Below are 57,671 nucleotides of genomic sequence, written 5' to 3'. Positions count from 1 at the left end.
GGGCCTGCGCAGCCTGGACATCTGCACCGGTTGCGGCCCCGGCGTGATGAAAGGCCCGATGAAAGGCGCGACCATCGCCCACGCCAAGCAACGCATCCACGGCGGCCGCTACCTGGGCCTGACCGAACCCGGCATCATCGCCGCCGAAGCGCCGAACCCGATCGTCAACGAACTGGTGATCCTGCCGGACATCGAAAAACGCCTGGAAGCCTTCGTCCGCGTCGGCCACGGCATCATCATTTTCCCGGGCGGCGCCGGTACGGCCGAAGAGTTCCTGTATCTGCTGGGCATCCTGATGCACCCGGACAACGCAGGCCTGCCCTTCCCGGTCATCCTCACCGGGCCGAAACACGCCGCACCGTACCTCGAGCAACTGGACGCGTTCGTCGGCGCCACCCTGGGCGACGCCGCCAAGCAGCACTACCAGATCATCATCGATGACCCGGCCGAAGTGGCGCGCCAGATGACCCAGGGCCTCAAGGCGGTCAAGCAGTTCCGCCGCGAGCGCAACGATGCGTTCCACTTCAACTGGCTGCTGAAAATCGACGAAGGCTTCCAGCGCCCGTTCGACCCGACCCACGAAAACATGGCCAACCTGAAACTGAGCCTCGACCTGCCCTCCCACGAACTGGCGGCCAACCTGCGCCGCGCGTTCTCCGGCATCGTCGCCGGCAACGTCAAGGACAAGGGCATCCGCCTGATCGAAGAGCACGGGCCTTACCAGATCCATGGTGACGCTGCGATCATGCAACCGCTGGACCTGCTGCTCAAAGCCTTCGTCGCCCAGCACCGCATGAAACTGCCAGGCGGCGCGGCGTATGTGCCGTGTTACCGGGTGGTGGCTTGACCCTTTCGGTGTAACAACGCCGACATGAGCTTTACCGTCGCGGGCCGCAGTGAAAGCTGCGGTTCGCGGCACTCTATGGAAAGAAAAAATGCGCCAACGCAATTCCGCCAGACTGCTGGTGATCAATCCCTCGCAACAGGTTCTGCTGTTTCACTTCCGGCACAAAGGCGATGCCCTCGACGGCCAAAGCCACTGGGCGACACCCGGTGGGGGGCTTGAGCCGGGTGAGTCCTTTGAGGCGGCGGCGGTTCGTGAGCTGTTTGAAGAAACCGGGCTGAAGGTCGCAGCCGTGGGAGCCAGCGTTGCAGAGCGCAGTTTTCCGATGATGCTGCCCAGTGGTGAAACGGTGCTGTCGGTTGAACGGTATTTTGTGGTTCATACCGACAGTGAACGCCTGTCCCGTGAGGGGTGGACGGCTCACGAAGTCCGGGTGATGGCGGACCATAAATGGTGGTCCGTGGCGGAGCTGCGAGAGACCCGAGAAACAGTGTGGCCTGAGCAGTTGATCAAGATGCTGGAAAGCGCCTGAAGCGTTCCGGCGTACACATACCCTGTGGCGAGGGGGCTTGTCGGACCGCCGCACCGCCCCGTTCGGCTGCGAAGCAGTCGTAAAACCATTCAGCGCGGTCGGCCTGAAAAACCGCATTGCCTGTTTTGGGGCCGCTGCGCAGCCCAACGGGGGCAAGCCCCCTCGCCACAAAAGCTCGGCGTTTAGTCCAATGGGGCGACGTTATCCAGTGCGCGGTTGACCGCCAGGTCCGCCAGCATGATCACCTGCTGGATCCCCAGCAACATGCTGCGTTGCGGGCCATCCAGGAATGTTGCGAAATCACTGGCCATGACGCTCGCCGACGCCAGCGATTCACAGGCATGGGCCAACAGGCTTTCGGTGTCGATGTTCGGCGCGATGGTGAACATCGTGCTGGGGTTGTGGGGGGCGTTGTTTTTGAGGATGGCGGGTTTGAGGTCGAGGCCGGATGTGCGTTGGGTGGTATCGGCTTCTGATTCGGGGGGATTGGGTGTGGGTTTGACCATGGTGAAGCTCCTGTAGAAATTGGAGCCACCAAGACCTGTCGCTAAACAAGTAAGGGTGGCGACTGTACGAAGGTTAGCGAACCGGTTACAGGCAAACCCGGTAGACCCGAAGGTCTCCGACGCACAGCCGCCATAATCAAATTGCAGGCATAGAAACGCATGCAATCAAGACTGGAGTGCTGGTGTCCCTGTAACTGTTCGGATCGCTAAATCCGGGCGCTGAATTTGCAGCGACACGGAAACGATAAAGACCAGGCACAAGGCGCACAAGCCGGCGGATTCTGGCGTAGTTGTAGGCAACGACGCAAGGCGGTGTAGCCTCACTCCTGGTCCTACAGCCTTCTCTGACACTCACAATTTTTGGCCATTTTGATGGTGTGAGGCAGTGGATTGTCGTTGGCTGTAAGGCCGTCTTCGCGAGCAAGCCCGCTCCCACAGGTGCCGAGTACAGCCCCAAGAAATTGGGCGGCTGTCAGGCCGCCTTCGCGAGCAGGCTCGCTTGTATGGTAGGACTTGAAGGGAGAGGGTTTCCCTGTAGGAGCTGCCGAAGGCTGCGATCTTTTGATTTTTGACAATGTCGAAGGGGGCGGAAGATCAAGATCAAAAGATCGCAGCCTTCGGCAGCTCCTACAGTTGGCCCGCGTACAACCCCACCACTCAACAGGCCGAGCGTTAGCTCGCCTGCCGCTCTTGATCTTGATCCACCCGCCCCCTCGGCAGGCTGAGCGGAGGTGTTCATCCGGGGATGGGCGCGCAGCGCCGTTCGACGCAGTCGAACTCATTGCATGTAGGTCGAAGCGAAGCCGACCGGAGGGCAATGCCCCCGGATGAATACCGCAGCGAAGGAACCCCGAGCCTCAGCGAGGGGCCGTACGTAAGGGGCGAGACTTTTTGGTTACTTTTGGGGCGTTTGCCAAAAGTGACCCGCTGTAAGAGCGGAACCGTAAGTGGCCGTTACCGAAGAAACGGATATGTACTCACTCACCCAAGAACCTGGTCGGCTCGAAGGCCGCCAAGGTCAAAAGATCGCAACCTTAGGCAGCGCCTAATCATCCACCTTGTTCTGCGTCAGATACCGCTCCAGCGTCTCATTCTGCGCAGGCTGGGAATTGTCCCCCGCCACCTGCCACAACCGCCGCTCGATCCCCTGGGCCAGCAAATGCCCCACCGCCGCCTCGATCGCCGACAGCACACACAACTGCGCCGGCTCGTTGGTGGTATAGCCGACCTCGGCCTCAAGCAGTTTCTTGAACTCGATGAACTTGAACACCCCGGCACTGCGACCGACCGAATAGATGGTCTTGCTGGTCATCACGTTGGCCAGCACCTGCCCGCTGCGCACGTCCACCGCCCGCAGGTTCACCGTGACCTGATCCACGCGGTACTCACGGGAAATGTCGATGCCCAGGTAGCGTGCCCCTTCCCCGCCACTGCGCACGTTGGTGTCGTAGGCGATGATCCCGCCTTCGAGCATCATGTTTGCCGCCTGCAGCGGCGGCAGCTCACCCAGGATGTTCACCGGGGTATTGGGTTTCTTTTGCGAGGCGCGGATGATCTTGCGCTCGGTCAACAGGTTTTGCAGCCCTTCACGCTCCAGTACCACGAACCAGCCACTGGCCTGCAAGGCGTCCATCAGCATGCTCGCCGCGCCCTGGGTCACGCTGGTGGAAAACGAGCTGGCCGGGGTTGGCTTGTATTGCCCGGTCTGGTCGCGGAAACCGTACACCACCGCCATCAACTTGCCCTTGGGTCGTGGCATGTTCAACAGGTCGTAATAGGTCGACGCCCTGGGGGTCAGGGTCGGCGTTTCAGTGTCCTGTTCAGCGGACATCGGTTCACGCAGACCACAGCCGCAAAGCACCGCCAACAGCATCCCTAGCAGCATTATTCTTTTCATATCCATAACTCCCCATCGGCCCATATCCCCATCAAGGGGTGGTGGTGATGCCGTTTACCTGGATTTCCGACACTTCACCGGTTGCCCGGTCGGTCACGTTGATCGTCAAAGCGCCCGAGTCGTCGATGACGTTGACGATAAAGGCGTCAGTCGACAGGCTCCCGGTGTTGCCCGTGGAGATGTTGTCCAGCAGTTGCCCCAGCAACCGCGATTGCAACTGACTGGTAAACCGTTCCAGCGCCGAAGTGCCGACTACAGGGGTACGGTTGTTCAGATCGGGATCGTCGTAGTCGTTCTGCGCCTGGGCGTTGTTGAGCAGCCAGGTGCCGTTCAACGGGTTGCCGCCGAACGCCGGGTTGATGGGTGTGTAGACCAGCTCTGTGGCATGGACCAGGCCACCACTTCCCGCCCCGGCAAACCAGAGGCCGAGCAACCACAGTCCCGTACGCTTGCCGACAGTTGTTTCCTTCATAGTTCGTCCCTCTCAAGGTCGGTGGTGTCCTGCAACAAGGCTTCCAGCTTGCGCCGCACGATCTCCATGCGGACCTGGTCGGCAGCCTCATAGGCCTCGTCTTTCAACTCCACTGTGTTCGGCGGCAGGAAGCGCCGATAAACCAGCCGTTGCTGAAACTCCACGGTCACCAGGCTGCCCCAGCGCGCCGAAGGTCTTTCGCGTACCACCAGGTTGAAATCCATCGGGCTGGTGGCACGCAGGCGTTCACTGAACGAGTAATAAAAGTCATGGCCGATGTGCGAAATCGTGTCGTCGATGATGAACCCCAGCATCTCGTCGTCTTGCGCCGAGGCGAAGCTCGTCACCAGCGTCAGGACCAGTGCCGCGAGCCAGTGCCGGATCAAGGTTGCAATGCCTGAGGTGCGCTGGACTGTGCTTTCGGCTGCCCGCTGGTGTCATCGAGGAAGGCTTTTTCGGCCACGAACTGCCAGTCCTTGTAGCTGGCCATGCCATTGAAGTCCGACCACTGGCTGGGAAAGTTCACCTGCTTGAGCGGCTTCTCCGTGGAGGAGCAGTACACACCGCTGATCCGTCCGTCGACACCGCGTATCACCTCCCATTCGCCCCCCGTCATCGGCTCCGGGTACAACTTGCGGATATGGTGCCTGGCCGACGGGAAGCGCTCATCCTGCAACAGGTCCGCGAGTTCTTTCGGGTACATGGCGACGCCGGGCGAGCTGCGGTAATAGCTGCGCAGCGCCTGGGCATACTGCGTTCCGACCCAGAGCAACTGGTTTTCGCGATCCCGGCGTGAAGCGGTGGCCCACAACTCGCCGGCACTGGCCAGGCCCATGCCCATCACGACAATCAGAAACAGCACACCCAGGTAGGTGAAGCCGTCCTGGCCCGAAGGCTTACCACTCGGAGTAAAGGCTGCCATCACGAGCCCTCCCGGAGGCGCCACTCTTGATATCGGCCACCCCGCCCGCCACGCCTTCCGGTGGCGCGACCATGACCCAGGTGTCCTTGCGCTCGGCAATCGGGTCCAGCGGCTGGTTGCGCAGGTAGCGCAGTTCGACCAGTTGTTCGATGGAGTCGGGATACCGCCCGGTGTCCCCGTAGTAATGATCCAGCGCCTCGCGCATGGCCGACAGGCTCTGGCGCAGGGTGGTCTCTTTAGAGGCTTCCAGGCTGGTGAAGTAGCGTGGCATGGCGATCGTCATCAGGGTCGCGATGATTGCCATGACCACCATCAGTTCCAACAGGGTAAAACCCTTTTGCCGACGCATATGCTCACCACTCCCGATAGGCGATGCCATTGAGCCCCTTGCCGCGAGCCTTGGAGTAAACGTCAAAGACGTCCTGGCCCTCGCGCGGGTTCTCAGCCGAACTGTCATAGGCACGCAGGCCCCAGCCGCCCTCGTCGTCACGCTTGACGGTGGCCAGCGGATCACGGGGGATGCGCCGCAGGAAATAGAACTTGGCCCCCTTGGCGCTGCGCACGTCACGTACACCATCGACCAGCACTTTCAGGTTCGGCGGGTAGCCGTTGCTGTCGAGCGTCTTCTCGATGTAACCGGCGTCGAAGGCGCGTTTATAGGCGTCGATGCCATCGCGGATCTGGTACAGCGCGTTCCGCAGTTCCTGCTCTTTGCCCCGACGCACCACCGTCTCGGTCAGCGGTGCGGCCATGCCGGCCAACAGGCCGATCAGGGCAAGCGTCACCACGACTTCGATCAGGGTAAAACCGCGTTGCGAGGCGTTCATGATCATGGCTTCCCGACGGTAACGGTGGTGGCGATCGGTGCGCTCATGGGGCCGGTCTGGACCGTCGTGTTCATCGAACGGTCAGGGGCCTGGATGTGCATGCTGGTTTCGGTGCCGGTCGGGAATTCCATATCCGACGGGCTCTGGTACGGCAGGTTGCGCACAATCCGCGGAGTGATCGACAGCACCAGTTCGGACTTGCTGACATCGTCCTTGTTGCTGCCGAACAGGCGGCCCAGGCCAGGAATGTCGCCAAGGCCAGGGATCTTGTTACCGCTGCTGCCATGGTCGTTGCGCACCAGACCGGCGAGGATCTGGGTTTCGCCATCATGCAGACGCAAGGTGGTCTGGGCGTTGCGGGTATCGACCTGGACCGGAATGGTGCCCTGAGCGGTCGGCGTCAGCGGCGTGGCGTTACTGACTTCCAGCGCGATCTTGATCGCCACTTCGTTGTTCAAGTGCACGATGGGCTGCACTTCAAGCTTCAGACCGACGTCGAGGTAAGTCACGCTTTCGGTGATCACCGGGCCCTGGGTCGAAGGCACCGAGGTGGCGCTGATGATCGGCACGCGCTGACCGATGTGGATTCGCGCCTGTTCGCGGTTGCTCACCCGGATCACCGGACTGGCCAGGGTGTTGATGTCCTTGTCCTGGGCGTTGATCTTGGCCTGGGGCGCCGGGCTGATCGAAATCCGGCTCGAGTCGATGCCTTTGAGCTGGTCAAGGATGGACACTGGCGAGCCGTCGCTGTTGATCACACCGAAGGTGTTGGGCCATTGCAGGCCGAGGTCGAGAATGCGTTGGCGGGCGACTTCCATCACTTCCACTTCCAGCACCACTTCGGGGTTGGACTGGTCCTGCGATTGCAGGAGTTTTTCCGCCATGCGGATGGCGTCGCCGGTGTCGCGCATGGTCAGGGTATTGAGGCGTTCATCGACGAACACGTCGCGGGTCTTGAGCATGGTCTTGATCATGTTCAACGCGGTGTTGGCATCGATGCTGGTCAGGTAGAAGGTGCGCATCACCAGCTCCTGGTAATCCTTGAGCTTCTGCGGCGAGTCCGGGTAGATCAGCAAGGTGTTTTCATTCACCACTTTCTGGTGCAACTGGTTCTGTTGCAGCAGCAATTCCACGGCGTCTTCGATACGCACGTCACGTACGAAGATCGTGGCTTTCATGTCCGGGCGCAGGTCCTTGTCGAAGATGAAGTTCAGGCCGGCGACCTGGGACAGCACTTCGAAAATGGTCTTCAGGTTGGCGTCGCGAAACTCCAGGGTCACCGGCCGGTCCAGGCGTGTGCGCAGTTGCGGGTACTGCACCACGTTGCGGCTCTGCACCAGGCGGATGTTGTCTTGCAGCTCCCGGGCACCCTCGTTGTTCGGGTCCAGTTCGAGGATCTGCTTGACCTGGCGATCGGCACCGTAGATGTCACCGCGACGCAGGTCGCCACGGGCCAGTTCGAGTTTCTCGTCCATGCTGCGCAAGTAGTCGAGCTGGCGCAGGGAGTCCTGGGCACGACGGTTGTTCGGCTCGATGCCCAGGACCCGGCTGTACCCCATGCGGGCCCCGGCGAAATTACGCTGGGCGCGGTCCATGTCGGCCTGGGTCAGCAGTGCCGTCACGGCGCGGGCCCGACCGCTATTGAGCGCGATGTGCAGATCGGTATCGCGAGGGTTCTCGCGCAACCCCTGTTCGATGCGAGCCAGGCCGGCTTCGTACTGGCCAGATTCCATCAGGGCGGAAGCTTCTTCCTTGGCGACCTGCGCCGAACTGCATGCAGCCAGCCCTGCGCAGAGACAAAGGCTCATCAGCAAACGGGATTTGTTCATTCCGTACTCCCCACAGACAAAGTCTGAGCTAAATGCAGAGGCAGGTAGACCAGGCTCAGCTCCTCTTTGGAAATGCGCTCGATCCGCCAGGTTTCGTCGATGACATCCCCTTTGCGCACGACGTAAATTTTTTCGCCGCTCTGCAAGAACACCTGCAGATCGGAACGGTCATCCAGCCTGCCGACAAACTGGAAGGGCATCGGCGGTGCAGTGGGGACCTGCACCTCTGGCGTCACGACCACCGGCTGCTCAATGACGGTGCCGAGGACCGCCTCCGCTTTCCAGCTGCGGGCGGCGAACAGGTCGCCTGCCGGGCTCAGGTCCTTGATCGGTACGACCGCCGCGGCGCTCGATGCTGCCGCTGCTGCGCCGGGGGCCTTGCCTTTGGCTGGCGTGGCCACGGCGGCCAGCGCAGGGTCGCTGTCGTCAGCCGGCTTGAAGTATTCGGGGAACCAGGCCAGCGCTGCCGCTACACCGAAGAACGCCACCCACCCCACCACTCGCTTGGTATTCATCATGACCTCGACAGGTAAAGGGTCATGCGGATCCGCCCGGTCAGGTCGGTATCGGCGATTTTCTTGCGCTGAAACTCCACATCCTCCAGCACCACCGCCGGCAACTGGCCGAGCAAGGCGTGCAGGAAACGCCGCAATTGCGGATAGCTGCCACGCACCGGCAGCAGAATCTGATAACGGGCCAGGTGTGTCTTGGGGTCCACGCCCAGGGAATATTCGCCCCGGGACAAGGTGATGCGCTCCTGGGCAGCCAGGGCGTAGATCTTGTCGATGGCCACGGTGGCCTGTGGCTGGGACGGCAACTTGCTGCGGAAATCGTCGAGCTGGCGCTGCGGCACCACCGGTGCAGCCACAGTGCCGTCTTCAACCTTGGCCAGGTACTCGGTGGCTTCGCGGGTCTGCTGGTTGAGGCTTTGCAGCGACTGCCAGTCCGGCAGCAATCCGGCCAGGCCATAGCTCAGCGCCAGCACCAGCATGGCCATCCCTGCCAGCCCCGGAACCCCCAGGCCTTGCAGGTATTCGTGGACGATCAATTTATGGATTTGCATCGCCGATCTCCCAGGTAGCCGACAGGTTGAACTGCACCGGGTGTTCCGGCACGTTGGCGACAATTTCGTGACTCAGCAGCGACACGTCGGACAGCTCGTCGCTGGCTTCGAGGCGACGGTGGAAATCGAGCATGGCGTCCAGGTCCAATGCCTCGGCGCTGATCCGTACCTGGCCTTTGCGGGCGTCCGGGGTCAGGGTCAGCAGGGCAATGTTGTCCCGCGGCATGGCTTCCAGCGTGGCGAACAAACGCTCCCAAGGGCGGCGCAACTGCTGGGAGACCTTGCGCATTTCGGCCAGGTTCTGCGCCTGCTCGCGAGTTTCCGCCGGGGTCAGGCCGGGCTTGCTGCCGGTGTCGCCAGTGAGCACCCGCTGGGTGGTTTGCAGGTGGCCCTGCTGTTGTTCGGCCTCGTTGTTCAGGTGCTGCTGCACCACAAGGCAAGTCAGTGTCAGCACCACGCCACCGGCCAGCAGGCTCCAGCCCAGGGGACCTGCACGGCGGCGCGGCTGAAAGTCGAGCATCAGGGGGCGCATGTCAGGCCACCGCCCGAGACATGACGTACAGGCAATCGCGTACGGCTGTCCGGTCTTCTTCGAGGGTGCGCAGATGCACACCGGGCACATCAGGGTGCGAGTCGATGCGCGCCGGCGCATGCAGGTAGACCGTCAACGGCCGTTCGCTGGTGGATGCCTGCAACTGGTTCTCACGGCCGATCAGCGCCGTCAGGGCCGCATCACTGTCGCTGCTGCCCACCGAGCGCACCGACGTCCAGCGCCCTTCCCGGGCCAGCAGCAACACGCTGCGTACCGGTTCGGCGACCACGAACAGGAAGTCCCCGGCATCAAGGCTTTTATCGAAATGGTTGAACGCCGCCATCAGGTACGGCTGCACCGAGCGCAGGCGCAGGCCACGCGCGCTGACCAGGGTGCGCAGGCGGTCGAGCAAGTCCTGGGGCAGCGCGGTGGCGATGCGGTCATAACCGGCAGGCTCGGCCGACAGCACCAGGCTCCAGGGTTGCGTCGGTGTACCGTAGAGGTCTTCGAAACACAGTTGGGCGAAGCCGAGCAATTCGGCCGGGCTGCTGATCTGATCGCTCCAGGGCACCAGGCAATAGCGGCTGAAGTGTCCCGAGATCACCACCGTCAGTTCGGCCCTGGCAACGGCGTGTTCGGCCAGCAAACGGTCGAGAGTGTCGAGGGCCACCGCCCAGGCCTGGAAACCTTCGTCGATGTAGCCGACGCTGCCCAGCCAGTGGGTTGCACTGCCCTGGCGATGCCCCAGGCCTACACCGCTGGCGCCGAGCACGGCGACAAATTGCTCACGAGATAAAAGTGACACGATTGATCTCCTCGAGAGTGGTCCGGCCTTGTTCCACCAGTTCCAGCGCCGACTCGCGCAACAGGCGCAAGCCACGTTTGCAGGCATGGGCCTTGATTTTCGAGATGGGTTGACGCTCGACGATCATTTGCCGCAATTCGTCATCCAGATGCAGCAGTTCGGCAATCGCACTGCGCCCGCGATACCCGGTGCCCCGGCAATGCCCGCAACCCTTGCCGTGGACGAACCGGTAGTGAGCGACCTTTTGCGGATCGAGCCCCGAGACCTCCAGCTCTTCTTCTGTCGGGCTGTAAGGGGCGCTGCAACTGGTGCAGACCAGACGGATCAAACGCTGGGCCAGGACGGCATTGAGTGCCGAGACCAGGCTGTAGGGATCGATTTCCATCTGGGTGAATCGGCCGATCACGTCGAACACGTTGTTGGCGTGGATGGTGGTGAACACCAGGTGACCGGTGAGCGCCGATTGCACGGCGATCTGTGCGGTGTCCGGGTCGCGGATTTCACCGACCATGATCTTGTCCGGGTCATGACGCAGGATCGAGCGCAGGCCCCGGGCGAAGGTCAGGCCCTTTTTCTCGTTGACGGGGATTTGCAGCACGCCCGGCAATTGATATTCCACCGGGTCTTCAATGGTGATGATCTTGTCCACGCCGTGGTTGATCTCGGTGATCATCGCGTACAGGGTGGTGGTCTTGCCGCTACCGGTAGGCCCGGTCACCAGCACCATGCCGTAGGGTTCGGCGGCCAGCCGGCGCAACTGGCGCAAGGTATCTTCTTCAAAGCCCAGGGCTTGCAGTTGCACGCCACAGACTTTGTCGGCGAGGTCCTGTTTGTCGAGCACCCGCAGCACCGCGTCTTCGCCGAAGATGCTCGGCATGATCGACACCCGGAAGTCGATCTGCCGGCCGCTGATGCCGATCTTGAAACGACCGTCCTGGGGCACGCGCTTTTCGCCGATGTCCAGTTCAGCCATGACCTTGACCCGGGAAATCACTTGCTCGGCGAACTCGCTGCCCTGGATCTTGCTGATGTTGTTGAGCACACCGTCGATCCGGTACTTGATCACCAGGCCGCTGCCGGTGGTGCCCAGGTGAATGTCGCTGGCGTGCATTTTCAGCGCGTCGTACAGCGTCGAGTTGACCAGTTTGACCACCACGCTGGCGTCTTCGCTGATGCTGGTCAGGGACAGGCTTTGCAGGGTATCGATTTCGGCTCCGCCCTCGGCCTGGGCGTTGAGCGATTCCACCGCGTGGAAACTTTCTTCGTGACGCGCCAGGTAGGCCTTCAGGTCGTCGGCATGCACCAGGTACAGCGGCGCGCCGTGCAGGCATTCATCGATCCAGGCCAGGCGTGCGCTGTCGAAGGGGTCGGCGAACACGCCGATGACCGCTTCGTCGTGACGCAGCAGGATGAATTCACGCTTGAGGCATTGGGCCAGGGTCACCCGGTCGAACACCGGGGTGGCACTGAACAGGCTGTCGGTGTCGAGCACCGGGTAGTGCAGGGTCACACCCAGGCACTGGATGAAAGGCATGGGAGCCAGTTCACTCAACTCCCCGAGGGTGTCCAGCATCCGCTCGCCGGAACTGGTGGCCAGGGCGCGCGCCTGGGCCAGTTGTTCACTGCTGAAGCGAGTCGGTACACATTCCACTTGCGCCGGTTCTACGGCAAGGGATAGACGGTCCATGGCTTGCTCTCCAACGCCCGGGGCTTTGAGCCCTGTCAGCGCGGCGAGTCATTTCGGCACAGGCCGGAACGTCTTGTCGCGCCACTACTCCCCGGTGAGCAATTGTTCGTCGTCTGGCGCCATGGAAGCCGAAGTATTTTTTCGGCGATCTGCAAGCACCCAACTACCGTCGTACAACTGCAGCGGGAAACTCTCGGTCCTGCTCTGGCGTCGTTCGACGAATCCTTCGGAAGTGCTCACACCCGGCCTGGGCTCGCGCCGCCTGCCCAGAAGATCAAGCACTGCACGGGCCAATTCCGCCAACGGAAAGGGTTTGAACAGGATATGGCTGACTCCCAGTAGCCGGGCCCGCTCGCAAACTTCCGCGGTTGGATGCCCTGTGATCAGCACAAAATGGCACTTCCTGTTCTGGCGGACGGCATCGAGCACCTGAAAGCCTTCCATATCCGGCAAGCGGTAATCGAACACCATCACATCGGGTGCGAAATCGTCTGCTTCGGCGATTCCATGTGCACCGTCGTGAGCAATCCGGACTTCCAGCGCTTGCGCCTGCAGGTAACCCTGGAGGTTTTCCGCCAGCAGCTGTTCGTCATCAACAACCAGTACTTTGTTTAACAAGGTCGACTCCTTGAAACCGCAGGTCCGGGTTTTGAACCTGGCGGAGCGCGTGCCCTGAGAGGACTAACGCACACTTCATGCCAGACTGAGCGCCGGTAATTTTAGGTCTTCATGTCCTTGAATTTAAAAACAATGCCTTTTCGTACAGCAATCCCATCCCCCAAAAACGGGGAAAGCGATCGAATGGGCATTGACGTTTTTCCCCCACTGTTGGGGAACACCCCTAGTCATCATCAATCCGCTCGATCCGATTGCGCGAACGCAATTGCGCCAATGCCTGCGAGCGAGCCTGTACCTGGTGCTGCCGGGCAAGATAAGCCCGAACCGTCTCAAGTCCTTGCTCCTCCGGGACATGGGTCGCCTCCCTGTGGTTCTCCAAATAGATCAGATGCCAGCCGACCGACGTGCGCACCGGTTCGCTGATGGCCCCCGGTGCCAGGGCAAACGCGGCCGCCTCGAACTCCGGCAACATCCGTCCACGGGGAAAGTAGCCCAGGTCGCCCCCTTCGCTGGCCGACGTGTCTTCAGACCCGCTACGGGCAGCGCTGGCGAAATCGGCCCCGGCAACAATGGACGCCCTTATTTCAATTAAGCGTAGCCGCGCAGCCTCGACTGTGGAAGCGTCGGCACCGGCCGCTACCTTGACCAGGATATGCCGGGCCCGCACTTCTTCGGGCCGGTTCAGCTCGTCTCGGTGTTCTTCGTAGAACGCCCGGACCTGTTTTTCGTCCGGCCCGGCGGTCTGGATGAGGTCATTGAACACTTGCCGGGCCGCCAGTTCACGACGAATGTATTCGGTGTAACCGGCCTCATCGAAACCGGCATCTTCAAGACGCCTGGCAAACACCTCGGATCCGCCCATGGCCTGACGGGTCTGATCGATCTGCTCCTTGACCACGGCATCACTGATCACCACGCCGCGCTTGACGGCTTCCTGCCACAGCAATTCGCGATCGATCAAGGCATCCAGTGCGGCCTTGCGCAGTTGCCTGTAGGCTTTCGGATTGCGGATGTTGCCTACCGCCCGGCCCTGGTCTTCCAGGTATTCGGCGAAGTAGCGCTCCAGGCGCAGTTGGGAAATTTCCTCGCCATTGACCCGCGCCGCGGCCGGACCATTGCTGCACCACGCCACGGGTGCCCATAGCGTCAGCAGGACCAGCACAGTGTTGAGTTTCATGATCGGCCTCCGGTCATGGCGTGGCAACCACAGGTTTATAGGGGGCGACCAGATAGAATCGCTGGTCCGGCAGATCCACCGTGACGATATGGGCACCGCTCAAACCCAGGCGTCGGCCAGGACCAAAGCTCATCAGGGGCGTCAGCCCGGTATCGAAGTCATGCAGGCCTTCCAGGGCACTGACCAGCTTTTCGCGGCTGGCATCCCGCCCGGCCTGTTTCATGCCTTCGCTGAGCAGCATCATCGAACTGAACGCGCCCACTTGCAGTATCGCGTGCTGGCCACCGAGGCCCTGGTGTTCGCGCAACTGGGTCAGGGCCAGGCGCCCGGCCTGGGTCCAGTCGCTGGGCACGAACGGATAGGCCAGGAACACCCGCCGGGAAAATCCGCTGGGCACCTGCGTCAGATTGCCCGCCACCTGGTTCGAGGTGGCGAACAGGTAAGGCACCTGCCCCGCCGTTTGCAGGCGCTCGGCCAGTCGGCTGAAGCCGCTGCTGGTGCCCAGGTAAAACACCGAGCGCGAGCCCAGGGGCAAATCTTCCCCGCTCGGGTCGTAGGCTTGCAGGCGCACCTTTTGCCAGGCGTGCCCCTGCAAGTACTGGCCGAGTTCCTGCGCCGCCTGCCGTTGGCCGGATTCGTCCGGATAGGCGATCAGCGTCGGCCCCTGAAGCACCCGCAGGCTGGCACTGGCGTAATCGGCCAGGGCGATCAATTGTTCACGAAGCCCCGGCAGTGGTTCGAATATCTGCGGACTGGCGTGGGGCGTGCCCTGCAAGGACAGCGGCCCGATCAGCGGAATGCCGGCCCGTTCCAGGCGCACGGCGAGGTCCATGTCCAGTGCCGGCGCCAGCGGGGCGATCAGGGCGAACACCTGCTCCTCATCGATCAATCGATCCAGCGCCTTTTCGGCACTGGCGCGATCGGTACCGGGGTCGAGGATGGTCAGGCGCAACTGTCGCCCGTGAATGCCCCCCGCCTCGTTGATACGCGTCACGCAGCCCTTGAGCACCGCCGCCACCGTGCCGCTCTCCTCGCTCAATGGCCCGGTGCCTGGCAGCAAAGTACCCAGGTGCAGACTGTCGGGGGTCAGGCCCGGATCGCGGTCTTCGGCCAGGCGCTTGAGGTACGCCGTGAGGTTGCGCTGATCGTTCATCGACAACACGAACCGTGGCATCGACGGATCGAGCCGGTTATTGCCGGGGTCGCGCCCCTCCTGCACCGCCCGCGCCAGGGTGCTGTCGCTGTAGGCCGGGTAACTGCGGCCGTTGATGTGCTGCTGGCCATGGATACTGGCCAACCGCGACCAACTCAGGTCCGGTGGGCGAACCCCGCCTTCCGGTCGCCCGAGGCCGTCTTCGCCATGACAGTTGGCGCACGGCAGGCTGGTGGCCGGCAGCACCATGTTCGATGCACCGACCCGGGCCATGATCGGCTCGCCGCTGGCCGATACACCTTCGCGGTACAGGCGCTTGCCGGCACTTTCACTGAGGCTCAGCGGCAGCGCCTGGACGCTGAGCGTAAAGCCGCCAAAGAGCAGCAGGCCAAGGACGAGGGCAGTATTGATGGCCATGGCTAGCGTCCGGCCACGGGCATTGCCAGCAGCTGCAGGCGCTGGGCAATGGCGGCCGCCGGGGCATCGGGACGGATTTTACTCCAGCGCTTGTTCGCCACGTCACCGACGATCAACTGAGTGGAGTGCTGCTCGGGGGTCGGCACGATCTGACCGATGCGACCCAATACAAGGTCCATTTGCGCCTTGTCGCCGGTAAGAAAAAACCAGTGGGGCCCATCGACGCCCTGTTTCAAGGTGTAAGCCTTGAGTACCGCCGGGGTGTCCCGCAGCGGATCACTGGTAAGGGAGATAAAGGTGATGCCGTCGGCCTTGTCGCCGAGCACTTCACGCACTTCCTTGAGCTTGCGGGTAATCAGCGGGCACGCATCGTTGCAACTGGTGAAAATCACATTGAGCAGTACTACACGGTCCTTCAATGTGTCGCTGTAGAAGCGCAGCGTGTTGCCGTTCTGGTCCTGCAACGGCGTGTCGGTGAACCAGGTCTTCGCGTCATGGGTGCCGCTGGACGGCTGCGCGGCGGCCACCGCAGGCGCGGTGGTCTGCTCATGCCCTTCGTGGGCAAACGCCACTGAACTGAAAATGCAGTAGCAGATACCCAGGGCAAACCAGTCGATGGCTCTCATGGCTGTTGCTCCATGGCAATGGCAGTGTGCTTGGCGTGGACGTTGCGCTCACCACTGAGTTTCTCGACGGCCCGGGCCAGTTCCGTCGGGTCGGTGAAACCGTAATAGCGGGTCCAGAAACGGTTGTTGCCGTCGCCCACCAGAATCAGCGGCGAGTGGTTCTTGAAGTCACCGCTGTAGGCGCCCAGGCCCTTGAGGGTGGCATTGACCGACTGCGGCGAACCGGTCAGCCAGCTCCAGCCCGGCCCCTGCTGGAAGGTGCGGGCGTAGTCGTTCAGGCGTTGGGGATCGTCACGCTGCGGGTCGATGCTGATCGACACCAGTTGCACCTCGGTGCCGACCCGCGCACCCAGCTGTTTCTGCACCTTGCCCATGATCGAGGACACCACCGGGCAGACCGTGGTGCAGCTGGTGTAGATGAACCCCATGACCACGATCTTGTTGCTCACCAGGTCTTTTTCCAGGCTGACGACCTTGCCGTTCTGGTCCAGCAAGGCCACGTCGGCAATCTTGATCCGGGCGGTCTCCTGGCCGGCCTTCCTGGCGGCCATGTCGTGCCCGGCGTGCTCGTCAGTCGAATGAGCCAGCGCCTGGCCGATACCGATGGCCAACAGGCAGGACGTCAGCAAGCCGCGATGTGCGAATCGGTTCATGTCAGTTTCCTCTTAGTGGGTATCGCCGGGTACGACCCGGACGCTGGCAAAGGTCTTGTCATCGAAACTCGAGCCCAGGGACGCCGCACGCACGTGCAGGTACCAGGCACCGTCCTGGTCGAGGGTTACCGGGGCTTCATACACACCGTCGGCGACTTCCTGCGCGGCAACCTCCTGTGGTCGCGAGGTCGGGGCGCGGAAGTAGCGCACCTGAGCATCCTTGACCCCGCTGCGCTGCGCCTTCTGCTTGCCCTCGACGATGCGAAAGCGCACCAGGTACGGACTGCCCAGGTCAGCGGTGGACTTGTCGAGCATGAACTCCACCCTGGGCATCCCACGGTGCTGGTCGAGCCGCTTGTCCTCCTCCACCAGGGTGCTGAAGCAGTGGATGATGTTCGGCTGGTTGAGCAGGAACGCCACGTCGAAACGCCCCGCCGCCGGTAGCTTGACCCGCGAGCTGTAAAGCCCCGGCTCGATTTCCCGCAGGCTGCGGTCAATAACCAGTGCTGCCCGCGCCACTTGCCCGCGATTGGGGTAGCCGGACATCGGCGCATTCATGCCTTCGGCGTAGAAGTAGGTGGTGTTGTCCACCGGGTTGACCACGAACACCGCGTTGTCGTCCCGCGAGACCGCCAGGCTCGACGCCAGTGGCAGGTCACCGACCATCCGCGGTGCCTGGGGTCCGGCCTCGAACCCCTGGATGATCGGCGTGCGGCCCTCGCCGAGGGAGGCCAGGTTGATCATCGTGACTTTCGGCGAAGCCAGCCCGCGCACGTAGGCATAGGCCTTGGTGAACACCACTTGCCAGGGCTCGGCGGAGACGTTCAGTTCATGGATCAACGCGTCGTTGGCGGTGTCGATCACCGCGGCCTGGTTCTCCAGGGTGTTGAGCACGATGCCAAAACGACCGTCGGCGCTGAAGCCCATCGGGCCCAGGCCCTGCTTGAGCCGGATCACCCGACGCACCGACTGGCTGTTGCCATCGACGACGGTCACCGTGCCATCCTTGCCATCGGCCACATAGGCGGCGCCGGACAACGGCGAATACTTCACCGACAATGGGTGCGAACCGGTCTTGAGTTGTTTGCTGATGCTCAGGCTGGCGATGTCGACGATGCTCACCGTGCCATCGTCGCGGTTGGTGACAAAGGCAAAACGGCTGTCCTTGCTGAAAGCGATTTCGTGGTGCCCGGCCCCGGTGGCCAGGTGCTTGAGGGGTTTGAGGCTGGCGGCGTCAATCACCGTGACCCCGGATTGCCCGTCGGCCTTGGCGTTGTTGCCGACCCACAGCAGGCGTTCGTCCGGTTGCAGCGCCACGCGCACCGGATGGCTGCCGGCAACCACCGAGTCGATCAGCTTGAACGCTTGACTGTCGATCACCGCCACCTCGCCGGCGGCGGGCATCGAGACAAACACCCGTTTGTTGTCTTTTGGCGTCACCCAGTCCATCGGCGGCTGTTTCAGCTCAATGCGCGCCAGGGTGCTGGTGATGCCGCCGACAGACACCGACGGATCGATCACCGAGACGCTGGCGTCACGGTTCATCACCAGCAGGAAGTAGCTGTTGAGATCGAGCAAGGGGCGCGCGCCGATGTTCGATTTGAGGAAGGTGCCGACCCGCGACTTGCAGCTCTTGTCACGGCCCTGGGCCTGGTCGGCGGCGACCGCTTGCGGGTCGAGCCAGGCGCCCGGCGCAACGCCGGACAAGGGTTGGCCCGAGGCTTTGTCCGTCACGCGAAATTGCACATCGGCGAAGCCGCCCTCACGCAATACGCCGTCCTCGGCCAATGGCTTGACATCAAGGACCACCGAGATCCCGTCACGCTCCAGCGTCCGGTCGCCCCAGGTGTCGGGCAAGGCGACCTCGCTGAGCATGTTCGCAGGCGCGGTTCGCCACACGCCGATCCCGATCAGCGCCATGCCGACGATCAGCGCGCTGCCAACGAATTTGATGGTCCTGTCCATGTCGCATCTCCTCTTCAGAACCTACCTGTCCCTTTTGGTCACTCATGTGGTGAGGGGGCTTGTGTGGCGAGGGGGCTTGCCCCCGTTGGGCTGCGCAGCGGCCCCCCCTAAATCCACAATTGCATCCGCCTGACACACCGCATGTAGCGTTTTTTACGACTGCTTCGCAGCCGAACGGGGGCAAGCCCCCTCGCCACACAAGCCCGCTCCCACAGGTGTTGCGTTACTGTCCTTTCCTACGGTGTCGGTGCCGTTGTCGGTTCATTCGTGACCCGCAGCAAGCCCCACAGACCGGCGGTGTTGCCGAAGGACGCGTTGTCACGGAACAGGTAATCCCCGGCAATCGCATTGCTGCCACCGGCGCTGGGGTGCATGGCGCTGAAGTGGGCGGCCGGCAGCACGCTTTCGCGTGCGCCGATGTACATCGACATCGGGTTCAGGCCGAACCGCACCGAACCGACGCCGGGGGTCCACATCGGATAGCCGTCGACATCGCTCTTCTCCGCCAGGTACGGATTGACCGACCAGAGGTGACCGTCGAGCTGGAAGGTCGAGCCGCGACTGCCGCCGGTCGGCATCAGCACATGGGTGCGGAATGGTTGCCCGGGTTTCACGTAGAACACCGGCGTTTGTGGATCGCCGCCCACCAATGCGTTGCTGTAGGCCATGTGGGCGTTGGGCACGTCACCATAACCAGAGCCGTCCGCGCGGCCGAACGGTGCATCCGGAGCGAGACCGAAGCGATACCACAGGGGCTCGGTCTTGTAGTTGATGGCCATGCCGGCGTTGTCCTTCGGATCGTTCGGCACGCCCATGCCTTCCGAGGCGATGCCTTCCACCGGCCGTCCATTCGCCCAGCGCAGGTTCAAGGCACGCTGCCAGACCATCGCGAAGTCACGGTAGACCGCCTGCCCCGTCGCCGTGACCGTGGCCGAGGCACGCTTGGCGTCTTCGACCCAGGTGGCGCCGACCGGCAGCACACTCATTGCACCGCCAAGGCCTTTTTGCGGCTGCTTGATCACATCCGCCGGGGTGAAATTCAGGCCGCCGAACTCCACCGCCGTGGCGTTGATGTTGTCGACGTTGCGGCCCAGTTGGGTCACCGGTTTGCCTTCACGCTCCAGGTGCCCGGCGTAGTACTGGTAGGTACGGGTCGGGTAGGCACCACTGTTGCCGACCCGCGGTGGCACGGTCTGGATCGGGTTGACGCCGACGTTGGCGCCGTCGGATTTGGTGACGTCGTACGCCAGCAATTGCGCATGCAGGCCGACATGGCTGGAGGGCCGCAGCAGGTTGTTGTTGAAGGTGGTCGAGCCGTTGCCGTCATTGCGATTGCGCTTGACCAGCCCCTGCAGGATGGCGGTCTGGGCCAGGTCAGGCATCACGCTCGGCAGACGGTTCTCCAGGGTGATGTTGATGCAGTCCCCGGCCGCTGCGCGCAGCACCAGCGGTTCGACAGGCACCCCCGGCTTGAGCTTGCCCGTGCTCGGGTCGAGGTCGGCCTTGCGCACGTACAGGATCGCGGTCGGGTCATGGATCGGCCCGCTCTGGCCACCGATGGTGATGGTTTCGCCGTCCTCGGGATCGGTCACCGTCACCCGGGGAATGCTCACGGTCCGCGAGTTGAACACCAGGGTACCGCCCGCCGGATTCAACGGCCCGCCGACATGCTGGCCGAGCCCCTCGGGGTCACCGATCGACAACCCCAGCGGATTGCTCAGGATGTCGTTGGCCAGCGCCGCCACGACCTCGTAGTTGCGCTGCACGGTGGGCCTGGTACCAATGCCGTTCGGGTTGGCGCCGACCCGCGGACAAGTGCCGTCAAACGCCACGGTGTTGCGCGTGCCCGCCGGTTTCGGGTTGTTCGGCAGCGCGAACAGATCGCTGCGTTGCGCGGTGTAGTTGCGCATCACGCCCCAGATGCCGTTCCAGTAGCCTTCGATCGAGGCATCCATCGAGTACAGATAGTCACCCGTGGTCGCTGCGGAACTGGAGAGCATCGACACCGGTGCAATGAAGCCCATCTGCTCGGAAATCCCGACCATTTGCGATGCTCGCCAGCCCGAGTTGGAGCTGTTGCCATAGCCGGTGCCGCTTTGCAGCCACTTCACACCGTGCAGGGTGACGTTGTGCTCCTCTTCATGGCCGCCGGCATGCACCCGCAACCGCACGTTGTCGCCGGTGTAGGTGCGCAGCATCGGTGTGAACGGGTCGCCCGGTTCCGCACCGCCACGGTTGATGTGTGGCGGGAACCGCGTAGTGCCGCCGGTCGGGCCGGTGGCCGAAGTCACCAGGTTCGGCGCCAGGTTCATCGCAGGGATCGCACGGTCGGTACGGCTTTGCATGGCAAACGACAGGTCGCCGCCGAGGCCGTCGGCCTGCATGCCGCGCTTGCCGTCCGGGCCGACCTTGTTCGGGTCGAACACCCGCAGGCCCAGGGGTTCGTTGCGGTAATTGACCACGAACATGCCGGGGTCATCCACCGAGATCGCTTGCGGACATGGCCGGCTCGGGCAGCCAGGCTTGATGCCGCCACGGGCCTCGACCACCGACTCGAGCAGGTTGCCGGCGTTGTTGCGCACGGGCGGATTGATCGCATAGCGGAAGCTGTCGGATGTCGCCGGGAACGCCTGCGGATTGGGCACGCCATTGGGGCCGGCGCCGACGTACACACCGGCTTCGTAGGCGTGCTGGAAGTCGCTGTACTCCAGGAAGAACTCACGGAAGCTGTCGTTCTTGCCGTCGTTGTCCAGGTCACCGGTCGATATCACCGCCTGCCAAGAAGTCGGCCCGCCGTCCGAGCGCGCGCCGCTGTACAACGGCTCGCCCGTTTCGGCGTGGAACCAGGTGGAACCGGCGGGTTCGGCCAGCACGGTGGCGTACAGGCCGATCTGCTGGTGAGTCGACGGGCCGAGGTGATCGTGGGTGAAAATGGTCCCCAGGCCACGGTCGACACCCTTGGTGTTGATCACCGGATCGATGAACCAGCGCTGCATCGCCGTGCGCGCGCCCATCCAGTCCGCCCGGCCATATTGACCAAAGAACGGATGCGCCTTGGCCACCGGGCAGGCGGGCGTGCCGTCACGCGGGTCGGTGCCCTGGCACTGGTTGAACGCGCGGATGGCATGGATGCGTTCCACCACGGCACCCGGGGAAAGCACGCCGTCCTCGTAGTTCCAGCCGTTGGACGAACCATCGGCGGACGTCAGGTCCCACTTCGGCAAGTGAATGTGCTGGCCGATCACATCGGTCGGGGTGCGCACCTGATAGTCGTCCATCTCATAGGTGGCCGGCACCAGGTTGGTTTGCTGGTACTGCACGCAGTCGAAGGTGTTCATGCGCATCACCAGCGGTTCCGGCGGACGCTGCTTGGTGATTACCGGCCAGGCGTCTTCCCACAACGCGAGGATGCGTGCCTGCGGGAAGTGGTAGCCGACCTTGTTGTACACCGCGTCGAACTGGATATTGGCCGCCTTGTAGATGCGCGGGCGGTCGGCGGTGAAAGTCGAGGAGCCAGTAAAGGACATGCCGTCGATGCGCTCGCCGCTATGGTATTCACCGCTGCCGGCACTGCTGGTCAGGCGTTTGGCCCGATCATCCATGCAGGGCTCGTAGAACGGCGCACCGGCAATCGGCAAGGCGCCATTGGTGCGGAAGTTGCGCGCAACCACCTGTTTGCCCGGCAGCACGGCAAAGCTGGGGTGGTCCTTTTTGGCGTGGAAGGCCATGGCTGCCTGTTCGACTTCGGTCCCCTCTTCCGGTAGGTAAATCGGTTTGGCCCGCTTCACTTCCTTGGAGAAGTCCAGCGAGGTGGTCACCGTGTGCGCCTCGCCACCGGCCGACACGCCGTCCAGCGCATGGCGCCCCAGGCCACCGTCCCAGCCACCGGACTGGTTCGGGTCGAGGTTGGCCCACAGGCCGTTGCCGCTGGTTTTCAGCGCCTGGGCCTTGGCAGCGTCGAGCATGTCCAGCGGTGGGGTTGGCGGGCGTTGGCCGACCGAACTTTCCATGCCGCCGATCCAGAAGGGGAAACCGGGGTTTTTCAGGCTGCCGTCGGCGTTGCGGTTGGCTTCGCTGCGATCGACCAGCGCCAGCGAGCCGATGGCCTGGGTACCGCCGGCACCGCCATTGCCGCCGTCATCATCTTCGCCAGCGGCTATCAGGGTCTGGCCGATTTTCGGCACCACGACGACCTTGCTCGGCATGGGAGCCATGGCTTTGCCGGGCAACGGCACGACCGCCGGGATCGGCGTACCGGCGATGATTTCGCCATCGGGCAAGGCCCGCGCACCGGCCGCCGGTTTGCCGTTGCGCAGCGCATAGGGTTGTTTGTGGAAGCCGTCTGCACCCTGCTGGGACACTTCGAGCCGGGTGCCTTCTTCGAACACATCGTGCACCCGCCACATGGCCCACATGCCCTGGGCAAAGTGCGGGTAGAAGTGGCAGTGGTAGATCGCATCGCCCGCTACGCGGTTACGGTTACCCGAACCACCGTTGGCGATTTCATAGGTGTAGCCGGAGCCCGGGCCGATGCCCTGGGCGTCCAGGTAATCGGTGTTGTCATCGTTCGGGTTGTACAGCCATTGATGCCCGTGCAGGTGGAAGATGTGGTGTTCGTAGCCGTTGTGGGTGTTGCGGAACTTGACGAAGTCACCGATGTAGCTGTGATTGACGTTGGACGGTTCCGACGGATAGAGCGCCATGGTCGCCTTGACCCCGACCTGATCGGCACGCGGCACCTCGCCTGGACGAATGTTTTCCAGGCCGGCGTTGGCCGGTACGTCCACCAGCATCGCCACGTCGCCCACGGTGTGCGAGCTGAGGAAAAACTCTTCATAAGCGCAGGACAGGCAATCGTGCATCGGCCCCACGCCCAGGCGGTTGGCGACCACTTCGGCGCCCATGCCGCCGGAGCCGTAGTTGATCATGAACGAGTCGCGGGTCGGCTCCAGCACATGGCCCATCACCGGGTCTGCAAAGTACGCCGGGAAGGCTTGGGTGACGGCGGTTTCATCCTGGAACTGCGAAGCGAAATCGCGGAACGGCTCCAGCCGGTTCGGCAGCGCCGGATTGCGCTTGCCCATGGCTTCCAGCGGATAGGTCGAGGGCGGGAAGCTGCCGTCGGCGTTGCTGCCCATCACGATCGCGTCGCTTTCGCCGGAAATGATCTCACTGCCGTCCACCATATTGATGATCGGCGTACCGGCCTTGCCTTCGCGAATCCACGGCTCGCGCTGCGGGTAGCGCGCCTGGTAATCGACGATTGGCTGGCCGGCCGGCGTACGTCCGGTGCTGGCCAGGCGCATTTCTTCTTCGGTCAGGGTGTTGCGGTAAGTGCGCCCGCCCTTGGGCACGACCACGACCTGGGCGAACAGCCCGTTGGCGTTGTTGCCCGCCGCGCCCTCGCCACCGAAGGTCGCGCCACGGCTGCTGACGTCGAACGCGCCTTCGCGTTCGGCGTACAACGTGTAGGAACGGCTGCTGCCGGGGGCGACGAGGCTGTTGGCGTTGCGCCCGGTATAGGAGGCGATGTCATCGATGCTGTTGACGGCCTGCAGGCCGTTGACCTGGAAACCGACATGACGGTCAGCCACCTGCTCATCGGCCTTGAAGGCTTCGGCATTGCCGCCCTGGCCACCCTCTTGCTCGCCCTCTTGCTCAAACGCTTCATGACTGCCCGGGTTGGCCTGATAGGCCAGCAGGTTCTGCAGATTGACGGTCAGGCAATCGCCGGCAGCCACGCGCAACACCAGCGGACGCGGGCGCTTGTCGGGCCGCAGGGAAACCTTGCCCGGCACTGCTGCGCCCCCTTGGGCGAGGGAAATGTCATGGTCATCGACCACATCGCGACGCAGCGCGAACATCATGCCGTTGACGTTTTGCGCCCCCAGGCGGTTGAACATCAGCGGCTGATCGAACGCCACGACGTTGGCCACCAGGTTGCGCTCGCAACGTGCAGCTGCGCTGGCAATCTCGATACCGAGCATCGAAGTCACCAACAGCAGCAAATTAATCAGGGACGGGGCGTGGGATATACCGACCATGGTCTCGGGCCTCGCTACGGGTTTGCAGGGAAAACTTCACGACAAATCGTCGAGAGCAATCCGCATGCCACAAAAAATAACGTTATTATTCAGTAAGTTATAACTAATACTTAATAATCCGGGGGGGATATTCCCCACCCAATCCCCCACTTTTTCGCCGGGGCCACAATTCCCCACTATTGGGGAAAATCGCCACCGCGGTTTCGATCACAGCGGCGCATCCGCGGACAACCCCTGCAAACGCCGATACTGGTTCAGCACGTTGGGCACATAACGCTGGGTTTCGGCGAACGGCGGGACCACGTTGCCACGGCTGAGCACCGCTTGCGGCCCGGCGTTGTAGGCCGCTACGGCGAGGCGGATATCGTTGTCGAACATCGTCATCAGGCGCTTGAGATAGCGGGCGCCGCCCTGGATGTTGGCCTTGGGGTCGTAGACGTTGGTCACACCCATTTCGCGGGCGGTGTCGGGCATCAACTGCATCAGTCCGCGAGCGCCCTTGGGTGAGGTAGCGCGGGCGTTGTAGCTCGACTCGGTCTTGATCACTGCGTGCAGCAGTGCCGCCGGCAGTTCGTTGGCCGTGGCCGCCGCCGCCACCAGTTCGGCGTAGGGTTGCGCGGCGATCATCTGCGGTTGCTGGTCGAGGCTGACGACCGGCGCATCGGGTTCACGGATCACCCGTTCATAGTGGCGTCCGGGGCGGTGGACATTGGACAGGACGTAGCTGCCATTGGCGTCCACGGAAACAAACACATCGGCCTGTGCGGCGCCGGTCAAGACCAGCAGACCCAGCAACCCGGTGGTGAGTGATTTCATTGTTAGACCTCCCCTTCCCGGCCCCGAAAAATGGGGGTAATGCCCCAATGGCCAGTCGTGCAACAGCCATACGCAAGCACTGTGCCGTAAGTGAGAAGGCCCGTAGCACGGGGGGTGCAGAAGGATCACCAAGCATGAGCATGGCAATTGCATGCTGTTGAATGACAACTACTACATGGCAACTGGCAACACTGCTGCCTACCGTGCGAGGTCATCATGAATCAGCATCTGCGTTATGCCCGGCGATCCCAAAACGGATTCACCCTGCTCGAACTGTTGGTGGTGCTGGTGGTGCTGGGGCTGTTGGCTGGCATCGTCGCGCCGAAGTATTTCGCCCAACTGGGCCGTTCCGAAGTGAAAGTGGCCAAGGCACAAATAGAAGGCTTGAGCAAAGCCCTGGACATTTACCGCCTGGAGGTCGGCCATTACCCGTCGACCGAACAGGGTTTGCAGGCGCTGGTCACGGCCCCCGCCGACGAACCGCGCTGGACCGGCCCGTACCTGCAGAAAAAACTTCCCCAAGACCCTTGGGGCCACAACTACAGCTATCGCTATCCCGGTGAAAACAGCGAGTACGACCTGTTGTCCATGGGCAAGGACGGGCAACCCGGCGGCGAAGGCGAGAACGCCGAAGTCACCAACTGGAACTGACGGATATGGCGACCATGCGCTTTCATCTCAAAGCCGTCGGCAAGGCCGGTGTCGTCTCAATGACCGTCGATGCGCCGGGGCAAAGCGAAGCCAGGCGCATCGCCGAGGACCAAGGCCTGCGGGTGGTCAGCCTGCACGCCGAGCGACATTGGCGCGCGTTGCGCCTGCAAAGGCGCGAGACGTTCAACCTGGTATTGTTCAGCCAGGAGCTGACCACCTTGCTCAACGCCGGCCTGCCGTTGATCGATGCGCTGGAAAGCCTGGCGGAAAAGGAAAACGCGCCGCAAGCCCGCAAAACCCTGAGCGAGCTGGTGCGCCTGCTTTACGAGGGCAAATCGTTTTCCCAGGCCCTGGGCCAGTTGTCGGCCATTTTCCCGCCTTTGTACGTGGCGCTGGTGCAGTCCAGCGAGAAGACCGGCGCCGTCGGCGATGCCCTGGGCCGATATGTCAGCTATCGACAGCGCATGGACGAGGTTCGCCAGAAGATCATCAGCGCGTCGATCTACCCCATGCTGTTGCTGGTAGTGGGCGGCGGCGTGGTGTTGTTCCTGATGGGCTACGTAGTGCCGCGCTTCAGCCTGGTGTTCGAAGGGCTTGGGTCGAACCTGCCTTGGTTGTCGCAGATCCTGATGAGCAGCGGCATGTTCCTTCACGCCCACCAGGGCGAATTCTTCGGTGGCTTGCTGGCCATCATCGTCGCCCTCGTCCTGCTCAAGCGCCAACCGGCCTTTCGGCGGGGGCTGGACCGGGTGATCGAAAAACTCCCCGCGGTGCACCAGCGCATCTTCATGTATGAGCTGGCACGCTTCTACCGTTCCCTGGGCATTCTGCTGCAAGGCGGCATTCCCCTCGTCACCGCCATGGGCATGGTCCGCAACCTGCTCACCGTCGCCTCCCGCGGCCGGCTGGACCAGGCCTGCGAACGGGTGCGCGAAGGGCAATCGTTGTCCACCGCGCTGGAGCTCAATCAACTGGTGACCCCCGTGTCCCTGCGCCTGCTGCGCGCCGGTGAACAGTCCGGCAACCTCGGGCAGATGATGGAGCGCAGCGCCGACTTCTACGACGAAGAAATCAGCCGCTGGATCGAATGGTTCGTGCGGCTGTTCGAACCCTTGCTCATGACCTTCATCGGCCTGTTGATCGGGGTGATCGTGATCCTGATGTATATCCCGATTTTCGAACTGGCCTCGAGTATTCACTGACTTTTGGAACAGGGCCGCGCTGTCCGTTGCATTTCTTCAACCATCAAACTGAATAAATCAACCTGCCGAGGTGTTTAACAGGTTCCCATGGGAAAAAGCAGCACGTTGCAAGCTTCATCAACGTTCCAGGCTCAAACAAGAAGACGGAGAACGACATGCACATCAATAAGCTTTTACTGGCAGTAGCTATTGGCGCGGTTCTGTCGGCGTCTACCGTACTGATTCCGGACAACCTGTCCGGGGTATCCAGTGCTCAGGCCAAGGAGGGGGGTAGTGGCGGTGGCGGTGGGGGTGGCGGCAGTGGAGGCGGTGGTGGTGGCAATGGAGGCGGTGGCGGCGGCAATGGAGGCGGTGGTGGTGGTGGCGGTGGCGGTAATGGAGGTGGCGGCGGTGGCAATGGAGGCGGCGGTGGCGGTAATGGTGGCGGCGGCGGCGGTAGTCACGGCGGAAGCGGCAGTGGCGGCAACAGCGGCAGCGGCCATAGCGGCGACCATGGCAGCAACAGCGGCCATGGCAGTGCCAACAGCGGTTCGAGCCACTCCGGAACGGCCTCGTCCTCAGGACGCAACGGCACCCATGATGAAGCGGGGGATGACCATGGCGTCCACGCCAATGGCGAGCCCGGCGATGACCGTGGCGTTCATGCCAATGGCGAGCCCGGCGATGACCGTGGTGTCCATGCCAATGGCGAGCCCGGCGATGACCGTGGTGTCCATGCCAATGGCGAGCCCGGCGATGACCGTGGCGTTCATGCCAATGGCGAGCCCGGCGACAACCGTGGTGTCCATGCCCAACCCGGCGATGACAAAAGGAGCTGATTCCTACTGATCCCCAAACAACACAAAACCCCTGTGGGAGCGGGCTTGCTCGCGAAGGCGGTGTGTCAGTCGACATCAATGTCCCATGACCCACCGCCTTCGCGAGCAAGCCCGCTCCCACAGTAGATTGTGTGAACCCTATCCTTGCAACCCACCCTCAGACTGATCCAGCGCCTCGCGCAAGAACTCAACCAGCACCTGCACCGGCCGCGAACTCTGACGATGCTGCGGATACACCGCCGATAACGTCAGCGGCTCGGGGCGCAAATCCTCCAGTACCTCCACCAGCCGTCCATCCTTCAACGCCGAGCCGACGATGAACGCCGGCAAATACGTGATCCCCAGGCCGGCGATAGCCGCATCCCTGAGCACCTCGCCGTTGTTGACCCGCATCCGCCCCGTGACATTGATCGTCAGCGGCTTGCCCTGCCCCGCAAAACGCCATTGCACCTGTCGGCCATGGCCGTACGGCAGACAGTCATGACCGTGCAAATCCTCAGGTTTGAGCGGTGTGCCGCGCTCGGCCAGGTACCCGGGGCTGGCGCAGTACACCCGCTGGATCGACGCGATCCGTCGGGCAATCAAGGTCGAGTCCTCGAGCGTGCCGATGCGCAACGCCAGGTCGTATCCCTCACCCAGCAAATCCACAGGCCGATCGCTCAAATCCATCTCCACCGTCACGTCGCGATAGCGCTGCAAAAACACCGGCAACAGGCAGCCCAGATGCGCCAGTGCGAACGACAGCGGAGCGCTCACACGAATGGTCCCGCGTGGCTCGGTGGTCTGGCCGGCGATGCCCTGCTCCACTTGTTCGACTTCACTGAGTAGGCGCAAGGCTGACTCGTAATAGCTTTGCCCCAGCGGCGTGACATCCAGTCGCCGGGTCGAGCGATTGAGCAGGCGCACGCCCAGGCGCTCTTCGAGTTGCATCAAGCGACGGCTGACAAACTGCTTGGACAGCCCCAGTTGATCGGCGGCAGCCGTGAAGCTTCCAGAGTCCATCACCTGGCAAAAAATACGCATATCTTCGAAGGGATTCATTGTCACTTCCTGGTTGACAGCCAAACACCTTATAGCCGCTTTTCCCTTCTATGTTCACAGTGTTGAATTCACCCCTCGCCTGTAGGAGCTGCCGAAGGCTGCGATCTTTTGATCCAGCGCTTCGAAAAGGCCAGAAAGATCGCAGCCTTCGGCAGCTCCTACAAGGCTGCTGGCCAGAGCCAGCAGCCACAACCATTACTTGGCCGTGAATTTCATGTAGCTGTTGATCAGGTTGCGATAGTTCGGCAGGCGCTCGGACAGCAGGTTGGCCAGGCCTTCCATGTCGTTGCGCCAGTCGCCTTGCAGCTCGCAGGCCACGGAGAACCAGTTCAGCAGGTGTGCACCGGCGGCCGACATGCGCGCCCAGGCCGCTTGTTGCACGGTGGTGTTGAAGGTGCCGGAAGCGTCGGTCACTACAAACACCTCAAAGCCTTCGGCAATGGCCGACAGGGTCGGGAATGCCACGCACACGTCGGTTACCACACCGGCGATGATCAGTTGCTTGCGACCGGTGGCCTTGATCGCCTTGACGAAATCTTCGTTGTCCCAGGCGTTGATCTGGCCCGGGCGGGCAATGAACGGCGCGTCCGGGAACTGCGCCTTGAGCTCCGGCACGATCGGGCCGTTCGGACCGCTGTCGAAACTGGTGGTGAGGATGGTCGGCAGTTTGAAGAACTTGGCGATGTCGCCCAGCGCCAGCACGTTGTTCTTGAACTCGTTGGGCGAGAAATCCTGCACCAGCGAGATCAGACCGGTCTGGTGGTCGACCAGCAAGACCACGGCATCGTCTTTGTTCAGGCGTTTGTACGGAACGTTGCTCATTGGAATCTCCTTGATGGATGGTTGTTGCATACCGCGCCGCCCTGTTGGGTCGGCGCTTTTTTGAATGCGTCAGAAGGCAAAACACGAGCAGCCAAAGGCGCCCCAGAAACCGGCGAAATCACTGACCGGCGCGTTCGACAGGCGCGCCCGCTCATGGCTGTGGGAATGCACCGCACAGGGCCCGCTGCAGTGGTGAACCTGGGCCTGCATCGGCGAGGTCGGGCGCCAGTGGCCCGGCACTTTCACCACCGGCGACCAGTCCGGCAGCACCGGCACGCTGGCCGGCCCGAGCTTCTCGAAGTCACCGGCGCCGTACACCACCTTGCCGCCGACCACCGTCAACACCGATTCGATCCACTTGATCGCCTCTTCATCGACACTGAAAAAATCCGCACTGAGGGCCGCGACGTCGGCCAACTGCCCGACCTTGATCTGGCCTTTCTTGCCTTGCTCGGACGAGAACCAGGCACTGCCGTGGGTGAACAGTTCCAGCGCCGTGAGGCGCGACAGGCCTTCGGCGTGCAGTTCCAGGCCGCCGACGGTGCGGCCACTGACCATCCAGTACAGCGAAGTCCACGGGTTGTAACTCGATACCCGCGTGGCGTCGGTACCGGCACCGACCGGTACACCCTCGGCCAGCATGCGCTTGATCGGTGGCGTGGCTTCGGCCGCTTTCGCGCCGTACCGCTCGACGAAATACTCGCCCTGGAATGCCATGCGATCCTGAATCGCGATGCCGCCACCCAGCGCCCTCACCCGCTCGATGTTCTGCGGGGTGATGGTTTCGGCGTGGTCGAAAAACCACGGCAAGCCGTTGAACGGAATGTCGCGGTTGACCTTCTCGAACACGTCGAGCATGCGACTGATGGATTCGTTGTAGGTGGCGTGCAAACGGAACGGCCAGCGTTGCTCGACGAGGTGACGCACCACCGGTTCCAGTTCGGCTTCCATGGTTGGCGGCAAATCCGGGCGCGGCTCGAGGAAGTCTTCGAAGTCCGCCGCCGAGAACACCAGCATTTCCCCGGCGCCGTTGTGCCGCAGGTAATCGTCACCCTGGTGCAGCTTCACACTGCCAGTCCAGTTCTTGAAGTCGGTCAACTCTTCCTTGGGTTTCTGGGTGAACAGGTTGTAGGCGATGCGCACGGTCAGTTGCTCATCCTTCGCCAACTGCTCGATCACCTGGTAATCGTCCGGATAATTCTGGAAACCACCGCCGGCATCGATGGCGCTGGTCAGGCCCAAGCGGTTGAGTTCACGCATGAACTGGCGGGTCGAGTTGACCTGATACTCCAACGGCAGCTTCGGCCCCTTGGCCAGGGTCGAGTACAGAATCATCGCGTTGGGCCGCGCCACCAGCATGCCGGTCGGCTCGCCGTTGGCGTCGCGCACGATCTCGCCACCCGGCGGGTTCGGCGTGTCACGGGTGTAACCGGCGACACGCAAGGCAGCGCGGTTGAGCAAGGCGCGGTCGTACAGGTGCAGCACGAACACCGGGGTGTCCGGTGCCGCCTGGTTGAGCTCGGCCAGGGTCGGCATGCGCTTCTCGGCGAACTGGAATTCGTTCCAGCCACCGACCACCCGCACCCACTGCGGCGTCGGCGTGCGGTCGGCCTGATCCTTGAGCATGCGCAAGGCATCGGCCAGTGACGGCACCCCTTCCCAGCGCAGTTCAAGGTTGTAGTTCAAGCCACCACGGATCAGGTGCAAGTGCGAGTCGTTGAGCCCGGGAATCACACAGCGGCCCTTGAGGTCGATCACTTGGGTGCTCGAGCCACGCAGAGCCATGGCCTCGGCATCGCTGCCCACTGCGACAAAGCGACCGTCGCTGATCGCCACCGCACTGGCGAGCGGTTTTTCGCGGTCAACGGTATGAAATTGACCATTGAACAGAATCAGGTCGGCGTTCATCAGGGTTCCTCGTGCAATGTGGCGGGAGACAGCCAGGGCGCGAACAGACGCGTCGCCATGGGCATGAAGATGTAAACCACCGAGAGCACGATGGTCAGGGTGATCAGGAACGTGGCCACCACATAGTTGGAGAGCAAGGCGTTGAGCCGTAACAGCGGCCCCCAGAGCAGCGGCACCAGCAAGGTGTGCGGCAGGATCACCAGCAACGTCACCACGGCCTGCTTCCAGCGCGGCGGTGGCGTACCGGCTTCGGCCTGGGGCGAGAACCAGAACTCGTTGACCGGATTGACTTCGGTCTGGTCGCCATCGGCCAGCATCGGCGCGGCTTCGTCGACCAACGCCTGGCGCTGCGGCGAATCGAGCCAGTTCTGCATCGCCTCGGTCGAGCAAAAACGCAGCACACAGGTATAGGTGTCGAGGCCGGCGTTCTTGCCGCGCACCACATCCACGCCCAGGTGCCCGACATTCTGCGCGGCCACCTTGACGATGTTGCGCAGCCAGGCTTCATAAGGCACTTCGAAACCGGCCTTGACCCGGTGCTTGACGATCAGGGTCACCACCTCATCAGGCCCGGGACTGGCCGGCTCACGGCGATTGAGATCAGACATAACGCAAGGCTCCGGCGAAACGGACATTGAGCGCCAGCCGTCCCGGCCCGGCGATGAGAATGCTGGTGAATACGATCAGCAACAGCCAGCCGAACTGGCCTTCGAAGAGGGTCCACTGCGGATGCACGAGTAACATCGACACCCACAGCAAAAACAGAACAGGCAAACACGCCAGACGCACCAGCAACCCGCCGACGATCAGCAGCGGGCACACCACCTCGGCGAAGATCGCCAGCATCAGCGTCAGGTTCGCGCCCAAGTGCAAAGGGTCTTCGATGTTCTGCAGCTCGGCACTGTAGTAAAGCAGCTTGGGCAAACCGTGCACCCACAACAGAAACAACCCGCCGCTGACCCGCAGGAACAGCAGCCCCCAGTCTTGCGCCCGATCATCACGTCGCGAAGTGTCCATGGCCCACCTGCACCAATGAAAAACCACCGGCGTCGATACGCCGGGACAGGATTCGATAGTGCCGGGACGGGGGGAGGAAAAATTGAATGTACGTGCTCTGTTTTGCGGCTGCGACTCAGATGGGAAATTCCCTGCAAAGCGCAGTCCCTGTGGCGAGGGGGCTTGCCCCCGCTGGGCAGCGAAGCGGCCCCAAAACCAGCAACCGTGATGCTTCAGGCATACCGCGTTAACCGTTTTTACGACTGCTGCGCAGCCGAGCGGGGGCAAGCCCCCTCGCCACAGGGATCAGTGGTTAGTCTTGCGGATCGAGATTATCCAGCGCCCGGTTCACTGCCAGCTCGCCCAACATGATGATCTGCGCAATCCCCAGCAGTGAATTGCGATGCGGGCTTTGCAGAAATCCCGCGAGGTCACTGGCCATGATGCTGGCCGAGGCCAGGGATTCGCAGGCGTGGGCCAACAGGGTTTCGGTGTGATGTCGGGGGGGATGACAAACATCGTGCTGGGATTGCGCGGTGAAGCAGGGTCTTTCGGGGGATTCGGGGTGGGGTTGAACATGGTGGAACTCCTTGATCAATGGAGCCGCCACAGGTCGCTGCTAAACGAATTGGGTGGCGGCTGTACGCGGGTTAGCAGACCAGGGATCAAGGAACCCGGCGCACCGAAGTGCCCCACGCACAGCCACCAAATGACAGACCGGACTGATCTGAAGGTGACACTGGCGAGCCTTGAAATTTACCGAGCTGCTAAACCCGATCGCTGAATGGGCAGCGACGGGCAGAACGTTAGAGATCAGGGCCAAGACGCACAAGCCGGCGGATTCTGGCGTAGTTGTAGGCAACGACGCAAGGCGGTGTGGCTTTCAGGAATAGAGGCTGATGGCTTTTAAACAGGGTTGTCGGAACACTGCATTTTCCCTGTAAGAGATTGGTTGGCAGGCAGTCCGCCATCGCGGGCAAGCCCGCTCCCACAGGGATTGGGGACATCTGCAAAAATCAGGTCGGCTGGCAGTCCGCCTTCGCGAGCAGGTTCGCTCCTGCATTTGATTTTTGACCATATCGAGTGGGCGGAGGATCAAGATCAAAAGATCGCAGCCTTCGGCAGCTCCTACAGGCCGAGCGTTAGCTCGCCTGCAGCTTTTGATCTTGATCCACCCGCCCCCTCGGGAGGCTGAGTGGAGGCGTTCATCCGGGGGGGGCGCGCAGCGCCGTTCGGCGAAGCCGAACACATCGAGAGGAGGTCGAAGCGAAGCCGACCGGAGGCGATGCCCCCGGATGAATGCCGGAGCGAAGGAACGCCGAGCCTAAGCGAGGGGCCGTACGTAAGGGGCGAGACCTTTTGGTTACTTTTGGCTGGGCCGGCACTCCGGGCGTTTGCCAAAAGTGACCCGCTGTAAGAGCGGAACCATAAGCCGCCGTTACCGCAGCAACGGATATGTACTCAATCAACCAAGAACCTGGTCGGCCCAGAGGCCGCCAAGGTCAACACCTAAGAAATATCCAAAGCCAAAGACATGAACTGCCCAATCCGCGCCCGCAACCACCGCTCCGCCGGATCATTGTCATGCACCCCGCTCCAGGCCATCGACAACTGCGCCGCCTCAATCTCGAACGGCGGATCCTCGGCGCGCAACCCGCACCCCTCCACCAACGCACAGGCCGCATAATCCGGCACGGTAGCGATCATCTCGGTGCCCGCCAGCAACGCCCGCAACCCACTGAACTGCGGCACCCCCAACACCACACGACGACTGCGCCCGACCTTCGCCAGATCCAGATCGATATTGCCGCTCAAGTCACCGGAAAACGACACCATCGCATGGGGCCGTTCACAGTACTCATCCAGGGTCAGCGGCCCCGGCCGGGTATCACCGCGCAGCACTTTGCAGGGAATATCGCGCAGCTTCTTGCGCTTGGCATTGGCCGGCAGATCCGTGGTGTAACTGACGCCCACCGAGATCTCTCCCGACGCCAGCAACGCCGGCATCAACAGGTAATTGGCCCGCCGCACGACCACGACGATGCCCGGTGCCTCCTCTTGCAATTGACGCAGCAACGGCGGAAACAAACCGAACTCGGCATCGTCCGACAGCCCGATGCGGAACACATCGCAACTGGTCGCCGGATCGAACTCCTTGGCCCGGCTGACCGCACCGGAAATGGTGTCCATCGCCGGCTGCAGCTCCTTGAGAATCGCCAGCGCCCGCGCCGTCGGCTCCATGCCGCGACCGTTGCGCAGCAGCAACGGATCGTCGAACAGATCACGCAGGCGCCCCAGCGCGGCGCTCACCGCCGGTTGACCCATGAACAGTTTTTCCGCGACGCGGGTCAGGTTCTTTTCGAACATCAGTGCCTCGAAAATCACCAGCAGGTTCATGTCGACGCGACGCAGATCATTACGGTTCATAGGCACGGTTCCCTTGTGTGTTCGGCCAGGCGCGAGGTTGGGAAGTGTGTCTGACTTTACCCAGGCCGTCCCGCGCGTAACGAGGAATTAACAACGATTAACTCGCAAGCCAGAGCCTTCGGGTCCAAAAATGAAGCCTACCGACTCGGACATTTACCATGGCTCACGTTCAGCAAAATGCCGCGCCCGCGCCATTCACGCCTGTGCCAAAGAAAAGCACCGGCGGCCTCAGCCCGCAGCGCGAACGGCTGGTTAAACAACTGATCCTCGAGCGCCTCGGCGACAGCCTGGAAGTCACTGAACTGGCACAGGCGTGCGCCCTCTCGCGCAGTCATTTCTCCCGCGCCTTCAAGTGCAGCACCGGACTCTCGCCGCAGGACTGGATTCGCCGGCAACGCATAACCCTGGCCAAGCAATTGATCCAGTACACCGACATGAGCCTGACGCAGATCAGCCTCGAATGCGGCTTCTGCGATCAGGCGCACTTCTGCCACCTCTTCACCCGCAGCGAAGGCATCAATCCGTTTGCCTGGCGCTGTCGGGTGGTGACTGGCCTTAGAAGCAAAAGATCGCAGCCTTCGGGCATGCACGCTACCGTGTAGGAGCTGCCGAAGGCTGCGATCTTTTGATCTGGCTTTCTAACCTTTCAAGAACGCCAACAGGTCAGCGTTGAGCTGATCCTTGTGGGTGTCCGTCAGCCCGTGAGGGGCGCCCGGGTAGATCTTCAGGGTCGAGCCTTTCACCAGCCTGGCCGAGGAGACGCCCGCCGCCTCGTAAGGCACGACCTGATCCGCGTCGCCATGCACCACCAGCGTCGGCACGTCGAACTTCTTCAAGTCTTCTGTGAAGTCGGTTTCCGAGAACGCCTTGATGCAGTCATGGGCGTTCTTGTGGCCTGCCATCATGCCTTGCATCCAGAACCAGTCGATCATGCCCTGGGACGGTTTCGCGCCGGGCTTGTTGAAGCCGAAAAACGGCCCGCTGGCGAGGTCGATGTAGAGTTGCGAGCGGTCGGCCAGCGAGGCCTGGCGGATGCCGTCGAACACTTCCAGTGGCAAGCCACCGGGGTTGGCTTCGGTCTTGAGCATCAGGGGCGGCACTGCGGAAATCAGCCCGGCCTTGGCCACGCGACCGGTGCCGTGGCGACCGATGTAGCGCGCCACCTCGCCACCGCCGGTGGAGAAGCCGAACAGCACCGCGTCTTGCAGGTCGAGCAGCTCGATCAACTGCGCCAGATCGTCGGCGTAATGGTCCATATCATTGCCCGACCATGGCTGACTGGAACGCCCATGACCGCGACGGTCGTGGGCGATGACCCGATAGCCGTTGGAGGCCAGGAAAATCATCTGCGACTCCCAACTGTCGGCGTTCAGCGGCCAGCCGTGGCTGAAGACAACCGGCTGACCGGTGCCCCAGTCCTTGTAGTAAATCTCGACGCCGTCGCGGGTAGTGAAGGTGCTCATGGGTGATGCCTCCTTAACGAGGGTTGGGGGGGTGAATCAAACCGCAAGTCGGTTCAGGCGATCGGCCAGGCGCGCCACCCGCTCGCCCAGATGCGCGGCGGTGCAGCGGTCCTCGGGGGGCGGCGCATCGTCGGGGGATTGCTCGACATTCGACTGGGCCATGGCGCCCAGTGAGCTGCCCAGGCGATTGAGCTGGCCGTTGAACGCGCCGGTGCCGGAACGCGCCGGCAGCAGGTCGAGGCCGACCCAGATCATCGAGTGCTGCGCGGCGAACACCGCCATCTGCAGCAAGGTGTTGAGTTTGTCGCCGCACAGGCAGCCGGAATTGGTGAAGCCCGCCGCGAGTTTGTCGCGCCAGGGCTGGGCCAGGTAGAACGCGGCCGTGGCCTCCATGAAGCCCTTGAAGGCTGCCGAGGCGCTGCCCATGTAGGTCGGCGCGCCGAAGATGATGGCGTCGGCGCTGTGCAGGCGCGCCCAGTGCTCGTCCACTTCCTCGACCGGGATCAACTGGCAGGTGCTGCCCGGATGCCGCTCCACGCCCGCGGCCACGGCTTCGGCCATGACCCGGGTGTGCCCGTAGCCACTGTGATAGACCACCACCACGTTGCTCATTGCTCTGTCCTTTGTGGGAGCGAGCCTGCTCGCGAAAGCGCTGTGTCAGTCACCGCACAGGCTGAAGGTGACACCGCCTTCGCGAGCAGGCTCGCTCCCACATCGAGCTGCTCGCGGCTGACTGACATTTCATCCCTGCCTTCAGTGGAAGTTGAAGAAGGAGAGTTTTGGGCGTAGACCGGGCACGCGACGAGTTAAACGTTGTTAATTTTCCTTGGCGCGCAAAAAGCCCCGGCCTGTCATGCCCATCTGTCGCACCCAATGTTTTCGGGACCGACAGCCGCTGGCCGATACGCTAGAGTCAATGCCTGCCCCTTCAGTCACCCGGGCGGCACGTTGCGCTGCGTAAAAAACCTGAGGAATATGCTCGTAAACCGCGTATTAGACGGCTGCAGCAGGAGCGACTCGTTGACTCATTCCCCCGAACAGGTTGTGCATTTCGGCCCCTACCGGGTCTACCCCGGACAACGCCTGGTGATGGAGGCCGACCAGCCCTTGCGCCTGGGCCGGCGCGCCATGGACATCCTGTTGATTCTTTTGGAACACGCCGGCAACGTGGTCAGCAAGCAGCAATTGATCGCCCGGGTCTGGCCCGACAGCGTGGTCGAAGACATCAATCTGCGGGTGCACATGGCCGCGTTGCGCAAGGCGCTCGGCGACGGTCAGGCCGGCCAGCGCTACATCGTCACCGTGGCACAGCGTGGGTACAGCTTCGTCGCACCGCACTCACGGGAGCCGGTCGAACAACCGCCGGCGCCCGTGTCTTGCGCGCCGAGCCGGCATAACCTGCCGGTGCGCCGCACACGCATGATCGGCCGGCGGACGCTGGTCGACAATCTGGTGGTGCAACTGCCGCGCCAGCGCTTCATCACCCTCGTCGGTCCCGGCGGCATTGGCAAGACCACCGTGGCCTTGCGGGTCGCCGAACAAATGATCGGCCTCTACCGGGACGGCATTCGCCTGCTGGACCTGGCCCCGATCAACTGCCCGCTGATGATCAACGGTCATCTGGCGACGTTGCTTGAATTGGCCCTGCACGACGACGAACCCCTGAACGGGCTGGCGGACTGTCTACGCGACAGGCAAATGCTGTTGGTCATCGACAACTGCGAACACCTGGTCGACGCCATCGCCCTGCTCTGCGAAAACATTCTGCGCAGTGCGCCGCACGTGCACATTCTCGCCACCAGCCGCGAGAGCCTGAGGGCCGAAGGCGAATTCGTCCAGCGCCTGGCATCACTCGACTGCCCGCCGCCCATCGCCATCCTCGACCGTGCCCAGGCCATGACCTTTTCCGCCCTGCAACTGTTTGTCGAGCGGGCCATGGCCAGCCATGACAGCTTTGAACTGGCGGACGATGAACTGCCGCTGTTGATCGACATCTGCCACCGACTGGACGGCATTCCACTGGCCATCGAACTGGCGGCGGCGCAAGTGGGCAACTTCGGATTAGCCGGTTTGCTGGCGCAGTTGCACAGCAGTTTCCGGGTGTTGACCCAGCCCTGCCAGACGCCCCCGGCACGCCATCAGACCCTGCGCGCGACACTGGACTGGAGCTTCGAGCTGCTCAACGCCTGCGAAAAGACCTGCCTGCGCCGACTGAGCGTGTTTCGCGGCGGCTTTACCCTGGAGTCCGCAGCGGCGGTGATTGTCGGCGAACACATCGAACCTCGCGAAGTGTTCGGCTCGATCACCCAACTGGTCGCCAAGTCCCTGTTGAACGTGGAGGTGGGCGATGAGGATGTCTACTACCGTCTGCTCGATACCACCCGCAGCCATGCGCTGGAAAAACTCGCACAAAGCCCCGACCTCCCCGGCACGCGGGAGCGCCATGCCGAGCGTTGCCTGGCGCTGATGCAACAGGCGCAGGACGAATGGGAAAACACTTCGACCGGCCTGTGGCTCGAGCGCTATGGCCGGACCCTGGAGGACATCCGCGCGGCCCTCGACTGGGGCCTGCACGCGCAGGGACCGCAGGCACTGGCGATACGCCTGACCGCAACGTCCACGCCCCTGTGGCAGGAGCTGTCACTGCTCAAGGAACACGGCGGTTATGTGCGCAAGGCCCTGGCCCTGCTCGAGCAGTCTGCCGAGCCGTGCCCGCGTTTGCAGATGACCCTCAAGCTGGCCCTGGGCAGTGCCTGTTACCACGTTCAAGGCGCGAGCGCCGAAACCGTTGGCGCCTTTGTCAGCGCCAGAACCCTGGCCAGCCGACTCAACGATGTGGCCGGTCAACTGCGGGCGATTTCCGGTCATCTGGCGGTCAATCTCAGTTGCGGCCAATACCAGATGGCCCTGCAACAGAGCCGGCAATTCGATCAACTGGGGCTGCATGACGACGCCCTGTTATCCCTGAGCACACATCGATTGCGGGTGCTTGCCCTGCATTTTTCCGGCGACCAGCAACAGGCCGGGGAGTATGCCGAACAGGTACTGCAACGCATGGCCCACAGTGGTCATCTCAACCGTTTCACCCATGGTTTCGGCGTGCAATACGACCAGAGTGTCGCGGCGCTGACCATCCAGGCGCGCATCCTCTGGCTGCGAGGCCAACCGGAACAGGCCTGGCGCGCAGCCCGGCAGGCGCTGGACATCGCGTTGCAGATCAATCATGGCACGTCGATCTGCTACACCCTCGCGCTCGCCGGCTGCCTGATCGCCTACTACAACGGTGATACCCGCAGCGCCCGCGAACTCCTGCGCCTGCTGCTGCAACAGGCGCAGAAACACTCGGTCCTGCTGTTCCATACCTGGGCGCAACACTACGCGCAGGTGATCGGCGGCGTCGATGTCGCGCCCGCCAGGCAACGAAGTGTCGGATTGATCAAGGACATCATGGTCACGCTGGACTCCACCTGCGTCGATGACGACTTGCTCGAGCGTGCGCAAAGCGGCGCGTCGGGCTGGAGCACGGCAGAGATTCTGCGGGCCCGAGCCGAGACGTTGCTGGCAACGGAGTGTCCGGCCAACGCCGCGATGGCTGAAACCGTGCTGCTCAAGGCACTCGACGTGGCAAAAACCCAGGGTGCCCTGGCCTGGGAGCTGCGCAGCGCCACCTCGCTGGCGCAATTGTGGCAGCGTCAGGGCCGCCACCAGCGGGCGCATGCTTTGCTGGCGCCGGTCTACCAGCGCTTCACCGAAGGTTTTGCCACGCCGGACCTGAAGGCCGTGCGCCACTTACTCGGTGAGTTGCATTGCCACTTGCCGGCCTGAAAGCCGGGGCGTTTGACTGACGTAACCGGCATAACGCATTTCAAGGGTGCGCAGTTCACCACTGAGTTCGAGTTTTTCCAGGGCGTAGGTGCGGGTGGTATTGAGAAAGCGGTAACGGATCACCCCGCCGCCCTGCTCCAGGGACAGCAGTGATTTGAGTGCGAGGTTGTCCAGCACGTCGGCCAGCTCGGCGACCGGTAACGCGTCGCCACTGATCACGCCTATCGCGGCATCCTGGGTGAAGGCCATCTTGAATACCGCCAAACGCTGCAACACGGATTGTTCCAGCGGATTCAACCGTTCGTAGCTCCAGTCCAGTGCAGCCTTGAGCGTCTGGTGCCGGGGCACGGCCGTGCGGCGGCCTTGGGACAGCAACTGAAAACAGTTATCGAGTTGCGCCTGCAACCCCACCAGCGCCAGCGCATCGATTTGCGCCGCCGCCAATTCAATCGCCAGCGGCAGGCCGTCGAGGCGCCGACAGATTTCGCGCACGGCCTTGAGGTCCTGTTCGCGCAAGGTGAAGCCTTGCTGACGGGCCCGGGCACGGCTGACGAACAACTGCACCGCCGAATAGCCCATGACCTCGGCAACGCTGCGCAGCGCTGACGCCGGCGGCACTGCCAGCGGTGGCAGACGCAACACGGTTTCGCCCACGGCCTTGAGTGGCTCGCGGCTGGTGGCGAGGATCGACAGTCGCGGCAGCGATTGCAGCAGAGTCTCGACCAACGTCCGGCAGCGTTCGAGCAGATGCTCGCAGTTGTCCAGGACCAACAAGGCATGTCGCTGCGCCAGCGCCTCCAGCGTGGTGCTGACCTCCAGCCCAAGGGTTCGTGTGAGGTGATCGGTCACTTGCGCCGGGTCATCGATCGCCGCCAGGTCCACCAGCCACACGCCGTGCCGATAGTGCTGCAACAGCAGTTCGGCCACGCGCAAGGCCACGGTGGTCTTGCCGATCCCGCAAGGCCCGACCAGGGTCATGAATCGCCGCACCGGCAACTGCCGCACCAGGCTGCCGACAAGGGCATCGCGCCCGGAGATCGACGTGAGCCGTGCCGGCAAGTTGTGCAGGGGCTTTTGTACGGTCTGGCTCGGGAACGCTACGGGCTCCGGCAAGTGCTGCACCGGGGCGACAAAACTGTAGCCGCGCTGAGGAATGTTGACGATGTAGCACCGCCCGTTCTGCCCGTCGCCCAAGGCCCGACGCAGGGCGGCGATGTGCACGCGCAGGTTGATCTCTTCGACCACGGAGCGTGGCCAGACCTGCGCAATCAACTCGTCCTTGCTGACCACCGAACCTGCGTGTTCGACCAGCACCTGCAACACGTCAAGGGCGCGACCGCCCAGGCGCACAGGTCGATCGCCCTCCAGCACCAGTCGCTGACTGAGGTGGAAAGCGTAGGGTCCGAATTGCAGCACCGCTTCGTTGCTGCCATCTCTGAGGCTGTTCATGGGCTGTCACTCGCGGGAAGCCTGATCTGGCACGTGAGTCCATCCAGGCTCCGCACCTTCCTTGCAATGAGTTACCTCGTATCTTGGCAGCCCTCTGTGACGGTACAACCGCCACGGGGGGAGCGTCACGGCCATTGCGGTGCGCGCAACGGACACGTGCGCTAGCTGAACTGCTCGCGGTATTGAGTCGGGGTCAGGCCAAGCTTTTCACTGAACAGAAAACGCATGTGCCGCACGCTGCCGAAGCCGCTTTTGAAGGCCACGGTCTTGAGCGGCAACTCGCTGGTTTCCAGCAGGTTCCTGGCACAATCGATGCGCGCGCTTTGCAGAAACTCCATCGGCGTCATGTCCACCTCCCGGGCGAACACCCTGGCGAAATGCCGCGGGCTCATGTTGGCCAGGCTCGCCATGCGCTCGATGCTGAAGGACTCGTCGAGGTGCTCGAGCACGTGGTTCTGCACGCGGGTAATCGCCGTTTCCTGAGGCGCCACCGCCGCCATCAACGGGCTGAACTGTGCCTGCCCGCCCTGACGCTTCATCACCACCAGCAAGACCTTGGCCACGTCCTGGGCGACTTTTTTGCCGTGATCCTGCGCCACCACCGACAACGCCAGGTCGATCCCGGCGGTGACGCCGCCGGAGGTGATCAGGTTGCGGTCCTGGACAAAGATCTGGTCGGTCTCGACGGTCGCCTTCGGAAAACCCTTGATCAGCCGCTCGGTGTAGTGCCAGTGGGTGGTGACGCGATAACCGTCGAGCAAGCCCGCATGCCCGAGCACGAACGCCCCGGTGCAGATCGAGCCATAAGCGGTGGACCGGCTGACGTTGTGCCTGAGCCAGTCGAGCAACGGCGGATGCCTTTCGTTGTAGGCGCCGGGACCACCGGGCACCAGCAGCAAATCAAAACCTTCGCAGGCCTGGTCGATGTGCCGGTCGGCCTGCACGCTCACGCCATTGGACGCGCGCAATGCGCCGGGTTCGGTGCCGATGGTCGACAGCACATAGTGATCGTCGGGTTTCAGATAACGGTTGGCGATGGAAAACACTTCCATGGGCCCGGCCATATCGAGCAGGAGAAAGTCGGGAAAAAGCACCATTGCCACGGTTTTCATGGATTGGAATTCACTGGGATCAAAGGCGGAAACATTGACCGACATTGAAACCTGTCGGAGCGGGCTTGCCCGCGATGGCTGAGCTCCAGTTGGCATTGAAGTTGACTGGCACACCGCTATCGCGGGCAAGCCCGCTCCCACAGGTTTGGTTGCCGTGGGTTATGGCGAATTATGCCTCAAGAATGAGCGATTCATGTCGCAAACAATTGTCAACCTGACAGAGACAGTATTTCAATTTTCACCTACTTATTGCACAAACCAGTAAACATTAACCTTCTCCTCACTCGGACGAATTCACGTCCCCACAGGAGATTTCATCATGCTGACTCTTCGCAAAGCCTCGGATCGTGGCCTGGCCAATCACGGCTGGTTGAAGTCGTTCCACACCTTTTCCTTCGCCAACTACCGCAACCCGAAAGAGCAGGGTTTTTCCGACCTGTTGGTGATCAACGACGACCGCGTCGCCGCCGGCAAAGGCTTCGGCCAGCACCCGCACCGCGACATGGAGATCTTCTCCTATGTGCTTGAGGGTGCCCTGGAACACAAGGACACCCTGGGCACCGGGTCGGTGATCCGCCCCGGCGACGTGCAACTGATGAGCGCTGGCAGCGGCGTGGCTCACAGCGAGTTCAACCACTCCAGCACGCGGCCGGTGCACTTTCTGCAGATCTGGATCGTGCCCGACGTCAGCGGCGCCAAACCGCGCTATCAGCAGGAGCACTTCAGCACCCAGAAAAAACGCGGGCGCCTGCAACTGATCATCTCGCCGGACGGCGCCAAGGGTTCGCTCAAGGTGCGTCAGGATGCACGGGTGTATGCCGGCCTGATCGACGGCAAGGAAAGCGCCACCCTGGAACTGGCCGCCAACCGTTATGCCTACGTGCACGTGGCCCGGGGCAGCGTCGAACTCAACGGCGTGTTGTTGCAGGAAGGCGACGGTGTGCGGGTCCGTGATGAACAGGCGCTGACCTTGAGCAACGGCGTGCACGCTGAAGTACTGGTCTTCGACCTGCGCCCGCAGGAATTGCCGGAAATGCCATGACCCATCCCCTGTAGGAGCGAGCCTGCTCGCGAAGGCGGAGTGTCAGACGACATCACTGTTGAATGACCTATGGCTTTCGCGAGCAGGCTCGTTCCCACAGTCCCCCTGATAACGGGCCCGATAGCGCCCCGGACTTTCCCCGGTCCACTTCTTGAACGCCCGATGGAAGGCGCTGGGCTCCTGGAAGCCCAGTTGCTCGGCGATGTCGCTGATGCTCGCGTCGCTCTGACGCAATTGCTCAAAGGCCACACCGCGCCGCACTTCGTCCTTGATCTCCTGATAGGAACAGCCTTCACGCTCCAGTTTGCGGCGGAAGGTGCTGGGGCTCAGGTGCTGTTCCAGGGCAAAGGCCTGCAACGTCGGCCATTCACTGTAGTGACTGCCGCGCAAGCGCTGATGAACCTGCGAGGCCAGGCCATGCTGGTTACGGAAGCGGATCACCAGCCATTGCGGCGCGGTGCGCAGGAACACTTTCAGCGACGCCAGGTCCTGAACCACCGGCAGGCGCAGGTAATGGCTGGCAAATTCGATTTCAGTGCGCTCGGCACCGAAGGTCAGGTTGGGCCCCCAAAGCAGGCGGTCGTCACTCAGTGACAGGCGCGAATGGCGGAAGTCCGCACGGTCAATGGGAATGCGCCGCCCGCCCAGCCAGCACAGCAGACTGATCATCAACACCAGGAAGGTTTCTTCGCCAAACCGGCTGGCATCGTTGTCCTTCGAATGGGTCTGCAGGCTGATGACCGCACGCTTGCCTCGCACGGCCAGCGCGCCACGAAAGTCGCGCAGGAACAACCCGAAGTTGGCCAGGCACTGACGCATGGCCTTGTGCAGATCGGGTTCCTGAATCAGGGCGCGGCAAATCAGGGCAAAACTGCCCGGCGGCATGCCATGGGAATCGAGCCCGAAAAACTCGTCGTCGAGTTCGCGGATCTGAATCAGCCACAACGCCGCAAACGCGTTGGCCGGCACCCGCGCCGTGGGTTGTTGCATGACCGCCGGATCAATGCCCGCCTGTTCGAGCACGGCCGTCACGCGCTGCGGATCGTTCCTCAGCCCATGGATCATTGCCTGCACGAAATAGGCGGCAACCGAGTCCTTTTCCCGCATTGGTTCGCTTCTCTCTCATCACCCGAATGGCAAAAAACATCAGTGCCGTTGAACAGTTTTGGCATAGGACAACCGCCCTGCCAGCTCTAGACTCGCGGCAATAGTACGCCTTCGGCCGCATTCGCGGCCAAGGTATCGCAGGGTTTGATCGAAGGACGGAAAATGAATCTGCAAAACATCGGGGTAATCGGCGCGGGCACCATGGGCAACGGCATCGCACAAGTCTGTGCCATGGCCGGTTTCAACGTGACCCTGCTCGACATCTCTGAAAGCGCGTTGCAAAAAGCCGTTGCGACGGTCGGTAAAAATCTGGAACGGCAGATCGCCAAGCAAACCCTGACGCCAGAGCAGAAACAGGCCACCCTCGACAAAATCCGCACCAGCACCGATTACAGTGTCCTGCGTGACGCGCAACTGGTCATCGAAGCGGCCACTGAGAATCTCGACCTGAAACTGCGTGTGCTGCAACAGATCGCCGCGCAAGTCGGCAGCGAATGCGTCATTGCCTCCAATACCTCGTCGCTGTCGATCACCCAACTGGCCGCCAGTGTCAGCCAGCCAGAGCGCTTCATCGGCCTGCATTTCTTCAACCCGGTGCCGGTGATGGGCCTGATCGAAGTGATCCGCGGCCTGCAAACCAGTGACACAACCCACCAACTGGCGCTGGACATGGCGACCACCCTCGGCAAAACCGCGATCACCGCCGGCAACCGTCCGGGTTTCGTGGTCAACCGGATCCTGGTGCCGATGATCAACGAGGCGATCCTGGTGTTCCAGGAAGGCCTGGCCAGCGCCGAAGACATCGACGCCGGCATGCGCCTGGGCTGCAACCAGCCTATCGGTCCGTTGGCCCTGGCGGACCTGATTGGCCTGGATACCCTGCTGTCGATCCTCGAAGCCTTCTATGACGGATTCAACGACAGCAAATATCGCCCGGCGCCATTGCTCAAGGAAATGGTCGCTGCCGGTTACCTGGGGCGCAAGACGGGGCGCGGCTTCCATGCCTATGCCTGAGCGTTGCTCGCGCTTTGCCGAGTACCGGGACAAGGTCCTGGAGCTGTTTGCCTGCAAGGGGTTCGGCCAGGTCGGCATGCGTGAGCTCGCGACGTGCCTGGGGCTGTCCCCTGGCTCGCTGTATCACCATTACCCCAGCAAACAGCATCTTCTGCTGGACCTGATCGAGGAGTTCTACGAGGAGCTGCTGGCCACTCTGGGGCGAATCCAGCAAAAAACGCCCGGCAAACGCGACAAACTCAACAGCCTGATCCGCGCCCATCTGAATCTGCACCGGGAGATGCCTTGGCATTTCCGCCTGGTGGAGCGCGACAGCGGTTGCCTGAACGAAGAGCAACAGGCTCGGGTCCGGCAACTGCGCGAGCAATATGAACGCACCTTGCTGAAGATGCTGGGCGCGAAGTCGCGTTTCAGCGAGCAAGGCCTGCTGGCCGCCGGGCATGCCATTGGCGCGCTGCTCAACAGTGCCCCCAGCTGGCTGACGCCCCATGTGCTGGACGAGCAGGAACGCGAGGAGCTGCTGGAAAGCATGGTCAGCGGCGCCATCGAACGTGTGCTGGCACCGCGGCGTGTGCCGGAGGCGATAAGCCTCGCCCGTCCTATGGAAAAAACATCTAAAGAAACACAAGCTCCGACAAAGATTTAGCGCTTTGCCTGTCGGCTCGACACAATCGGAATTCGCCGAAAAAACCGGCGTCCAAACCGATGTATGTACTCGAGCACCTGGAGCCGACCATGAAAATCAATCCCTACCTTATCTTCAACGGCGACTGCAAAGCCGCCTTCACGTTCTACGCGAAATGCCTGCAAGGCCAGATCGAAGCCATGTTGACCTTTGGCGAAACCCCTGCGGGTGAGCATTTCCCCAAGGACCTGCACAACCTGATCATCCATACCCGCCTGATCGTGGGAAATCAGGCGCTCATGGGGTCGGACACCACACCGGATCGCCCCGTCGATAAAATGAGTGCCTGCTCGATTTCACTCAACGTCGACAGCATTGCCGAGGCCGAACGGGTGTTCAACGCACTGGCGGACGGTGGCAGTGTGCAGATGCCACTGGAGACCACGTTCTGGGCGGCGCGCTTCGGCATGCTCGTCGACCGTTTTGGTGTGTCGTGGATGGTCAATTGCGAAAAGGATCAGTGAACGGCCTTTGTCGATCGACAGAAATGAAGGCTCAAGAAAGCCCAATCTGAAAAGGTTGGGCTTTCTGGCAACTCCCGGCCTGTCTGCTACCGTCAACTTGCCACATCGATAGCAGCGAACCAGAGGAGCAAACCCGCTATGCCAGCCCATGACCTGTCCTGGCCCAGCCGTTTCAAATGCTTGCTCCTGGAGCCTATGCCAACGGTCCGCTGTGGGCTCGCGACGTAACGACCATCGAGGGACGCAAGCTCGAAAGCAGCGTGATCAAGTACCGGTAGATATCTCCCCCGGAAGGTAGCGTCAACGGAGGTTGAATTTGAATGACCTGGTGATCGCCCTCATCGTTTTCGCCTGCCTGTCCGCCAGCGCACTGCTGGGTTCGTACGTGAGGGAGCGGTTACCGAGCCATCATCTGAGCGATGATTCCGTGGCGGTGCTGAAGCTGGCCACCGGCCTCATCGCAACGATGTCGGCTCTGGTCCTCGGACTGCTCGTCTCCACTGCCAAAGGCACCTTCGATACGGCCAATGCCGAGCTGGAGGGCGCGGCGGCGAAAGTGATTCAATTCGACCGCTTGCTGGCCCGCTATGGCCCCGATACCCAGGGCATCCGCACCGAACTCAAGCACAACTACGCCGAAGTCACCCAAGTGCTCGCGACCCGCGATCGCCGTCAGATTGCACAACTCGACAGCCCCGAAATGATACGTCGCTCCGAAGGCCTGCAACGCCAGGTCGAATCACTGTCTCCCGATAACGATGATCAGCGCTCACTCAAAGCCAAGGCATTGCAAGACATGGACACCGTGTATGCCGCCCGCTGGCTGACCCTGCTGCAGTCCAATCAATCGATTCCACCGGTGATGCTGGTGATCCTGGTGACGTGGCTGGGAATTATCTTCGGCTCGTTCGGCCTGTTCGCACCGCGCAACGGGACCATCGTCGTCGTCTTGTTGATGTGTGCCCTGTCGACGGGGGCGACCATCTTGCTGGTGGAGGAACTCAATCGACCGCTTGATGGTTTTATCTGTGTATCGCTGGAACCGCTGGAGCACACACTGGAGCGGTTGGGGCAGTAGTTTGAATTTCCTGCTGGCAAAAACAAAACCCCAACTGCTTTCGCAATTGGGGTTTCGGAATTTAATCTTGACGATGACCTACTCTCACATGGGGAAACCCCACACTACCATCGGCGATGCATCGTTTCACTTCTGAGTTCGGGATGGGATCAGGTGGTTCCAACGCTCTATGGTCGTCAAGAAATTCGGGTACTGAGTCGTGGCCAGTTGGCCTCGCTTCAGCAAATTGGGTATGTGACAGCTGGTGTTTTGTGAGTCTCTCGAACTTTCGGTTCGTTTCGTCTTCACACACCGCAATCTGATGCTCTTTCGAGTAGTCAAATTGCTTGGGTGTTATATGGTCAAGCCTCACGGGCAATTAGTATTGGTTAGCTCAACGCCTCACAGCGCTTACACACCCAACCTATCAACGTCGTAGTCTTCGACGGCCCTTCAGGGGACTCAAGGTCCCAGTGAGATCTCATCTTGAGGCAAGTTTCCCGCTTAGATGCTTTCAGCGGTTATCTTTTCCGAACATAGCTACCCGGCAATGCCACTGGCGTGACAACCGGAACACCAGAGGTTCGTCCACTCCGGTCCTCTCGTACTAGGAGCAGCCCCTCTCAAATCTCAAACGTCCACGGCAGATAGGGACCGAACTGTCTCACGACGTTCTAAACCCAGCTCGCGTACCACTTTAAATGGCGAACAGCCATACCCTTGGGACCGGCTTCAGCCCCAGGATGTGATGAGCCGACATCGAGGTGCCAAACACCGCCGTCGATATGAACTCTTGGGCGGTATCAGCCTGTTATCCCCGGAGTACCTTTTATCCGTTGAGCGATGGCCCTTCCATACAGAACCACCGGATCACTAAGACCTACTTTCGTACCTGCTCGACGTGTCTGTCTCGCAGTCAAGCGCGCTTTTGCCTTTATACTCTACGACCGATTTCCGACCGGTCTGAGCGCACCTTCGTACTCCTCCGTTACTCTTTAGGAGGAGACCGCCCCAGTCAAACTACCCACCATACACTGTCCTCGATCCGGATAACGGACCTGAGTTAGAACCTCAAAGTTGCCAGGGTGGTATTTCAAGGATGGCTCCACGCGAACTGGCGTCCACGCTTCAAAGCCTCCCACCTATCCTACACAAGCAAATTCAAAGTCCAGTGCAAAGCTATAGTAAAGGTTCACGGGGTCTTTCCGTCTAGCCGCGGATACACTGCATCTTCACAGCGATTTCAATTTCACTGAGTCTCGGGTGGAGACAGCGCCGCCATCGTTACGCCATTCGTGCAGGTCGGAACTTACCCGACAAGGAATTTCGCTACCTTAGGACCGTTATAGTTACGGCCGCCGTTTACCGGGGCTTCGATCAAGAGCTTCGCGTTAGCTAACCCCATCAATTAACCTTCCGGCACCGGGCAGGCGTCACACCCTATACGTCCACTTTCGTGTTTGCAGAGTGCTGTGTTTTTAATAAACAGTCGCAGCGGCCTGGTATCTTCGACCGGCGTGGGCTTACGGAGCAAGTCCTTCACCCTCACCGGCGCACCTTCTCCCGAAGTTACGGTGCCATTTTGCCTAGTTCCTTCACCCGAGTTCTCTCAAGCGCCTTGGTATTCTCTACCCAACCACCTGTGTCGGTTTGGGGTACGGTTCCTGGTTATCTGAAGCTTAGAAGCTTTTCTTGGAAGCATGGCATCAACCACTTCGTCACCCAAAGGGTAACTCGTCATCAGCTCTCGGCCTTAAGATCCCGGATTTACCTAAGATCTCAGCCTACCACCTTAAACTTGGACAACCAACGCCAAGCTGGCCTAGCCTTCTCCGTCCCTCCATCGCAATAACCAGAAGTACAGGAATATTAACCTGTTTTCCATCGACTACGCTTTTCAGCCTCGCCTTAGGGACCGACTAACCCTGCGTCGATTAACGTTGCGCAGGAAACCTTGGTCTTTCGGCGTGGGTGTTTTTCACACCCATTGTCGTTACTCATGTCAGCATTCGCACTTCTGATACCTCCAGCAAGCTTCTCAACTCACCTTCACAGGCTTACAGAACGCTCCTCTACCGCATCATCCGAAGATGATACCCGTAGCTTCGGTGTATGGTTTGAGCCCCGTTACATCTTCCGCGCAGGCCGACTCGACTAGTGAGCTATTACGCTTTCTTTAAAGGGTGGCTGCTTCTAAGCCAACCTCCTAGCTGTCTAAGCCTTCCCACATCGTTTCCCACTTAACCATAACTTTGGGACCTTAGCTGACGGTCTGGGTTGTTTCCCTTTTCACGACGGACGTTAGCACCCGCCGTGTGTCTCCCATGCTCGGCACTTGTAGGTATTCGGAGTTTGCATCGGTTTGGTAAGTCGGGATGACCCCCTAGCCGAAACAGTGCTCTACCCCCTACAGTGATACATGAGGCGCTACCTAAATAGCTTTCGAGGAGAACCAGCTATCTCCGAGCTTGATTAGCCTTTCACTCCGATCCACAGGTCATCCGCTAACTTTTCAACGGTAGTCGGTTCGGTCCTCCAGTCAGTGTTACCTAACCTTCAACCTGCCCATGGATAGATCGCCCGGTTTCGGGTCTATTCCCAGCGACTAGACGCCCTATTAAGACTCGCTTTCGCTACGCCTCCCCTATTCGGTTAAGCTCGCCACTGAAAATAAGTCGCTGACCCATTATACAAAAGGTACGCAGTCACCCAACAAAGTGGGCTCCCACTGCTTGTACGCATACGGTTTCAGGATCTATTTCACTCCCCTCTCCGGGGTTCTTTTCGCCTTTCCCTCACGGTACTAGTTCACTATCGGTCAGTCAGTAGTATTTAGCCTTGGAGGATGGTCCCCCCATATTCAGACAAAGTTTCTCGTGCTCCGTCCTACTCGATTTCATGACTAAGAGATTTTCGCGTACAGGGCTATCACCCACTATGGCCGCACTTTCCAGAGCGTTCCGCTAATCTCAAAGCCACTTAAGGGCTAGTCCCCGTTCGCTCGCCACTACTAAGGGAATCTCGGTTGATTTCTTTTCCTCAGGGTACTTAGATGTTTCAGTTCCCCTGGTTCGCCTCTTGCACCTATGTATTCAGTACAAGATAACCATCTTATGATGGCTGGGTTCCCCCATTCAGACATCTCCGGATCAAAGTCTGTTTGCCGACTCCCCGAAGCTTTTCGCAGGCTACCACGTCTTTCATCGCCTCTGACTGCCAAGGCATCCACCGTATGCGCTTCTTCACTTGACCATATAACCCCAAGCAATCTGGTTATACTATGAAGACGACATTCGCCGAAAATTCGCGATTAAACTCACAAATTTTACCTTAGCCTGAATAAACACCAGTGAAAGTGCTATCCAGTCTATCTTTCTATCACATACCCAAATTTTTAAAGAACGATCTAATCAAAAGACTAGAAATCAATATTCATTGCAGAATATTCATTTCTAAACTCTCAAACTTTCGAAGCAGTTAATGGTGGAGCCAAACGGGATCGAACCGTTGACCTCCTGCGTGCAAGGCAGGCGCTCTCCCAGCTGAGCTATGGCCCCATACAAAATTGGTGGGTCTGGGCAGATTCGAACTGCCGACCTCACCCTTATCAGGGGTGCGCTCTAACCAACTGAGCTACAGACCCAATTTCGAGCGCGTAACTGTTAGCGTTGAGCTATCAGCTTGGAGCTTAAAGCTGCTTCTATCGTCTTCTTCAATGAATCAAGCAATTCGTGTGGGAACTTATGGAGCAGCTGAGTCGTCGATTAAGGAGGTGATCCAGCCGCAGGTTCCCCTACGGCTACCTTGTTACGACTTCACCCCAGTCATGAATCACACCGTGGTAACCGTCCTCCCGAAGGTTAGACTAGCTACTTCTGGTGCAACCCACTCCCATGGTGTGACGGGCGGTGTGTACAAGGCCCGGGAACGTATTCACCGCGACATTCTGATTCGCGATTACTAGCGATTCCGACTTCACGCAGTCGAGTTGCAGACTGCGATCCGGACTACGATCGGTTTTATGGGATTAGCTCCACCTCGCGGCTTGGCAACCCTCTGTACCGACCATTGTAGCACGTGTGTAGCCCAGGCCGTAAGGGCCATGATGACTTGACGTCATCCCCACCTTCCTCCGGTTTGTCACCGGCAGTCTCCTTAGAGTGCCCACCATAACGTGCTGGTAACTAAGGACAAGGGTTGCGCTCGTTACGGGACTTAACCCAACATCTCACGACACGAGCTGACGACAGCCATGCAGCACCTGTCTCAATGTTCCCGAAGGCACCAATCCATCTCTGGAAAGTTCATTGGATGTCAAGGCCTGGTAAGGTTCTTCGCGTTGCTTCGAATTAAACCACATGCTCCACCGCTTGTGCGGGCCCCCGTCAATTCATTTGAGTTTTAACCTTGCGGCCGTACTCCCCAGGCGGTCAACTTAATGCGTTAGCTGCGCCACTAAGAGCTCAAGGCTCCCAACGGCTAGTTGACATCGTTTACGGCGTGGACTACCAGGGTATCTAATCCTGTTTGCTCCCCACGCTTTCGCACCTCAGTGTCAGTATCAGTCCAGGTGGTCGCCTTCGCCACTGGTGTTCCTTCCTATATCTACGCATTTCACCGCTACACAGGAAATTCCACCACCCTCTACCATACTCTAGCTCGTCAGTTTTGAATGCAGTTCCCAGGTTGAGCCCGGGGCTTTCACATCCAACTTAACGAACCACCTACGCGCGCTTTACGCCCAGTAATTCCGATTAACGCTTGCACCCTCTGTATTACCGCGGCTGCTGGCACAGAGTTAGCCGGTGCTTATTCTGTCGGTAACGTCAAAACACTAACGTATTAGGTTAATGCCCTTCCTCCCAACTTAAAGTGCTTTACAATCCGAAGACCTTCTTCACACACGCGGCATGGCTGGATCAGGCTTTCGCCCATTGTCCAATATTCCCCACTGCTGCCTCCCGTAGGAGTCTGGACCGTGTCTCAGTTCCAGTGTGACTGATCATCCTCTCAGACCAGTTACGGATCGTCGCCTTGGTGAGCCATTACCTCACCAACTAGCTAATCCGACCTAGGCTCATCTGATAGCGCAAGGCCCGAAGGTCCCCTGCTTTCTCCCGTAGGACGTATGCGGTATTAGCGTTCCTTTCGAAACGTTGTCCCCCACTACCAGGCAGATTCCTAGGCATTACTCACCCGTCCGCCGCTGAATCAGAGAGCAAGCTCTCTTCATCCGCTCGACTTGCATGTGTTAGGCCTGCCGCCAGCGTTCAATCTGAGCCATGATCAAACTCTTCAGTTCAAACATCTTTGGGTTTTGAGAAAACCCTAAACTTGGCTCAGCAATCGTTGGTTACATCTTTGATTTCTCGCGGAGTAACTTGTGATGCTGATAATCTGTTGACTAGCAGTCTGACTCCACAAGCACCCACACGAATTGCTTGATTCAGTTGTTAAAGAGCGGTTGGTTAAGATCTTTCATCTCAACCGAGGCGCGCATTCTACAGCAGCCTCATTTGCTGTCAAGTGATTTTTTTCAGAAGTTTTCAAGGAATCCTTAACAACTTCAACCACTTGCGCCTTCGATCTCTCGTCAGCGGGAGGCGAATTCTACAGCGTTACTCGCTGCTGTCAACACCTCTTTTTCAACTTCCTTGGCACTTCGATGAACTGAAGCAACCTGCTGACAAAAACTGCGTAACTCTTTGTTTATCAAGGAGTTTTCCGTTTCGACTGCGCCGGAAGTGGGGCGAATTATAGGCCTCCAGAATCTGCCGTCAAGCAGTGATTCAGGTTCTCTATCAATAACTTACAGAAGGCGCTGAAACGCCCCGAAGGAAGCCTGAAAGGAGAGGAAAAATGCTTCCTCTATATAGAAGAGCCTCCTCGATGCCAGCCACTGCCCAGGTCATGGCCAAAAAGTGAGCCCACCGCACACGGAAGATTGTGCTGGCCGCCAAAAAACAAAAAAGCACCCAAGGTGCTTTTTTGTCAGCGCTTTCAGCTGATTAACGTCGCCACCCCGGCCCGTGCCCTATGTAACTTCTTATAGCTGTCGATCAGACGAAGGTGCCTGTCGAGGCCTTCCAGTTTCATGCTCGTCGGTGTCAGACCATAGAACCGTACGCTGCCATCGACCGACCCTATCGCGGCGTCCATGCGCTCGTCACCGAACATCCGGCGGAAGTTGACCTCGTAGTCGCTCAGTTCCAGATCATCGTCCAGCTGCATTTCCAGCACGACGTTCACCGCTTGATAAAACAGGCCGCGCTCGACGGTGTTGTCGTTGTATTGCAAGAAGGCTTCCACCAGATCCTTGGCCTGATCAAACTTCTGCAAGGCCAGATAAATCAGCAGCCTCAGCTCCAGGATCGTCAACTTGCCCCAAGGCGTGTTGTCGTCGAACTCGATGCCGATCAAGGTGGTGATGTCGGTGTAATCATCCAGCTCGCTGCTTTCCAGGCCCTGGGCCAGCGATCGCAGGCCCACCTTGCTCAGGCTGTGCAGATTCAGGATGTCGGCACGGAACTGCAGCGCCTTGTTGGTGTTATCCCAGATCAAATCTTCGACCGGATAGATTTCCGAGTAATCCGGCACCAGAATGCGGCAGGCCTTGGCACCGATATGCTCATAGACCGCCATGTACACTTCTTTGCCCATGTCTTCGAGAATGCCGAACAAGGTCGCAGCCTCTTCGGCATTGGAGTTTTCGCCTTGACCGGAGAAATCCCATTCAACGAACTCGAAGTCCGGTTTGGCACTGAAGAAGCGCCACGAAACCACGCCGCTCGAGTCGATAAAGTGCTCGACGAAGTTATTCGGTTCAGTCACCGCCTGCCCTTCGAAGGTCGGCTGCGGCAAATCATTCAGGCCTTCGAAACTGCGGCCTTGCAGCAGCTCCGTCAGGCTGCGTTCCAGCGCCACTTCCAGGCTTGGGTGCGCGCCGAACGAGGCAAACACGCCACCGGTACGCGGGTTCATCAAGGTGACGCACATCACCGGGAACTCCCCGCCCAGCGACGCATCCTTGACCAGCACCGGGAAGCCCTGCTCTTCGAGGGCCTGGATACCGGCCAGGATGCCCGGGTACTTCGCCAGCACTTCCTGCGGCACATCCGGCAGGGCCATTTCGCCTTCGAGGATTTCGCGCTTCACCGCGCGCTCGAAGATCTCCGACAGACACTGCACCTGCGCTTCGGCCAGCGTGTTGCCGGCGCTCATGCCATTGCTCAGGAACAGGTTTTCGATCAGGTTGGACGGGAAGTACACCACCTCATTGTCCGACTGGCGCACAAACGGTAGCGAACAAATACCGCGCTGGGTGTTGCCGGAGTTGGTGTCGTACAGATGCGAACCACGCAGCTCGCCATCCCGGTCATAAACCTTCAGGCAGTATTCGTCGAGGATCTCAGTCGGCAGTTCGTCCTTCGGGCCCGGCTTGAACCAGCGCTCGTCCGGGTAATGCACAAACGCCGCGTTGGCGATGTCCTCCCCCCAGAACTGATCGTTATAGAAGAAGTTGCAGTTGAGCCGCTCGATAAACTCGCCCAACGCCGATGCCAGCGCGCCTTCCTTGGTCGCGCCTTTACCATTGGTAAAACACATCGGCGAGTGCGCATCGCGAATGTGCAGCGACCACACATTGGGAACGATGTTGCGCCATGAAGCGATTTCAATCTTCATGCCCAGGTCGGCCAGGATGCCCGACATGTTGGCGATGGTTTGCTCCAGCGGCAGGTCCTTGCCCGCAATGTAGGTGCCCGCCTCGGAAGTCGAGTGCGGCATCAGCAGCGCCTGGGCATCGGCGTCGAGGTTTTCGACCTCTTCAATCACGAACTCAGGCCCGGTTTGCACCACCTTCTTTACCGTGCAACGGTCAATGGAGCGCAAGATCCCCTGGCGGTCCTTCGCGGAGATGTCCGCCGGCAGTTCGACCTGAATCTTGAAAATCTGGTTGTAGCGGTTTTCCGGGTCAACAATGTTGTTCTGCGACAGACGGATATTTTCGGTGGGGATATTACGAGTCTCGCAATACAACTTCACGAAGTACGCCGCACACAACGCCGACGAAGCCAGGAAATAATCGAACGGCCCCGGCGCCGAGCCATCACCCTTGTAGCGAATGGGCTGATCGGCGATCACCGTGAAGTCGTCGAACTTGGCCTCAAGTCGAAGGTTGTCGAGAAAGTTGACCTTGATTTCCATGTGCGATTACCAGAATAACGAGCTAAACGATTTGGCCGCCATTATCCGGTTTTTCAGCGCAGACCGTTAACTTTCCACTATTTATCGATCAACGCGACACCCCGCTCCTCCAGCAGGCGCACAAACATCGTGAGGCTCTGCGACACCGTGCCCCTGCGCCACACCAGCCAGGTACGCAGATAACGGAACGACTCCGACAACGGCCAGACGCTGACCGTCGTACACCCAGGCATGCTTTCGAGCATGCTGCGTGGCATCAGCGCCAGGCCGGCCCCCGCACTGACGCAGGCCAGCATGCCGTGATAGGACTCCATTTCGAATATCTTGCCGGGCACCGCCGCGCCATGGGCAAACCAGCTTTCGAAATGATGGCGATAGGAGCAGTTGGAGCGGAAGGCATAGATGTTTTCGCCATTCACATCCTTGGCCCGATGAATCGGCTCATGATTGAGCGGTGCGATCAGGACCATCTCCTCCTCGAATGCCGGTACGCCTTCCAGCGCCGGATGCAACACCGGCCCATCGACAAATGCCGCGGCCAACCGACCCGACAGCACCCCGTCGATCATGGTCCCGGAGGGGCCGGTGGACAGGTCCAGTTCGACCTTCGCGTGTTTCTGGTTATAGGCGGCCAATAGCTCCGGAATTCGTACCGCTGCAGTGCTTTCCAGCGAACCCAGGGCGAAGGCGCCTTGCGGTTCCTCTCCCGCTACTGTGGCCCGCGCCTCCTGAACCAGGTCGAGAATGCGTCGAGCGTAATCCAGGAAACTCCAGCCGGCCGGCGACAAGCGCAGGCGACTCTTCTCGCGGATAAACAGATCCACACCCAGGTCCTGCTCAAGCTGCTTGATTCGGGTGGTGAGATTCGATGGCACCCGGTGGATATGCTGGGCGGCAACGCTGATGCTGCCGTGCTCGGCGACAGCCTTGAAAATTTCGAGCTGGACCAGATCCAAGTCATTCTCCAAACGTGAACGTTATGCTCAGTATTATTCAGT

The 57,671-nt window shown here is 61.0% G+C and carries 46 protein-coding genes, 2 tRNA genes, 3 rRNA genes and 1 pseudogene (1 of these 52 running past the window's edge); 12 read left to right on the top strand and 40 right to left on the bottom strand.

The window, feature by feature from the left end; all coding sequences use genetic code 11:
* Nucleotides 1-847 carry the 3' portion of a nucleotide 5'-monophosphate nucleosidase PpnN gene (gene ppnN / locus ACEN83_RS10705; protein WP_116582632.1) on the top strand. Its footprint begins 527 nt before the window's first position, so 847 of the gene's 1,374 nt are visible here — the last part of the coding sequence; the start codon falls outside the window, past its left edge; the stop codon is at nucleotides 845-847.
* An 88-nt stretch (nucleotides 848-935) separates the two neighbouring features.
* Complete coding sequence (locus tag ACEN83_RS10700; RefSeq protein WP_495580231.1) at nucleotides 936-1,376, top strand: NUDIX hydrolase; 441 nt, start codon at nucleotides 936-938, stop codon at nucleotides 1,374-1,376.
* Nucleotides 1,377-1,558: 182 nt separating this feature from the next.
* Here the strand turns inward: ACEN83_RS10700 and ACEN83_RS10695 are convergent, their stop codons facing one another.
* From ACEN83_RS10695 to ACEN83_RS10595, 21 genes are all read right to left on the bottom strand, one after another.
* The gene (locus tag ACEN83_RS10695) at nucleotides 1,559-1,882 is read right to left on the bottom strand and encodes a DUF6124 family protein (protein ID WP_495580230.1); all 324 of its coding nucleotides are present in this window, start codon (nucleotides 1,880-1,882) and stop codon (nucleotides 1,559-1,561) included.
* Nucleotides 1,883-2,927: 1,045 nt separating this feature from the next.
* Complete coding sequence (locus tag ACEN83_RS10690) at nucleotides 2,928-3,779, bottom strand: CsgG/HfaB family protein (RefSeq protein WP_495580229.1); 852 nt, start codon at nucleotides 3,777-3,779, stop codon at nucleotides 2,928-2,930.
* Nucleotides 3,780-3,810: 31 nt separating this feature from the next.
* Nucleotides 3,811-4,251, bottom strand: coding sequence for a curli assembly protein CsgF (locus ACEN83_RS10685; RefSeq protein ID WP_495580228.1), 441 nt, complete (start codon nucleotides 4,249-4,251; stop codon nucleotides 3,811-3,813).
* Nucleotides 4,248-4,637, bottom strand: a complete 390-nt coding sequence (gene csgE, locus ACEN83_RS10680; protein WP_495580227.1) for a curli production assembly/transport protein CsgE — start codon at nucleotides 4,635-4,637, stop codon at nucleotides 4,248-4,250. The genes ACEN83_RS10685 and csgE overlap by 4 nt, the downstream gene beginning before the upstream one ends.
* Nucleotides 4,634-5,173, bottom strand: coding sequence for a type II secretion system protein (locus tag ACEN83_RS10675; RefSeq protein ID WP_116582639.1), 540 nt, complete (start codon nucleotides 5,171-5,173; stop codon nucleotides 4,634-4,636). The genes csgE and ACEN83_RS10675 overlap by 4 nt, the downstream gene beginning before the upstream one ends.
* Nucleotides 5,148-5,522, bottom strand: a complete 375-nt coding sequence (locus ACEN83_RS10670) for a type II secretion system protein (protein ID WP_007977246.1) — start codon at nucleotides 5,520-5,522, stop codon at nucleotides 5,148-5,150. Before ACEN83_RS10670 ends, ACEN83_RS10675 begins: the two co-directional genes overlap by 26 nt.
* A 4-nt stretch (nucleotides 5,523-5,526) precedes the next feature.
* A complete protein-coding gene (locus ACEN83_RS10665; RefSeq protein WP_007977244.1) occupies nucleotides 5,527-6,000 on the bottom strand; it encodes a type II secretion system protein in 474 nt (157 codons plus the stop codon).
* A gap of 2 nt (nucleotides 6,001-6,002) precedes the next feature.
* Nucleotides 6,003-7,829, bottom strand: coding sequence for a secretin GspD/PilQ domain-containing protein (locus ACEN83_RS10660; protein ID WP_116582640.1), 1,827 nt, complete (start codon nucleotides 7,827-7,829; stop codon nucleotides 6,003-6,005).
* On the bottom strand, nucleotides 7,826-8,344 hold the full coding sequence (locus tag ACEN83_RS10655) for a hypothetical protein (RefSeq protein ID WP_218484278.1): 519 nt from the start codon (nucleotides 8,342-8,344) through the stop codon (nucleotides 7,826-7,828). Before ACEN83_RS10655 ends, ACEN83_RS10660 begins: the two co-directional genes overlap by 4 nt.
* Nucleotides 8,344-8,892: a type II secretion system protein M gene (locus ACEN83_RS10650; RefSeq protein WP_218484279.1), complete on the bottom strand. Its 549-nt coding sequence runs from the start codon at nucleotides 8,890-8,892 to the stop codon at nucleotides 8,344-8,346. Before ACEN83_RS10650 ends, ACEN83_RS10655 begins: the two co-directional genes overlap by 1 nt.
* On the bottom strand, nucleotides 8,879-9,424 hold the full coding sequence (locus ACEN83_RS10645) for a PilN domain-containing protein (RefSeq protein ID WP_116582643.1): 546 nt from the start codon (nucleotides 9,422-9,424) through the stop codon (nucleotides 8,879-8,881). The genes ACEN83_RS10650 and ACEN83_RS10645 overlap by 14 nt, the downstream gene beginning before the upstream one ends.
* A gap of 1 nt (nucleotide 9,425) precedes the next feature.
* The gene (locus ACEN83_RS10640) at nucleotides 9,426-10,229 is read right to left on the bottom strand and encodes a hypothetical protein (RefSeq protein WP_007977234.1); all 804 of its coding nucleotides are present in this window, start codon (nucleotides 10,227-10,229) and stop codon (nucleotides 9,426-9,428) included.
* Nucleotides 10,210-11,916 (bottom strand): GspE/PulE family protein, encoded by a 1,707-nt coding sequence (locus ACEN83_RS10635; RefSeq protein ID WP_007977232.1) that lies wholly within the window; start codon nucleotides 11,914-11,916, stop codon nucleotides 10,210-10,212. The genes ACEN83_RS10640 and ACEN83_RS10635 overlap by 20 nt, the downstream gene beginning before the upstream one ends.
* 84 nt (nucleotides 11,917-12,000) lie before the next feature.
* On the bottom strand, nucleotides 12,001-12,534 hold the full coding sequence (locus ACEN83_RS10630; protein ID WP_116582645.1) for a response regulator: 534 nt from the start codon (nucleotides 12,532-12,534) through the stop codon (nucleotides 12,001-12,003).
* A gap of 223 nt (nucleotides 12,535-12,757) precedes the next feature.
* The gene (locus ACEN83_RS10625; protein ID WP_495580226.1) at nucleotides 12,758-13,711 is read right to left on the bottom strand and encodes a peptidylprolyl isomerase; all 954 of its coding nucleotides are present in this window, start codon (nucleotides 13,709-13,711) and stop codon (nucleotides 12,758-12,760) included.
* Between the two features lie 13 nt (nucleotides 13,712-13,724).
* Nucleotides 13,725-15,275 (bottom strand): cytochrome c/ABC transporter substrate-binding protein, encoded by a 1,551-nt coding sequence (locus tag ACEN83_RS10620; protein ID WP_495580864.1) that lies wholly within the window; start codon nucleotides 15,273-15,275, stop codon nucleotides 13,725-13,727.
* Between the two features lie 8 nt (nucleotides 15,276-15,283).
* Complete coding sequence (locus tag ACEN83_RS10615; protein WP_007977223.1) at nucleotides 15,284-15,907, bottom strand: SCO family protein; 624 nt, start codon at nucleotides 15,905-15,907, stop codon at nucleotides 15,284-15,286.
* Nucleotides 15,904-16,560 (bottom strand): SCO family protein, encoded by a 657-nt coding sequence (locus ACEN83_RS10610; protein ID WP_116582648.1) that lies wholly within the window; start codon nucleotides 16,558-16,560, stop codon nucleotides 15,904-15,906. Before ACEN83_RS10610 ends, ACEN83_RS10615 begins: the two co-directional genes overlap by 4 nt.
* A gap of 12 nt (nucleotides 16,561-16,572) precedes the next feature.
* A complete protein-coding gene (locus tag ACEN83_RS10605; RefSeq protein ID WP_495580225.1) occupies nucleotides 16,573-18,525 on the bottom strand; it encodes a YncE family protein in 1,953 nt (650 codons plus the stop codon).
* A 236-nt stretch (nucleotides 18,526-18,761) separates the two neighbouring features.
* Entirely contained in the window at nucleotides 18,762-24,569 is a 5,808-nt protein-coding gene (gene mnxG, locus ACEN83_RS10600) for a manganese-oxidizing multicopper oxidase MnxG (RefSeq protein ID WP_495580224.1), read from the bottom strand.
* 207 nt (nucleotides 24,570-24,776) lie between these two features.
* The gene (locus ACEN83_RS10595; protein ID WP_007977214.1) at nucleotides 24,777-25,385 is read right to left on the bottom strand and encodes a lytic transglycosylase domain-containing protein; all 609 of its coding nucleotides are present in this window, start codon (nucleotides 25,383-25,385) and stop codon (nucleotides 24,777-24,779) included.
* A gap of 216 nt (nucleotides 25,386-25,601) precedes the next feature.
* Between ACEN83_RS10595 and gspG the strand changes: the two genes are divergently transcribed.
* From gspG to ACEN83_RS10580, 3 genes are all read left to right on the top strand, one after another.
* Nucleotides 25,602-26,036 carry a type II secretion system major pseudopilin GspG gene (gspG, locus tag ACEN83_RS10590; protein WP_007977211.1) on the top strand — a complete coding sequence of 145 codons (435 nt, stop codon included), beginning with the start codon at nucleotides 25,602-25,604 and terminating at the stop codon, nucleotides 26,034-26,036.
* A gap of 14 nt (nucleotides 26,037-26,050) precedes the next feature.
* Nucleotides 26,051-27,238: a type II secretion system F family protein gene (locus ACEN83_RS10585; RefSeq protein ID WP_033048091.1), complete on the top strand. Its 1,188-nt coding sequence runs from the start codon at nucleotides 26,051-26,053 to the stop codon at nucleotides 27,236-27,238.
* 155 nt (nucleotides 27,239-27,393) lie between these two features.
* Nucleotides 27,394-28,056, top strand: a complete 663-nt coding sequence (locus tag ACEN83_RS10580) for a hypothetical protein (protein WP_495580223.1) — start codon at nucleotides 27,394-27,396, stop codon at nucleotides 28,054-28,056.
* Between the two features lie 138 nt (nucleotides 28,057-28,194).
* Here the strand turns inward: ACEN83_RS10580 and ACEN83_RS10575 are convergent, their stop codons facing one another.
* From ACEN83_RS10575 to ACEN83_RS10545, 7 genes and pseudogenes are all read right to left on the bottom strand, one after another.
* Nucleotides 28,195-29,097, bottom strand: coding sequence for a LysR family transcriptional regulator (locus tag ACEN83_RS10575; RefSeq protein WP_495580222.1), 903 nt, complete (start codon nucleotides 29,095-29,097; stop codon nucleotides 28,195-28,197).
* Nucleotides 29,098-29,292: 195 nt separating this feature from the next.
* Nucleotides 29,293-29,919: an isochorismate family cysteine hydrolase YcaC gene (ycaC, locus tag ACEN83_RS10570; RefSeq protein ID WP_007977200.1), complete on the bottom strand. Its 627-nt coding sequence runs from the start codon at nucleotides 29,917-29,919 to the stop codon at nucleotides 29,293-29,295.
* Nucleotides 29,920-29,988: 69 nt separating this feature from the next.
* The gene (locus ACEN83_RS10565; protein ID WP_116583401.1) at nucleotides 29,989-31,827 is read right to left on the bottom strand and encodes an amidohydrolase; all 1,839 of its coding nucleotides are present in this window, start codon (nucleotides 31,825-31,827) and stop codon (nucleotides 29,989-29,991) included.
* A complete protein-coding gene (locus tag ACEN83_RS10560) occupies nucleotides 31,827-32,435 on the bottom strand; it encodes an antibiotic biosynthesis monooxygenase (protein WP_007977196.1) in 609 nt (202 codons plus the stop codon). Before ACEN83_RS10560 ends, ACEN83_RS10565 begins: the two co-directional genes overlap by 1 nt.
* Nucleotides 32,428-32,844, bottom strand: a complete 417-nt coding sequence (locus ACEN83_RS10555; RefSeq protein ID WP_495580221.1) for a DoxX family protein — start codon at nucleotides 32,842-32,844, stop codon at nucleotides 32,428-32,430. The genes ACEN83_RS10560 and ACEN83_RS10555 overlap by 8 nt, the downstream gene beginning before the upstream one ends.
* A 292-nt stretch (nucleotides 32,845-33,136) precedes the next feature.
* Nucleotides 33,137-33,402: pseudogene (locus tag ACEN83_RS10550) on the bottom strand (DUF6124 family protein).
* 930 nt (nucleotides 33,403-34,332) lie between these two features.
* Nucleotides 34,333-35,250 (bottom strand): LysR family transcriptional regulator, encoded by a 918-nt coding sequence (locus tag ACEN83_RS10545; protein WP_495580220.1) that lies wholly within the window; start codon nucleotides 35,248-35,250, stop codon nucleotides 34,333-34,335.
* A 158-nt stretch (nucleotides 35,251-35,408) separates the two neighbouring features.
* Here ACEN83_RS10545 and ACEN83_RS10540 point away from each other — a divergent pair, with 158 nt between their 5' ends.
* A complete protein-coding gene (locus ACEN83_RS10540; RefSeq protein WP_495580219.1) occupies nucleotides 35,409-35,852 on the top strand; it encodes a helix-turn-helix domain-containing protein in 444 nt (147 codons plus the stop codon).
* 36 nt (nucleotides 35,853-35,888) lie between these two features.
* Here the strand turns inward: ACEN83_RS10540 and ACEN83_RS10535 are convergent, their stop codons facing one another.
* Entirely contained in the window at nucleotides 35,889-36,713 is an 825-nt protein-coding gene (locus ACEN83_RS10535) for an alpha/beta fold hydrolase (protein ID WP_015095772.1), read from the bottom strand.
* Between the two features lie 36 nt (nucleotides 36,714-36,749).
* A complete protein-coding gene (locus ACEN83_RS10530; protein ID WP_495580218.1) occupies nucleotides 36,750-37,325 on the bottom strand; it encodes a flavodoxin family protein in 576 nt (191 codons plus the stop codon).
* Between the two features lie 408 nt (nucleotides 37,326-37,733).
* Between ACEN83_RS10530 and ACEN83_RS10525 the strand changes: the two genes are divergently transcribed.
* Nucleotides 37,734-40,538 carry an ATP-binding protein gene (locus ACEN83_RS10525; RefSeq protein ID WP_495580217.1) on the top strand — a complete coding sequence of 935 codons (2,805 nt, stop codon included), beginning with the start codon at nucleotides 37,734-37,736 and terminating at the stop codon, nucleotides 40,536-40,538.
* On the opposite strand, the gene ACEN83_RS10520 is transcribed toward ACEN83_RS10525, so the two are convergent.
* Both ACEN83_RS10520 and ACEN83_RS10515 read right to left on the bottom strand, forming a co-directional pair.
* Nucleotides 40,503-41,987, bottom strand: coding sequence for an ATP-binding protein (locus tag ACEN83_RS10520; protein WP_495580216.1), 1,485 nt, complete (start codon nucleotides 41,985-41,987; stop codon nucleotides 40,503-40,505). The genes ACEN83_RS10525 and ACEN83_RS10520 overlap by 36 nt on opposite strands.
* 161 nt (nucleotides 41,988-42,148) lie before the next feature.
* Entirely contained in the window at nucleotides 42,149-43,099 is a 951-nt protein-coding gene (locus tag ACEN83_RS10515; protein ID WP_033047465.1) for a GlxA family transcriptional regulator, read from the bottom strand.
* A gap of 319 nt (nucleotides 43,100-43,418) precedes the next feature.
* On the opposite strand from ACEN83_RS10515, the gene ACEN83_RS10510 reads away from it, so the two are divergent.
* Nucleotides 43,419-44,141 carry a pirin family protein gene (locus ACEN83_RS10510; protein ID WP_495580215.1) on the top strand — a complete coding sequence of 241 codons (723 nt, stop codon included), beginning with the start codon at nucleotides 43,419-43,421 and terminating at the stop codon, nucleotides 44,139-44,141.
* Between the two features lie 42 nt (nucleotides 44,142-44,183).
* Here ACEN83_RS10510 and ACEN83_RS10505 read toward each other — a convergent pair whose 3' ends face one another.
* A complete protein-coding gene (locus ACEN83_RS10505) occupies nucleotides 44,184-45,248 on the bottom strand; it encodes an AraC family transcriptional regulator (protein ID WP_495580214.1) in 1,065 nt (354 codons plus the stop codon).
* 162 nt (nucleotides 45,249-45,410) lie between these two features.
* Here ACEN83_RS10505 and ACEN83_RS10500 point away from each other — a divergent pair, with 162 nt between their 5' ends.
* The 4 genes from ACEN83_RS10500 (at nucleotide 45,411) to ACEN83_RS10485 (ending at nucleotide 48,489) form a co-directional block, all read left to right on the top strand.
* A complete protein-coding gene (locus ACEN83_RS10500) occupies nucleotides 45,411-46,262 on the top strand; it encodes a 3-hydroxybutyryl-CoA dehydrogenase (protein WP_495580213.1) in 852 nt (283 codons plus the stop codon).
* Nucleotides 46,249-46,908: a TetR/AcrR family transcriptional regulator gene (locus ACEN83_RS10495; RefSeq protein WP_116583412.1), complete on the top strand. Its 660-nt coding sequence runs from the start codon at nucleotides 46,249-46,251 to the stop codon at nucleotides 46,906-46,908. The genes ACEN83_RS10500 and ACEN83_RS10495 overlap by 14 nt, the downstream gene beginning before the upstream one ends.
* An 89-nt stretch (nucleotides 46,909-46,997) precedes the next feature.
* Nucleotides 46,998-47,411 (top strand): VOC family protein, encoded by a 414-nt coding sequence (locus tag ACEN83_RS10490; RefSeq protein ID WP_495580212.1) that lies wholly within the window; start codon nucleotides 46,998-47,000, stop codon nucleotides 47,409-47,411.
* A gap of 316 nt (nucleotides 47,412-47,727) precedes the next feature.
* The gene (locus tag ACEN83_RS10485) at nucleotides 47,728-48,489 is read left to right on the top strand and encodes a bestrophin-like domain (RefSeq protein ID WP_495580211.1); all 762 of its coding nucleotides are present in this window, start codon (nucleotides 47,728-47,730) and stop codon (nucleotides 48,487-48,489) included.
* Nucleotides 48,490-48,554: 65 nt separating this feature from the next.
* On the opposite strand, the gene rrf is transcribed toward ACEN83_RS10485, so the two are convergent.
* The 7 genes from rrf to ptrR all read right to left on the bottom strand — a co-directional run bounded on the left by rrf (nucleotide 48,555) and on the right by ptrR (nucleotide 57,629).
* Nucleotides 48,555-48,670 (bottom strand): 5S ribosomal RNA (gene rrf, locus ACEN83_RS10480).
* A 156-nt stretch (nucleotides 48,671-48,826) separates the two neighbouring features.
* Nucleotides 48,827-51,720: ribosomal RNA gene (locus tag ACEN83_RS10475) — 23S ribosomal RNA — on the bottom strand.
* A 229-nt stretch (nucleotides 51,721-51,949) separates the two neighbouring features.
* A tRNA-Ala gene (locus tag ACEN83_RS10470) sits at nucleotides 51,950-52,025 on the bottom strand.
* A gap of 9 nt (nucleotides 52,026-52,034) precedes the next feature.
* Nucleotides 52,035-52,111 (bottom strand) — tRNA-Ile (locus ACEN83_RS10465).
* A 122-nt stretch (nucleotides 52,112-52,233) separates the two neighbouring features.
* Nucleotides 52,234-53,770 (bottom strand): 16S ribosomal RNA (locus ACEN83_RS10460).
* The 16S, 23S and 5S rRNA genes sit together here with 2 tRNA genes alongside, the layout of an rRNA operon.
* A 698-nt stretch (nucleotides 53,771-54,468) precedes the next feature.
* Nucleotides 54,469-56,673, bottom strand: coding sequence for an OsmC domain/YcaO domain-containing protein (locus tag ACEN83_RS10455; protein ID WP_495580210.1), 2,205 nt, complete (start codon nucleotides 56,671-56,673; stop codon nucleotides 54,469-54,471).
* A gap of 77 nt (nucleotides 56,674-56,750) precedes the next feature.
* A complete protein-coding gene (ptrR, locus tag ACEN83_RS10450; protein WP_495580209.1) occupies nucleotides 56,751-57,629 on the bottom strand; it encodes a putrescine utilization regulator PtrR in 879 nt (292 codons plus the stop codon).
* Between the last annotated feature and the right edge of the window lie 42 nt (nucleotides 57,630-57,671).

Source organism: Pseudomonas sp. Pseusp49 (assembly GCF_059491875.1).
The sequence above is the reverse complement of the archived record's forward strand: the minus strand, read 5'-3'. Positions and strand labels throughout refer to the sequence as shown.

Bases quoted from the DNA above. Each gene is read 5' to 3' on its own strand.
- ACEN83_RS10655 (WP_218484278.1), bottom strand. From the start codon at position 8,344: ATGAATACCAAGCGAGTGGTGGGGTGGGTGGCGTTCTTCGGTGTAGCG.
- gspG (WP_007977211.1), top strand. From the start codon at position 25,602: ATGAATCAGCATCTGCGTTATGCCCGGCGATCCCAAAACGGATTCACC.
- ACEN83_RS10540 (WP_495580219.1), top strand. From the start codon at position 35,409: ATGGCTCACGTTCAGCAAAATGCCGCGCCCGCGCCATTCACGCCTGTG.
- ACEN83_RS10585 (WP_033048091.1), top strand. From the start codon at position 26,051: ATGCGCTTTCATCTCAAAGCCGTCGGCAAGGCCGGTGTCGTCTCAATG.
- mnxG (WP_495580224.1), bottom strand. From the start codon at position 24,569: ATGGTCGGTATATCCCACGCCCCGTCCCTGATTAATTTGCTGCTGTTG.
- ACEN83_RS10515 (WP_033047465.1), bottom strand. From the start codon at position 43,099: ATGAAAACCGTGGCAATGGTGCTTTTTCCCGACTTTCTCCTGCTCGAT.
- ACEN83_RS10610 (WP_116582648.1), bottom strand. From the start codon at position 16,560: ATGAACCGATTCGCACATCGCGGCTTGCTGACGTCCTGCCTGTTGGCC.
- ACEN83_RS10615 (WP_007977223.1), bottom strand. From the start codon at position 15,907: ATGAGAGCCATCGACTGGTTTGCCCTGGGTATCTGCTACTGCATTTTC.
- ACEN83_RS10505 (WP_495580214.1), bottom strand. From the start codon at position 45,248: ATGCGGGAAAAGGACTCGGTTGCCGCCTATTTCGTGCAGGCAATGATC.
- ACEN83_RS10625 (WP_495580226.1), bottom strand. From the start codon at position 13,711: ATGAAACTCAACACTGTGCTGGTCCTGCTGACGCTATGGGCACCCGTG.
- ACEN83_RS10560 (WP_007977196.1), bottom strand. From the start codon at position 32,435: ATGTCTGATCTCAATCGCCGTGAGCCGGCCAGTCCCGGGCCTGATGAG.
- ACEN83_RS10635 (WP_007977232.1), bottom strand. From the start codon at position 11,916: ATGGACCGTCTATCCCTTGCCGTAGAACCGGCGCAAGTGGAATGTGTA.
- ACEN83_RS10580 (WP_495580223.1), top strand. From the start codon at position 27,394: ATGCACATCAATAAGCTTTTACTGGCAGTAGCTATTGGCGCGGTTCTG.
- ACEN83_RS10670 (WP_007977246.1), bottom strand. From the start codon at position 5,522: ATGCGTCGGCAAAAGGGTTTTACCCTGTTGGAACTGATGGTGGTCATG.
- ACEN83_RS10555 (WP_495580221.1), bottom strand. From the start codon at position 32,844: ATGGACACTTCGCGACGTGATGATCGGGCGCAAGACTGGGGGCTGCTG.
- ACEN83_RS10675 (WP_116582639.1), bottom strand. From the start codon at position 5,173: ATGGCAGCCTTTACTCCGAGTGGTAAGCCTTCGGGCCAGGACGGCTTC.
- ACEN83_RS10510 (WP_495580215.1), top strand. From the start codon at position 43,419: ATGCTGACTCTTCGCAAAGCCTCGGATCGTGGCCTGGCCAATCACGGC.
- ACEN83_RS10605 (WP_495580225.1), bottom strand. From the start codon at position 18,525: ATGGACAGGACCATCAAATTCGTTGGCAGCGCGCTGATCGTCGGCATG.
- ACEN83_RS10500 (WP_495580213.1), top strand. From the start codon at position 45,411: ATGAATCTGCAAAACATCGGGGTAATCGGCGCGGGCACCATGGGCAAC.
- ACEN83_RS10650 (WP_218484279.1), bottom strand. From the start codon at position 8,892: ATGCAAATCCATAAATTGATCGTCCACGAATACCTGCAAGGCCTGGGG.
- ACEN83_RS10565 (WP_116583401.1), bottom strand. From the start codon at position 31,827: ATGAACGCCGACCTGATTCTGTTCAATGGTCAATTTCATACCGTTGAC.
- ACEN83_RS10695 (WP_495580230.1), bottom strand. From the start codon at position 1,882: ATGGTCAAACCCACACCCAATCCCCCCGAATCAGAAGCCGATACCACC.
- ACEN83_RS10545 (WP_495580220.1), bottom strand. From the start codon at position 35,250: ATGAACCGTAATGATCTGCGTCGCGTCGACATGAACCTGCTGGTGATT.
- ACEN83_RS10645 (WP_116582643.1), bottom strand. From the start codon at position 9,424: ATGCGCCCCCTGATGCTCGACTTTCAGCCGCGCCGCCGTGCAGGTCCC.
- ACEN83_RS10520 (WP_495580216.1), bottom strand. From the start codon at position 41,987: ATGAACAGCCTCAGAGATGGCAGCAACGAAGCGGTGCTGCAATTCGGA.
- ACEN83_RS10455 (WP_495580210.1), bottom strand. From the start codon at position 56,673: ATGGAAATCAAGGTCAACTTTCTCGACAACCTTCGACTTGAGGCCAAG.
- ACEN83_RS10530 (WP_495580218.1), bottom strand. From the start codon at position 37,325: ATGAGCAACGTGGTGGTGGTCTATCACAGTGGCTACGGGCACACCCGG.
- ACEN83_RS10660 (WP_116582640.1), bottom strand. From the start codon at position 7,829: ATGAACAAATCCCGTTTGCTGATGAGCCTTTGTCTCTGCGCAGGGCTG.
- ACEN83_RS10535 (WP_015095772.1), bottom strand. From the start codon at position 36,713: ATGAGCACCTTCACTACCCGCGACGGCGTCGAGATTTACTACAAGGAC.
- ACEN83_RS10495 (WP_116583412.1), top strand. From the start codon at position 46,249: ATGCCTATGCCTGAGCGTTGCTCGCGCTTTGCCGAGTACCGGGACAAG.
- ACEN83_RS10665 (WP_007977244.1), bottom strand. From the start codon at position 6,000: ATGAACGCCTCGCAACGCGGTTTTACCCTGATCGAAGTCGTGGTGACG.
- ACEN83_RS10700 (WP_495580231.1), top strand. From the start codon at position 936: ATGCGCCAACGCAATTCCGCCAGACTGCTGGTGATCAATCCCTCGCAA.
- ACEN83_RS10490 (WP_495580212.1), top strand. From the start codon at position 46,998: ATGAAAATCAATCCCTACCTTATCTTCAACGGCGACTGCAAAGCCGCC.
- ACEN83_RS10685 (WP_495580228.1), bottom strand. From the start codon at position 4,251: ATGAAGGAAACAACTGTCGGCAAGCGTACGGGACTGTGGTTGCTCGGC.
- ACEN83_RS10575 (WP_495580222.1), bottom strand. From the start codon at position 29,097: ATGAATCCCTTCGAAGATATGCGTATTTTTTGCCAGGTGATGGACTCT.
- ACEN83_RS10595 (WP_007977214.1), bottom strand. From the start codon at position 25,385: ATGAAATCACTCACCACCGGGTTGCTGGGTCTGCTGGTCTTGACCGGC.
- ACEN83_RS10690 (WP_495580229.1), bottom strand. From the start codon at position 3,779: ATGAAAAGAATAATGCTGCTAGGGATGCTGTTGGCGGTGCTTTGCGGC.
- ycaC (WP_007977200.1), bottom strand. From the start codon at position 29,919: ATGAGCAACGTTCCGTACAAACGCCTGAACAAAGACGATGCCGTGGTC.